The 56,528-nt window shown below is 39.0% G+C and carries 68 protein-coding genes (2 of these 68 cut by a window edge); 53 read left to right on the plus strand and 15 right to left on the minus strand.

What is annotated here, in order from left to right; genetic code table 11:
• The 6 genes from ACE198_RS11655 to ACE198_RS11680 form a co-directional block, all read left to right on the plus strand.
• Positions 1-1,052, plus strand: the 3' portion of a protein-coding gene (locus ACE198_RS11655; protein ID WP_098574898.1) for a M20 family metallopeptidase. The gene continues 115 nt to the left of window position 1, outside the view; 1,052 of the gene's 1,167 nt are visible here — the last part of the coding sequence; the start codon falls outside the window, past its left edge; its stop codon occupies positions 1,050-1,052.
• A 209-nt stretch (positions 1,053-1,261) separates the two neighbouring features.
• Positions 1,262-2,038, plus strand: coding sequence for an ABC transporter substrate-binding protein (locus tag ACE198_RS11660; protein ID WP_375375670.1), 777 nt, complete (start codon positions 1,262-1,264; stop codon positions 2,036-2,038).
• 62 nt (positions 2,039-2,100) lie between these two features.
• The gene (locus ACE198_RS11665) at positions 2,101-2,760 is read left to right on the plus strand and encodes an amino acid ABC transporter permease (protein ID WP_098574896.1); all 660 of its coding nucleotides are present in this window, start codon (positions 2,101-2,103) and stop codon (positions 2,758-2,760) included.
• Positions 2,753-3,475: an amino acid ABC transporter ATP-binding protein gene (locus tag ACE198_RS11670; protein WP_251457127.1), complete on the plus strand. Its 723-nt coding sequence runs from the start codon at positions 2,753-2,755 to the stop codon at positions 3,473-3,475. The genes ACE198_RS11665 and ACE198_RS11670 overlap by 8 nt, the downstream gene beginning before the upstream one ends.
• A 310-nt stretch (positions 3,476-3,785) precedes the next feature.
• The gene (locus ACE198_RS11675) at positions 3,786-4,781 is read left to right on the plus strand and encodes an aromatic acid exporter family protein (RefSeq protein WP_375375671.1); all 996 of its coding nucleotides are present in this window, start codon (positions 3,786-3,788) and stop codon (positions 4,779-4,781) included.
• A gap of 23 nt (positions 4,782-4,804) precedes the next feature.
• Positions 4,805-5,317 carry a L,D-transpeptidase gene (locus ACE198_RS11680; RefSeq protein WP_257148538.1) on the plus strand — a complete coding sequence of 171 codons (513 nt, stop codon included), beginning with the start codon at positions 4,805-4,807 and terminating at the stop codon, positions 5,315-5,317.
• 41 nt (positions 5,318-5,358) lie between these two features.
• Here ACE198_RS11680 and prli42 read toward each other — a convergent pair whose 3' ends face one another.
• Complete coding sequence (gene prli42, locus ACE198_RS11685) at positions 5,359-5,457, minus strand: stressosome-associated protein Prli42 (protein ID WP_155928433.1); 99 nt, start codon at positions 5,455-5,457, stop codon at positions 5,359-5,361.
• Between the two features lie 162 nt (positions 5,458-5,619).
• On the opposite strand from prli42, the gene mce reads away from it, so the two are divergent.
• The 4 genes from mce to ACE198_RS11705 all read left to right on the plus strand — a co-directional run bounded on the left by mce (position 5,620) and on the right by ACE198_RS11705 (position 10,206).
• Entirely contained in the window at positions 5,620-6,033 is a 414-nt protein-coding gene (gene mce, locus ACE198_RS11690; RefSeq protein ID WP_375375672.1) for a methylmalonyl-CoA epimerase, read from the plus strand.
• 1 nt (position 6,034) lies between these two features.
• Positions 6,035-7,585 (plus strand): acyl-CoA carboxylase subunit beta, encoded by a 1,551-nt coding sequence (locus ACE198_RS11695; RefSeq protein WP_375375673.1) that lies wholly within the window; start codon positions 6,035-6,037, stop codon positions 7,583-7,585.
• Between the two features lie 142 nt (positions 7,586-7,727).
• Complete coding sequence (locus tag ACE198_RS11700) at positions 7,728-8,849, plus strand: tripeptidase T (RefSeq protein ID WP_375375674.1); 1,122 nt, start codon at positions 7,728-7,730, stop codon at positions 8,847-8,849.
• Between the two features lie 79 nt (positions 8,850-8,928).
• Positions 8,929-10,206: a DNA polymerase IV gene (locus tag ACE198_RS11705; RefSeq protein WP_375375675.1), complete on the plus strand. Its 1,278-nt coding sequence runs from the start codon at positions 8,929-8,931 to the stop codon at positions 10,204-10,206.
• Positions 10,207-10,254: 48 nt separating this feature from the next.
• Here ACE198_RS11705 and zwf read toward each other — a convergent pair whose 3' ends face one another.
• The gene (gene zwf, locus ACE198_RS11710) at positions 10,255-11,724 is read right to left on the minus strand and encodes a glucose-6-phosphate dehydrogenase (protein ID WP_375375712.1); all 1,470 of its coding nucleotides are present in this window, start codon (positions 11,722-11,724) and stop codon (positions 10,255-10,257) included.
• A gap of 283 nt (positions 11,725-12,007) precedes the next feature.
• Between zwf and rnz the strand changes: the two genes are divergently transcribed.
• Positions 12,008-12,931 carry a ribonuclease Z gene (gene rnz, locus ACE198_RS11715; RefSeq protein ID WP_375375676.1) on the plus strand — a complete coding sequence of 308 codons (924 nt, stop codon included), beginning with the start codon at positions 12,008-12,010 and terminating at the stop codon, positions 12,929-12,931.
• A 52-nt stretch (positions 12,932-12,983) separates the two neighbouring features.
• Here the strand turns inward: rnz and namA are convergent, their stop codons facing one another.
• The 3 genes from namA to proC all read right to left on the minus strand — a co-directional run bounded on the left by namA (position 12,984) and on the right by proC (position 16,129).
• Positions 12,984-14,003, minus strand: coding sequence for an NADPH dehydrogenase NamA (namA, locus tag ACE198_RS11720; RefSeq protein ID WP_375375677.1), 1,020 nt, complete (start codon positions 14,001-14,003; stop codon positions 12,984-12,986).
• A gap of 82 nt (positions 14,004-14,085) precedes the next feature.
• Positions 14,086-15,225, minus strand: coding sequence for a glycosyltransferase family 2 protein (locus tag ACE198_RS11725; protein ID WP_375375678.1), 1,140 nt, complete (start codon positions 15,223-15,225; stop codon positions 14,086-14,088).
• Positions 15,226-15,283: 58 nt separating this feature from the next.
• A complete protein-coding gene (gene proC, locus ACE198_RS11730) occupies positions 15,284-16,129 on the minus strand; it encodes a pyrroline-5-carboxylate reductase (RefSeq protein ID WP_375375679.1) in 846 nt (281 codons plus the stop codon).
• A 483-nt stretch (positions 16,130-16,612) separates the two neighbouring features.
• Between proC and ACE198_RS11735 the strand changes: the two genes are divergently transcribed.
• Together ACE198_RS11735 and ACE198_RS11740 are read left to right on the plus strand one after the other, a co-directional pair.
• The gene (locus tag ACE198_RS11735) at positions 16,613-17,575 is read left to right on the plus strand and encodes an MBL fold metallo-hydrolase (RefSeq protein WP_375375680.1); all 963 of its coding nucleotides are present in this window, start codon (positions 16,613-16,615) and stop codon (positions 17,573-17,575) included.
• A 28-nt stretch (positions 17,576-17,603) separates the two neighbouring features.
• Positions 17,604-18,401 carry an SDR family NAD(P)-dependent oxidoreductase gene (locus ACE198_RS11740; protein ID WP_375375681.1) on the plus strand — a complete coding sequence of 266 codons (798 nt, stop codon included), beginning with the start codon at positions 17,604-17,606 and terminating at the stop codon, positions 18,399-18,401.
• 52 nt (positions 18,402-18,453) lie between these two features.
• On the opposite strand, the gene ACE198_RS11745 is transcribed toward ACE198_RS11740, so the two are convergent.
• Positions 18,454-18,645 (minus strand): YqzH family protein, encoded by a 192-nt coding sequence (locus tag ACE198_RS11745; RefSeq protein WP_098574883.1) that lies wholly within the window; start codon positions 18,643-18,645, stop codon positions 18,454-18,456.
• A 159-nt stretch (positions 18,646-18,804) separates the two neighbouring features.
• Between ACE198_RS11745 and ACE198_RS11750 the strand changes: the two genes are divergently transcribed.
• The 3 genes from ACE198_RS11750 (at position 18,805) to ACE198_RS11760 (ending at position 20,825) form a co-directional block, all read left to right on the plus strand.
• Positions 18,805-20,064 carry a Y-family DNA polymerase gene (locus ACE198_RS11750; protein WP_251457093.1) on the plus strand — a complete coding sequence of 420 codons (1,260 nt, stop codon included), beginning with the start codon at positions 18,805-18,807 and terminating at the stop codon, positions 20,062-20,064.
• A gap of 17 nt (positions 20,065-20,081) precedes the next feature.
• A complete protein-coding gene (locus tag ACE198_RS11755) occupies positions 20,082-20,417 on the plus strand; it encodes a YolD-like family protein (protein ID WP_098574881.1) in 336 nt (111 codons plus the stop codon).
• A 75-nt stretch (positions 20,418-20,492) separates the two neighbouring features.
• Positions 20,493-20,825 (plus strand): iron-sulfur cluster biosynthesis family protein, encoded by a 333-nt coding sequence (locus ACE198_RS11760; protein WP_375375682.1) that lies wholly within the window; start codon positions 20,493-20,495, stop codon positions 20,823-20,825.
• A 21-nt stretch (positions 20,826-20,846) separates the two neighbouring features.
• On the opposite strand, the gene ACE198_RS11765 is transcribed toward ACE198_RS11760, so the two are convergent.
• The 3 genes from ACE198_RS11765 to ACE198_RS11775 all read right to left on the minus strand — a co-directional run bounded on the left by ACE198_RS11765 (position 20,847) and on the right by ACE198_RS11775 (position 23,026).
• Positions 20,847-21,767 (minus strand): alpha/beta hydrolase, encoded by a 921-nt coding sequence (locus tag ACE198_RS11765; RefSeq protein WP_375375683.1) that lies wholly within the window; start codon positions 21,765-21,767, stop codon positions 20,847-20,849.
• Between the two features lie 137 nt (positions 21,768-21,904).
• A complete protein-coding gene (locus tag ACE198_RS11770) occupies positions 21,905-22,045 on the minus strand; it encodes a hypothetical protein (RefSeq protein ID WP_180230143.1) in 141 nt (46 codons plus the stop codon).
• Between the two features lie 78 nt (positions 22,046-22,123).
• Positions 22,124-23,026: a hydroxymethylglutaryl-CoA lyase gene (locus tag ACE198_RS11775; protein WP_375375684.1), complete on the minus strand. Its 903-nt coding sequence runs from the start codon at positions 23,024-23,026 to the stop codon at positions 22,124-22,126.
• Positions 23,027-23,179: 153 nt separating this feature from the next.
• On the opposite strand from ACE198_RS11775, the gene ACE198_RS11780 reads away from it, so the two are divergent.
• The 3 genes from ACE198_RS11780 to ACE198_RS11790 all read left to right on the plus strand — a co-directional run bounded on the left by ACE198_RS11780 (position 23,180) and on the right by ACE198_RS11790 (position 24,990).
• A complete protein-coding gene (locus tag ACE198_RS11780) occupies positions 23,180-23,869 on the plus strand; it encodes a CoA transferase subunit A (RefSeq protein WP_144547582.1) in 690 nt (229 codons plus the stop codon).
• Between the two features lie 23 nt (positions 23,870-23,892).
• Positions 23,893-24,561, plus strand: coding sequence for a 3-oxoacid CoA-transferase subunit B (locus tag ACE198_RS11785; RefSeq protein ID WP_098574876.1), 669 nt, complete (start codon positions 23,893-23,895; stop codon positions 24,559-24,561).
• 174 nt (positions 24,562-24,735) lie between these two features.
• Positions 24,736-24,990, plus strand: a complete 255-nt coding sequence (locus tag ACE198_RS11790) for a YqkE family protein (protein ID WP_375375685.1) — start codon at positions 24,736-24,738, stop codon at positions 24,988-24,990.
• A gap of 35 nt (positions 24,991-25,025) precedes the next feature.
• On the opposite strand, the gene ACE198_RS11795 is transcribed toward ACE198_RS11790, so the two are convergent.
• Complete coding sequence (locus ACE198_RS11795) at positions 25,026-25,937, minus strand: aldo/keto reductase (RefSeq protein WP_375375686.1); 912 nt, start codon at positions 25,935-25,937, stop codon at positions 25,026-25,028.
• A 63-nt stretch (positions 25,938-26,000) separates the two neighbouring features.
• Positions 26,001-26,132, minus strand: a complete 132-nt coding sequence (mciZ, locus tag ACE198_RS11800) for a Z-ring formation inhibitor MciZ (protein ID WP_081825343.1) — start codon at positions 26,130-26,132, stop codon at positions 26,001-26,003.
• A gap of 70 nt (positions 26,133-26,202) precedes the next feature.
• Between mciZ and ACE198_RS11805 the strand changes: the two genes are divergently transcribed.
• From ACE198_RS11805 to ACE198_RS11895, 19 genes are all read left to right on the plus strand, one after another.
• Positions 26,203-26,757: an NUDIX hydrolase gene (locus ACE198_RS11805; RefSeq protein WP_251457076.1), complete on the plus strand. Its 555-nt coding sequence runs from the start codon at positions 26,203-26,205 to the stop codon at positions 26,755-26,757.
• Positions 26,754-27,917: an endonuclease Q family protein gene (locus ACE198_RS11810; protein WP_375375687.1), complete on the plus strand. Its 1,164-nt coding sequence runs from the start codon at positions 26,754-26,756 to the stop codon at positions 27,915-27,917. The genes ACE198_RS11805 and ACE198_RS11810 overlap by 4 nt, the downstream gene beginning before the upstream one ends.
• 127 nt (positions 27,918-28,044) lie before the next feature.
• Positions 28,045-28,692 (plus strand): stage II sporulation protein M, encoded by a 648-nt coding sequence (gene spoIIM, locus ACE198_RS11815; RefSeq protein WP_375375688.1) that lies wholly within the window; start codon positions 28,045-28,047, stop codon positions 28,690-28,692.
• Positions 28,693-28,810: 118 nt separating this feature from the next.
• Complete coding sequence (fur, locus tag ACE198_RS11820) at positions 28,811-29,275, plus strand: ferric iron uptake transcriptional regulator (protein WP_098574870.1); 465 nt, start codon at positions 28,811-28,813, stop codon at positions 29,273-29,275.
• A 120-nt stretch (positions 29,276-29,395) separates the two neighbouring features.
• A complete protein-coding gene (locus tag ACE198_RS11825) occupies positions 29,396-29,623 on the plus strand; it encodes a YqzK family protein (RefSeq protein ID WP_098574869.1) in 228 nt (75 codons plus the stop codon).
• A gap of 5 nt (positions 29,624-29,628) precedes the next feature.
• Positions 29,629-30,516, plus strand: coding sequence for a site-specific tyrosine recombinase XerD (gene xerD, locus ACE198_RS11830; RefSeq protein ID WP_375375689.1), 888 nt, complete (start codon positions 29,629-29,631; stop codon positions 30,514-30,516).
• A gap of 220 nt (positions 30,517-30,736) precedes the next feature.
• Complete coding sequence (gene deoB, locus ACE198_RS11835) at positions 30,737-31,921, plus strand: phosphopentomutase (protein WP_251457065.1); 1,185 nt, start codon at positions 30,737-30,739, stop codon at positions 31,919-31,921.
• A 15-nt stretch (positions 31,922-31,936) separates the two neighbouring features.
• A complete protein-coding gene (locus tag ACE198_RS11840; RefSeq protein ID WP_098574866.1) occupies positions 31,937-32,758 on the plus strand; it encodes a purine-nucleoside phosphorylase in 822 nt (273 codons plus the stop codon).
• A gap of 27 nt (positions 32,759-32,785) precedes the next feature.
• A complete protein-coding gene (locus tag ACE198_RS11845; protein WP_375375690.1) occupies positions 32,786-34,090 on the plus strand; it encodes a pyrimidine-nucleoside phosphorylase in 1,305 nt (434 codons plus the stop codon).
• Positions 34,091-34,235: 145 nt separating this feature from the next.
• Positions 34,236-35,408, plus strand: coding sequence for a D-alanyl-D-alanine carboxypeptidase family protein (locus ACE198_RS11850; protein WP_375375691.1), 1,173 nt, complete (start codon positions 34,236-34,238; stop codon positions 35,406-35,408).
• Positions 35,409-35,553: 145 nt separating this feature from the next.
• Positions 35,554-35,904, plus strand: a complete 351-nt coding sequence (spoIIAA, locus tag ACE198_RS11855) for an anti-sigma F factor antagonist (protein ID WP_026563990.1) — start codon at positions 35,554-35,556, stop codon at positions 35,902-35,904.
• Positions 35,905-36,345, plus strand: coding sequence for an anti-sigma F factor (gene spoIIAB, locus ACE198_RS11860; RefSeq protein WP_098574863.1), 441 nt, complete (start codon positions 35,905-35,907; stop codon positions 36,343-36,345). It abuts the gene before it with no gap.
• A gap of 12 nt (positions 36,346-36,357) precedes the next feature.
• The gene (sigF, locus tag ACE198_RS11865) at positions 36,358-37,116 is read left to right on the plus strand and encodes an RNA polymerase sporulation sigma factor SigF (protein WP_098574862.1); all 759 of its coding nucleotides are present in this window, start codon (positions 36,358-36,360) and stop codon (positions 37,114-37,116) included.
• A 287-nt stretch (positions 37,117-37,403) separates the two neighbouring features.
• Complete coding sequence (locus tag ACE198_RS11870; RefSeq protein WP_375375692.1) at positions 37,404-38,024, plus strand: stage V sporulation protein AA; 621 nt, start codon at positions 37,404-37,406, stop codon at positions 38,022-38,024.
• Complete coding sequence (locus tag ACE198_RS11875; RefSeq protein ID WP_098574860.1) at positions 38,014-38,436, plus strand: stage V sporulation protein AB; 423 nt, start codon at positions 38,014-38,016, stop codon at positions 38,434-38,436. Before ACE198_RS11870 ends, ACE198_RS11875 begins: the two co-directional genes overlap by 11 nt.
• Before the next feature lie 54 nt (positions 38,437-38,490).
• Positions 38,491-39,060, plus strand: coding sequence for a stage V sporulation protein SpoVABEA (gene spoVAEA, locus ACE198_RS11880; protein ID WP_142333014.1), 570 nt, complete (start codon positions 38,491-38,493; stop codon positions 39,058-39,060).
• Entirely contained in the window at positions 39,047-40,537 is a 1,491-nt protein-coding gene (locus ACE198_RS11885) for a spore germination protein (RefSeq protein WP_098574858.1), read from the plus strand. The genes spoVAEA and ACE198_RS11885 overlap by 14 nt, the downstream gene beginning before the upstream one ends.
• A gap of 158 nt (positions 40,538-40,695) precedes the next feature.
• Entirely contained in the window at positions 40,696-42,000 is a 1,305-nt protein-coding gene (lysA, locus tag ACE198_RS11890; protein ID WP_375375693.1) for a diaminopimelate decarboxylase, read from the plus strand.
• Positions 41,981-42,265: a hypothetical protein gene (locus tag ACE198_RS11895; protein ID WP_375375694.1), complete on the plus strand. Its 285-nt coding sequence runs from the start codon at positions 41,981-41,983 to the stop codon at positions 42,263-42,265. The genes lysA and ACE198_RS11895 overlap by 20 nt, the downstream gene beginning before the upstream one ends.
• Here the strand turns inward: ACE198_RS11895 and ACE198_RS11900 are convergent.
• Positions 42,212-43,075 (minus strand): DUF1002 domain-containing protein, encoded by an 864-nt coding sequence (locus ACE198_RS11900; protein ID WP_375375695.1) that lies wholly within the window; start codon positions 43,073-43,075, stop codon positions 42,212-42,214. The two genes, ACE198_RS11895 and ACE198_RS11900, sit on opposite strands and share 54 nt — an antisense overlap.
• Before the next feature lie 500 nt (positions 43,076-43,575).
• On the opposite strand from ACE198_RS11900, the gene ACE198_RS11905 reads away from it, so the two are divergent.
• Positions 43,576-43,926 (plus strand): GNAT family N-acetyltransferase, encoded by a 351-nt coding sequence (locus ACE198_RS11905; protein ID WP_098574854.1) that lies wholly within the window; start codon positions 43,576-43,578, stop codon positions 43,924-43,926.
• 31 nt (positions 43,927-43,957) lie between these two features.
• Here the strand turns inward: ACE198_RS11905 and ACE198_RS11910 are convergent, their stop codons facing one another.
• Complete coding sequence (locus ACE198_RS11910; protein WP_285850949.1) at positions 43,958-44,479, minus strand: DUF309 domain-containing protein; 522 nt, start codon at positions 44,477-44,479, stop codon at positions 43,958-43,960.
• A 163-nt stretch (positions 44,480-44,642) separates the two neighbouring features.
• Positions 44,643-44,732, minus strand: coding sequence for a YjcZ family sporulation protein (locus ACE198_RS11915; protein WP_066363308.1), 90 nt, complete (start codon positions 44,730-44,732; stop codon positions 44,643-44,645).
• 210 nt (positions 44,733-44,942) lie between these two features.
• Here ACE198_RS11915 and ACE198_RS11920 point away from each other — a divergent pair, with 210 nt between their 5' ends.
• The 12 genes from ACE198_RS11920 (at position 44,943) to ccsB (ending at position 55,205) form a co-directional block, all read left to right on the plus strand.
• Entirely contained in the window at positions 44,943-45,713 is a 771-nt protein-coding gene (locus tag ACE198_RS11920) for a segregation/condensation protein A (RefSeq protein WP_375375696.1), read from the plus strand.
• Positions 45,700-46,287: an SMC-Scp complex subunit ScpB gene (scpB, locus tag ACE198_RS11925; protein ID WP_098574851.1), complete on the plus strand. Its 588-nt coding sequence runs from the start codon at positions 45,700-45,702 to the stop codon at positions 46,285-46,287. Before ACE198_RS11920 ends, scpB begins: the two co-directional genes overlap by 14 nt.
• Positions 46,288-46,407: 120 nt before the next feature.
• Entirely contained in the window at positions 46,408-46,827 is a 420-nt protein-coding gene (locus tag ACE198_RS11930) for a hypothetical protein (protein ID WP_375375697.1), read from the plus strand.
• 37 nt (positions 46,828-46,864) lie between these two features.
• Entirely contained in the window at positions 46,865-47,353 is a 489-nt protein-coding gene (locus ACE198_RS11935) for a YpuI family protein (protein ID WP_251457033.1), read from the plus strand.
• Positions 47,354-47,527: 174 nt separating this feature from the next.
• Entirely contained in the window at positions 47,528-48,418 is an 891-nt protein-coding gene (locus ACE198_RS11940; protein ID WP_251457030.1) for a superoxide dismutase, read from the plus strand.
• 169 nt (positions 48,419-48,587) lie between these two features.
• Positions 48,588-49,733, plus strand: coding sequence for a D-alanyl-D-alanine carboxypeptidase family protein (locus ACE198_RS11945; RefSeq protein ID WP_375375698.1), 1,146 nt, complete (start codon positions 48,588-48,590; stop codon positions 49,731-49,733).
• A complete protein-coding gene (locus ACE198_RS11950) occupies positions 49,726-50,313 on the plus strand; it encodes a nucleoside recognition domain-containing protein (protein WP_375375699.1) in 588 nt (195 codons plus the stop codon). Before ACE198_RS11945 ends, ACE198_RS11950 begins: the two co-directional genes overlap by 8 nt.
• 6 nt (positions 50,314-50,319) lie before the next feature.
• Positions 50,320-50,856, plus strand: coding sequence for a spore maturation protein (locus tag ACE198_RS11955; RefSeq protein WP_375375700.1), 537 nt, complete (start codon positions 50,320-50,322; stop codon positions 50,854-50,856).
• Between the two features lie 160 nt (positions 50,857-51,016).
• On the plus strand, positions 51,017-51,754 hold the full coding sequence (gene rluB, locus ACE198_RS11960; RefSeq protein WP_098574846.1) for a 23S rRNA pseudouridine(2605) synthase RluB: 738 nt from the start codon (positions 51,017-51,019) through the stop codon (positions 51,752-51,754).
• Between the two features lie 97 nt (positions 51,755-51,851).
• Positions 51,852-52,376: a thiol-disulfide oxidoreductase ResA gene (gene resA / locus ACE198_RS11965; RefSeq protein ID WP_251457021.1), complete on the plus strand. Its 525-nt coding sequence runs from the start codon at positions 51,852-51,854 to the stop codon at positions 52,374-52,376.
• A gap of 21 nt (positions 52,377-52,397) precedes the next feature.
• The gene (gene resB / locus ACE198_RS11970) at positions 52,398-54,020 is read left to right on the plus strand and encodes a cytochrome c biogenesis protein ResB (RefSeq protein ID WP_375375701.1); all 1,623 of its coding nucleotides are present in this window, start codon (positions 52,398-52,400) and stop codon (positions 54,018-54,020) included.
• Positions 54,021-55,205, plus strand: a complete 1,185-nt coding sequence (gene ccsB / locus ACE198_RS11975) for a c-type cytochrome biogenesis protein CcsB (RefSeq protein ID WP_375375702.1) — start codon at positions 54,021-54,023, stop codon at positions 55,203-55,205.
• A gap of 60 nt (positions 55,206-55,265) precedes the next feature.
• On the opposite strand, the gene ACE198_RS11980 is transcribed toward ccsB, so the two are convergent.
• Positions 55,266-55,415, minus strand: coding sequence for a hypothetical protein (locus ACE198_RS11980; protein ID WP_375375703.1), 150 nt, complete (start codon positions 55,413-55,415; stop codon positions 55,266-55,268).
• Positions 55,416-55,571: 156 nt separating this feature from the next.
• On the opposite strand from ACE198_RS11980, the gene ACE198_RS11985 reads away from it, so the two are divergent.
• Both ACE198_RS11985 and ACE198_RS11990 read left to right on the plus strand, forming a co-directional pair.
• On the plus strand, positions 55,572-56,288 hold the full coding sequence (locus ACE198_RS11985) for a response regulator transcription factor (RefSeq protein WP_098574842.1): 717 nt from the start codon (positions 55,572-55,574) through the stop codon (positions 56,286-56,288).
• A protein-coding gene (locus ACE198_RS11990; protein ID WP_375375704.1) for an ATP-binding protein crosses the window boundary here: on the plus strand, positions 56,285-56,528 show its start. The gene runs 1,544 nt beyond the window's last position; 244 of the gene's 1,788 nt are visible here — the first part of the coding sequence; its start codon is at positions 56,285-56,287; the stop codon falls past the right edge of the window. The genes ACE198_RS11985 and ACE198_RS11990 overlap by 4 nt, the downstream gene beginning before the upstream one ends.

Here is a 56,528-nt window from a genome sequence, read left to right on the forward strand (position 1 = left end):
GGTTAATAGAGTTCCTAGAAGAACATAATTTTGTCGTTGAAAAGGGAATTGTTGGCAGGCCGACATCGTTTAAAGCTGTTTATGATAGCAAAAAGGATGGACCAACAATTGCATATTTATCTGAATATGACGCGTTACCTGAGGTTGGGCATGGTTGCGGCCATAATTTGATAGGAACCATGAGTGCTGGGGCTGGAGTGACTTTAAGTAAAGTGGTAGATGAAATTGGAGGACGTGTGGTTGTCTTAGGAACACCCGCTGAAGAAACAAATGGTGCCAAAGTACCGATGGCTGAACAGGGCATTTTTAATGATATCGATGCTGCAATGATTTTACATCCTGCTGATGAATCCTATGAAAGTGGTGAATCTCTAGCAATGGATGCGATTCAGTTCGATTTCCGAGGCAGGACCAGTCATGCGGCGGCTTCCCCAGAGATGGGAATTAATGCACTTGATGCAGTCATTCAATTATTTAATGGGATCAACGCGCTCCGTCAACATGTGACTTCAGATGTTAGAATCCATGGAATTATTAAAGAAGGTGGAGTAGCAGCGAATATTGTCCCAGATAAAGCCGTAGCACAGTTTTATGTTCGTGCCAAGGATCGCAGCTATCTAAATGAAGTGGTTCAAAAGGTAATTGGTATTGCAAAAGGGGCATCTTCGATGACAGGGGCAGAGGTTCACATCGAAAATTATGAACTTAGCTATGATAATATGGTGACCAATCAAACACTTTCCCAGCTATTTACTGCCAATCTGTTAACTACCGGTGTGAAGCAAGTAAAGAAAGCGAAAGACTCATACGGTTCCATAGATATGGGAAATGTCAGTCATGTTGTGCCAGCCATTCATCCTTATATTGGTCTTGATTCACCTGGATTAATTGCTCACACAAGGGAGTTTGCTGACTTAACCATCACCGATAACACCCACGAGATTCTTTCAAGAGGAGCTTTGGCCCTTGCTTTAACTGGATATGATTTAATAACTAACAAAGAAGCATTGGAAAAAATGAAAAATGAATTTAGTCAAACAGTATTAAGTTAACTTTATTTTTAAAAGCATCTCGTCTCATTGAGGTGCTTTTTTATATGTATATTAATATTATTTTAATATCATTAGGTGCAGAATCTTTAGAATATTTTTATATTAGAAAAATATCTTTTCAAAATAAATTCTATGTGTTAATATTCGTTTTGTTGAATAAAAATTCAAATCAGAGAAAGCAGATATTACATATCATAGGAGGATAAATCATGAAAAAAACAGTATTATTTTTTACGATGATTTTAACATTAGTGGCTTTGGCTGCTTGCGGTCAGAGCAATAAAGATGGGGCAAATGGAGAAAAAACAGCTGATAAGAAAGTATTAACGATGGCTACTTCAGCAGATTTTGCTCCATTTGAATCAAGAGACCCATCAGGTAAGGTCGAGGGCTTTGATATTGATTTAGCTAATGCCATTGCTAAAGAATTAGGTTACACACTAGACATAAAAGACATGAAGTTTGATGGGTTAATCGGTGCATTACAGGCAAAACGTGTGGACATGGTACTTGCTGGTATGTCTGCAACTGAAAAGCGTAAGCAAAATGTTGATTTCTCAACAGCATATAACCATTCAGGTGAGATGTTTATCACGCTAAAAGATTCTAAAATTAAAACAATTGATGATCTTAAAGGAAAAACAGTTGGAGTACAGTTGGGAACCATTCAAGAAGAGGGTGCAAAAACTCTTCAAAAAAAGGTTGATTTTACACTAAAGCCATTAGATAATGCAACAACTTTAATTCAAGAACTATTATCAAATCGAATCCAGGTTGCTTATATGGATAAATCTGTTGCAACAGGATATATCAAGGAACAAGGTTTAGCCGGATTTGATGATCCGACAACAAGCTCTCCAGGAATGGCTGTTGCTTTCCCTAAAGGCAGTGACTTAACTGAAAAAGTAAATAGAGTTCTTAAAGACTTAGAAGAAAATGGAAAACTTCAAGAATTAAAGGACAAGTGGTTAAAAGACCAGCAATAAGCATAAACTTAATTTCAACAAGACTAGTGCTGCAAAGAAAATTATAAAGTGAGGTGTAAGGCATGAATTTGGATTTTAGCCAAATTGTGCCTTATATTCCTTTTATTTTAGAGGGAATATGGGTTACATTAAAATTTGTTATTATTTCTATTATATTAGGTTTTATTCTTGGAACAATTTTAGCTCTATGTAAAATATCACGAATTAAAGGATTAAATTGGTTTGGGGATCTATATACATCTATTTTTCGCGGGACACCATTAATTTTACAATTGATGTTAATCTACTTTGCCATTCCGCAATTAACGGGTTATGACATTTCGCCATTTTTATCATCCATCCTTGCGTTTGGCTTAAATTCATCAGCATATGTTTCAGAGATTATCAGAGCCGGAATTCAAGCAGTTGATAAAGGTCAGACCGAAGCAGCCCAAGCATTAGGAGTTCCTTATCGTCTTATGATGAAGGACTTGATATTACCACAAGCACTAAAAAATATTTTACCTGCACTTATGAATGAATTTATAACCTTAACCAAAGAATCAGCCATCGTCTCGACGATTGGTTATTTAGACTTGATGCGCCGTGCGCAGGTTGTTGGAGCGGATACGTATCGAAATTTTGAACCACTAATTTTTGTCGGTTTTATCTATTGGATTTTAGTAATGGTGCTGACTTTGGCAGGTAAACGGTTTGAACGGAGGCTGAAGTACAGTGATTAAAGTGGAAAACCTCTATAAGCAGTTCGGTAATCACGAAGTATTAAAAAATATTTCAACAAATATTGATAGTGGAGAAGTTGTCTCGATTATTGGGCCTTCGGGTTCTGGTAAATCTACCTTTCTTCGCTGCTTAAATTTATTAGAGACACCAACCAAAGGGAAAGTTTGGATTAATAATCAAGAGCTTACCGATAGCAAAACGAATATCATGAAAGCCCGTGAACAAATCGGCATGGTTTTTCAACACTTTTATTTATTTCCACATCTGTCGGTTTTGGATAACTTAACTTATGCGCCGATGAAAGTAAAAGGCGAATCGCGGGAACTTGCTGAGAAAAAAGCCCGGGAATTGCTTGCACGCGTTGGTCTTACTGATAAAGAGAAAGCCTTTCCGAATAATTTATCAGGTGGGCAGAAGCAGCGCGTAGCGATCGCTCGTGCACTTGCGATGGAACCGAAGTTAATGTTATTTGATGAGCCAACATCCGCACTTGACCCTGAAATGGTAAAAGAAGTACTTAATGTTATGAAGGATCTTGCACAATCAGGAATGACCATGGCCATTGTTACCCATGAGATGGGTTTTGCGCGCGAAGTTTCTGATAGAATAATCTTCCTAGATGATGGGGTACTACTAGAAGAAGGATCTCCTGAGGAATTCTTTAATAACCCTCGGACTAGCAGAGCGAAGGACTTTTTAGAAAAAGTATTGTAGAAAATCACAATCTTTAAATATGAGACATTCTTGCAAAAGAATGCTTTAATAAGGATATGCTAAAGATGGTCTTAACGATCATCTTTTTATTTTTTTGCTGTGTTAAACTTGTCTGTTGATTTCCGTTCCAGGCACTTCGCTTTCCGCGGGCGTGCCGGGGAGCCTCCTCGACGCTTTTAGCGCCTATGGGGTCCTCCCCTGCCCCGTACTCCCGCAGGAGTCTTCGTGCCTTCCGCTCCAATCAACAGAGTGTCAAAATCAACATTAATCTTTAACACAGCCTATTTTTTAATAATTTGGAGAGGTACCTATGAAATTTCGGATTGGATATCGGACAATTAAAACAGCTATTGGGACAGCCATTTCAATTTTACTTGCTCAGCAAATAGGACTGCAGAACTTTGCTTCTGCAGGAATACTGACCATATTATGTATCCAGGTGACAAAGCGGAGGTCGTTCAGAACAGCATGGGCTCGCTTTTTAGCCTGTGTATTAGCAATGCCTTTTTCTGCCGTTTTTTTTGAGCTAATCGCTTATCATCCAATTGTAATTGGGATTATGTTATTTTTCTTTATCCCGACGATTGTCATGTTGAAGGCTCCTGACGGAATTGTGACAAGCAGTGTTATTATTTTACATATTTATATGGCAAAAAAAATAACCTTGGCCATTTTTCTTAATGAGCTTGGGGTAATCACGATTGGTATTGGGGTCGCATTACTTATTAATCTTTATATGCCGAGCGTTGAGAAAAAGCTAAAGGATTATCAAAGTGAGATTGAGGAGAATTTTAGAATCATCTTCGTTGAAATGGTACGTTATTTACGGACTGGGGATAGTAATTGGGATGGTAAAGAGATTACGGTTGGTGCGCGTCTACTTGATGAAGCGATAGCCATAGCCCTTCAGGATGTTGAAAATCATTTTTTACGAGATGAGAATATATATTTTCATTATTTTAAAATGAGACAAAAGCAATTTGAAATTATCGAACGTGTCTTACCAATTGTCACTTCCCTTACCCGGACGGTAAAGCAAGGGCATATGGTAGCGGAGTTTCTGGAAGAACTTTCTGAAAATGTCCATCCTGGAAATACAGCTTATATATATCTTGAAAAATTAAGAGAAATGAAAAAGGAATTTGAGGAAATGGAGCTCCCAAAGACAAGAGAAGAATTTGTAACGAGGGCAGCTCTGCTGCAGTTGGTAAATGAAATGAACGAATATCTAATTATTAAAAGTTCATTTAAGGGAATAAAAACAGCGGTTAAAGTGAATGAACAGAAGGAGATTGAAGCAAACTAGGGAAAAAAAGGCAGGTGGCTGCTTTGATAAAAATTTTATCGCCAATCCTGATTGCTTTTTTCATGTCACCACTTTGGCCTTTGGGGCCAAACCCTATGCCAGGTGATCCATTTCTTATTGTGAATAAAAGTAAAAATGAAATGGCTTTTATTAATGAAAACAAAGTACAAACGGTTGTAAGTGTCGGAACGGGAAAAACACAAGAGCTGACACCTGAAGGTCTTTTCACCATTACAGTAAAGGCCAAAGAACCTTATTTTCGGAAAGGGAATATCCCTGGAGGAGATCCTAAGAACCCACTGGGAGCGAGGTGGATTGGCTTTGATGCAAAGGGAACAGATGGAAGAATCTATGGCATCCATGGAACGAATCAGCCTGCTTCAATCGGCAAATATGTCTCGCAAGGCTGTATCCGCACTCAAAATGAAGTGGTTACCTCACTATATCCGATCATTCCATTAGGAACAAAAGTATTAGTTATTTCTTCAAAAAAATCATATGAGACACTAGCAAAAGATCATGGAGCAATTAAATAGGAAAAGGGACTGTTCAAATGGAAACAGTCCCTTTTTTTATATTATGACAGAAATTGACCAATTCCAATGAGTAGTGTTGAGGCAAGCATAGCAAATAACATTAAATAAACAATGATTTTTCTCGTTTTCTTACTTTTCAAAATGGGTACCTCCCTTAACTGATTGAAACTTTACTTATATTCTACAAGGAAATGCAAAAATGAACAACGGAACAACTAAGTAATTAAGGAAGGATTTATGAACTTTTTAACGAATAAGATTATTGTCGAATAAATTTTAATTTTTAGAACAGAGGGGTAAAAATGATTAAAAAAGTCGACCATATTGGGATTGCAGTGAAGTCTCTCGAGAAAACGCTTTCTTTTTATACCGATGTGTTAAATCTGCCTTTGGTAGGGATCGAAGAGGTGGATACTCAAAAGGTAAGAGTTGCCTTTTTACAGGCAGGAAGTACTAAGCTTGAACTGCTTGAGCCCACTTCAGAGGAAAGTACCATTGCCAAATTTATCGAAAAACGCGGTGAGGGAATCCACCATGTTGCCCTTGGGGTGGATTCGATTGAAGAAAGAATTCGCGAAATGAAGGAAAAAGGGATACGTATGATTGATGAGCAGCCAAGACCTGGGGCTGGTGGGGCAAATATTGCTTTCATGCATCCAAAATCGACATCTGGGGTTTTATTCGAGCTTTGTGAGAAGAAAGGGATGAAGGGGTAAAATGATAGACATCTATGAAAAAATAAATGAGTTGTATGATAAACGTCGTGAGGTTGAGTTGGGCGGCGGCGATGAGAGAATTGAGAAACAGCATCAAAAAGGCAAATTGACTGCTAGGGAAAGAATCGATCTTTTAGTAGATAAAGGCACATTTTTTGAACTAAATCCTTTCATTGAGCACCGTACAAATGATTTTGGTCTAGATGAGCAAAAGGGGCCAGGGGACGGAGTGGTGACTGGTTACGGAAAAGTAAATGGTCGGCCTATTTATCTTTTTTCCCAAGATTTCACTGTTTTTGGCGGAGCATTAGGGGAAATGCATGCCAAGAAGATTGCTAATGTCATGGATTTAGCAGCGAAAAATGGAGCACCTTTTGTCGGTTTAAATGATTCCGGCGGGGCACGTATTCAGGAAGGCGTTGTCTCATTAGATGGGTATGGACATATTTTTTACCGAAATGCAATTTATTCCGGTGTCATTCCGCAAATCTCGGTAATTATGGGTCCATGTGCGGGCGGTGCTGTCTATTCACCAGCGATTACTGATTTTGTATTTATGGTGGAAAAGTCGAGTCAAATGTTTATTACTGGACCTAAAGTCATTGAAACAGTGACAGGTGAGAAGATTTCAGCAGAAGAATTGGGTGGGGCGAATGTCCATAGCTCCATTAGTGGAAATGCCCATTTTCAGGCTGATTCAGAAGAAGTGGTGTTAAAAAACGTCCGCAGGCTGTTAAGCTATCTTCCGCAGAATAATGAAGAGAAGGCTCCTAGGTTTGAGGTAAAGGATGACGAAGATTATCGTCCGGATTTAATGGATGTTATTCCATTTGATACGGTTCGTCCGTATGATGTCCGCAATGTCATCGAGCAAGTGGTTGACGAGAGCAGTTTCATGGAAGTTCAAAAGGATTTTGCTAGAAATATCGTGGTTGGATTTGCGCGAATTAAAGGTGAATCTGTAGGTCTTGTTTGTAATCAGCCAAAGGTGATGGCTGGCGGCCTGGATATCGATTCTTCTGATAAAGCGGCGCGATTTATCAGAACCTGTGATTCATTTAATATCCCAATCATTACTTTTGAGGATGTGACAGGCTTCTTCCCTGGAGTCAAGCAGGAACACGGTGGAATCATTCGCCACGGGGCAAAAATCTTATTTGCTTATTCCGAGGCGACCGTTCCGAAGTTAACAGTGATCTTAAGAAAAGCTTATGGCGGTGCCTATGTTGCGTTAAACAGTAAATCAATTGGTGCTGATTTGGTATTTGCCTGGCCTAATGCTGAAATTGCAGTTATGGGACCTCAAGGAGCCGCTAATATTATTTTTGCGAAGGAAATTAACAATAGTGAGAATCCAGAACTGACAAGACAGCAGAAAATTGATGAATACCGTGAAAAGTTTGCCAATCCCTATGTGGCAGCGAGCAGAGGAATGGTCGATGATGTGATTGACCCACGCGAAACTAGAATGAAAATTGTCCAAGGCTTAGAAATGCTTAGAACCAAAAAAGAGTCAAGGCCATATAAAAAACATGGGAACATCCCGCTGTAATTAAACTCTCTTTTAACCTTTTTGGATGTGCTCTCTATCATTTGATGATACTTTTATTAAAAGGTATACTAAAATAGGAAAAGCGAAAGCGGCATTGGCGCTTAGAGCTGGACAATGAGTACATAATTGGAGGTTCAATATAATGGTTAATCAGGAACGTCTATTAAATGAGTTTTTAGAACTTGTGCAAATTGACTCAGAAACAAAATTTGAGACCGAAATTGCCAAGGTGTTAAAACAAAAATTTACAGAACTTGGTCTTGAAGTGTTTGAAGATGATACGACTGCGGTGACAGGGCACGGTGCAGGCAATCTGGTTTGTACGCTAGCGGCAACTAAAGAGGGCGTTGACCCGATTTATTTTACTTGTCATATGGATACTGTTACACCAGCTAAAGGTGTAAAGCCTTCTATAAAAGACGGCTATGTGGTTACGGATGGCACAACAATCTTAGGTGCCGATGATAAAACTGGAATTTCTGTTATGCTTGAAACCATCCGGCAGTTAAAAGAACAAAACATCCCGCATGGTCTGATTCAATTCGTGATTACTGTTGGGGAAGAGTCCGGTCTTGTCGGTGCAAAAGCACTTGATTCCTCACTGATGAAAGCGAAATTCGGTTACGCATTGGATAGCGATGGCCTAGTTGGTAATGTAGTTGTAGCTGCTCCAACCCAAGCAAAGGTAAAAACCGTTATTTACGGAAAAACAGCTCATGCAGGTGTTGCACCTGAAAAAGGTGTTTCCGCGATTACGATTGCAGCAAAATCGATTGCGAGGATGCCGTTAGGAAGAATCGATCACGAAACAACGGCTAACATTGGACGCTTTGAGGGTGGTCAAGCAACCAATATCGTTTGTGACCGTGTGGATATTTTAGCTGAGGCCCGTTCTCTGATTCCTGAAAAAATGCAAGCGCAGGTAAGCAAAATGAAGGAAGCATTTGAAACAGTGGCAGCAGAAATGGGCGGCAGAGCCGAGGTTAATGTGGAAGTCATGTATCCAGGATTTAAATTTGGCGAAGGCGATCATGTTGTTGAAGTGGCTCGTAAGGCTGCTGCAAAAATCGGCCGTAGTTGTGAGCTTCAGCATAGCGGCGGCGGCAGTGATGCCAACGTATTTGCTGGCTTTAATATTCCAACTGTCAATCTAGCTGTTGGCTATGAAGAAATTCATACGACCAATGAACGCATGCCAGTGGAAGAATTATATAAGCTGGCAGAAATGACACTTGCTATAATCGATGAAGTGGCAAATCAATAATCTTTTGGAGGAGAACCTAACCGCGGTTCTCCTTTTTGATATACTAAGAGAAGAAAAAGTGAGTTAAGGAAGTGCGAGCATGAAGGAAATGTACCCGAAAAACGGAAGAGTCATTTTACATGTAGATATGAATAGCTTTTATGCATCCGTTGAAATGGCCTATGATCCTAATCTGAAGGGGAAACCACTTGCAATCGCTGGTAATGTCGAGGAACGCAGAGGAATCATTGTCACCTGCAATTACGAGGCAAGAAAATTCGGTGTCAAAACAACGATGGCGCTTTGGGAAGCGAGAAAGCTATGTCCACAGTTAATCGTCGTGAAACCGAATTTTGAGCGCTATCGTGCAGTTTCTATTGCTATGTTTGAAATTCTCAGACATTATACGGAAATTGTTGAACCTGTTTCGATTGATGAAGGATACTTAGATATTACAGAAAGCTTTGAAAAGGGGAGTCCAATCGAAATCGCTGAAAGTATTCAAAAAAGGATATTGGAACAATTAGATATTCCATGCAGTATAGGGATAGCACCTAATAAATTTTTAGCGAAAACCGCGTCCGATATGAAAAAGCCAATGGGGATTACCATTCTTCGAAAACGTGATATTCCCATAGTTCTTTGGCCGTTGAACACAAACGAAATGCATGGCGTCGGAAAAAAGACAGCGGAAAAATTACAAACGATTGGGATTCATACCATTGGTGAGTTAGCAAAGGGAAATGAGATTCAACTGAAAAAACTGCTTGGAATTAATGGAATTCGATTAAAAGAAAGAGCCAATGGGATTGATCACCGCCCAGTTGATCCGGAATCAATTGAGGAATTTAAGAGCATTGGAAATTCAACAACCCTTCCTCGGGATGTTAGTAATCAACAGGAACTACTTCGTGTATTAACATCATTAGCTGAAACGGTTTCCGTTAGACTGAAGCGAAAGAAGGTCCTTGCAGGAACGCTTGGAATCACCATCCGATATAAGGATCGAAGAACGATTACTAGAAGTAAAAAACTTCCGAACCCTATTAATCATAAAGATGAGATATCTTCATTTGCTCAGCAGATTTTCCTGAAAGCTTGGAATGGCGATGCTGTTCGACTGTTAGGAATCACAGGCACCGATTTAGTGGAGCATACCCGAGCCTTTAAACAGCTAGATTTATTTTCTTATGAAAAGGATGCCAAAAAAGAGCCTTTACTAAATACTCTATCTAGTCTTCGTGAAAAATACGGAAAAAAAATCATTGAAAATGCGGGGGAACATCAAGCCCCTTCCTCGGATAATATCGGTACTGGAACGAGCTTTAATAAAGACTTTCTCCAAACACTTCCACAAAAAAGTAATGACTCAGACTAAAAAGCACCACTTTTGCTTTCATAACAAAAGTAGTGCTTTTTGAACTTCTTATTTACAAATATCTACTTCTAAATCTGTTACCGGCCACCAGAAGAAGCCGTCTTTTTCTAAAAGCTCATCCGCCTTTTTTGGTCCCATGGTTCCAGATTGATAATTAGGAAAGTTGTCCGCCTTCGTGTTTTCCCAGACTGCAGATATTTTATCCACAAAACTCCAAGAATAGGCAACTTCATCCCAATGCGTAAAATTCGTGGCATCGCCCCGCATGCAATCGTAAAGAAGCTTTTCATAGCCTTCAGGCGTGTTCATCGCATGGATGCCGGTGTTGGCAAAGCTAAGTTTTACCTCCTGTGCATCTAAGTGTCCGCCAGCTTTCTTAGCGTTTAGATGCAACGTAATTCCTTCTTCAGGTTGAATATGAATCACTAGTAGATTTGGATTTAACATTTTTTCCGTTTGATAATATAAATTCATTGGAATATCTTTAAATTGAACAACAATTTTGGTTGATTTTGTTGACATTCTTTTTCCTGTCCGAATGTAGAACGGAACACCAGCCCAGCGGAAATTATCAATCATGATTTTACCGGCAACAAAGGTTTCAGTATTTGATTCTTTATCTACCATCGTTTCATCACGATAGGCAGGAACTGGAACATCCTCAACCGTACCCTCGCCGTATTGGCCTCGGACAAAATAATTATTAACCTCTTCTCCTTCAACCGATCGAAGTGCACGAAACACACGAACTTTTTCGGAACGAATTTCATCGGTAGAGAGGTTGATTGGAGGTTCCATCGCAAGCAAGGCTACCATTTGCATCATGTGGTTTTGAAGCATATCTCTAAGGGCGCCGCTTGTTTCATAATAACGGCCGCGTTCTTCAACCCCGAGGATCTCACTGGAGGTGATTTGAATATTTGAAATATAACGGTTATTCCAAAGCGGTTCAAAAATAGCATTAGCGAAACGTATAACTTCGATATTCCTTACCATTTCTTTCCCTAAATAATGATCGATACGATAGACTTCTTTTTCTTTAAATGCACTTCTAATTTGTCTATTTAACTCGATGGCAGATTCTAAGTCATGTCCAAATGGTTTCTCAATGACGAGGCGTTTATAGCCCTTTACCTCTGTAAGTTTGTCTGATTTTAAGTGTAAAGCAATCGTTCCGAAAAATTCAGGAGCCATTGCAAGGTAAAAGATACGATTGCCTTCTAATTGATAGTTTTCATCAATCTCATCCGCTAAATTTTTTAACAAAGCGTAAGAGTTGGAATCACTAACATCATGCGATTGATAGTAAAAATGCGAGATAAAATCATCAATCTTATCTTTATTTCCTAAGGCTGAGACGACCGAGTCTTTGACTGAATGCTGAAATTCATCATTGGATAGCGATCTTCTTGCAACCCCAATCACCGCAAATTTAGTTAATTTTCCTTTCTCATATAACCGGTAAAGGGAAGGAAACAACTTCCTTTTTGCTAAATCACCAGTCGCACCAAAAATCATAATTAATGAAGTCATGTTTCCAGTTTGCTCCAAAGTAAATACCTCTTTTCTGTTTATGTAAAAATGTATATTGCTCTTATGTTTATATTGTTTGATTTTATCTCATTCGACTAGACTTCGCAAAAATAATACAACGCAATTTGACAATTTTTTTTATTTTTCACAAAATAATCCCTGATATTCACTAATTACTAGCTGCCCATGGAGGAGAAAATAATATTTTTTTGTGCTATATTATCAATATTGGAATCCAAGGAACGGAATTTGAGAGGAGTTTATTATTGTGGATATTTTTTTCCTAGGAACAGGGGCTGGAATGCCGGCAAAACTCCGCAATGTCACGTCCATTGCACTGAAATTGCTTGAGGAGCGGGGGGCGGTTTGGTTATTCGATGCCGGTGAGGCTACCCAGCATCAAATTTTGCATACTCCCATAAAACCACGGCGAATCGAAAAAATCTTTATTACACATCTTCACGGTGATCATATCTACGGGCTGCCAGGATTATTATCAAGCCGCTCTTTTCAAGGCGGGGAATCAGAGGTAACCGTTTATGGCCCCAAAGGGATAAAAGACTATATTCATGTCAGTCTATCAATAAGCCAAACTTATTTGAAATATCCTCTAGTTGTCATTGAAATTGAAGAGGGAATTATTTTTGAGGATGAGCAGTTTTTAGTGGAATCCCGCCGGCTAGACCACGGTATACCTTCCTATGGGTATCGGATAGTAGAAAAGGACAGGCCTGGAACATTACTTGCTGATAAATTGAAAGAAGCAGGGGTCCAGCCGGGGCCAATCTTTAGAAAAATTAAAAATGGTGAGGCTGTAACTCTTGATGATGGCAGAACGATTGATCCAACTGAGTTTCTTGGTCCTGAACAGAAGGGGAGAGTTGTGACGATTTTAGGGGATACCCGCTACTGTGAAAATGCAATTTTATTGGCTATGAATGCCGATCTTTTGGTACATGAAGCGACTTTTTCTGCTCATGAAGAAAAGCTGGCCCATGACTATTTTCATTCAACCACACATCAGGCTGCAGATGTTGCAAAGAAGGCCCATAGTAAATTGTTGTGTCTTACACACATAAGCTCTCGTTATGACCGCAATGCTTGGCAAGAGTTAGTAGATGAGGCGAAAGAAGTATTTTCGAATACGGATATTGCTGAGGATTTTAAAGAAATAAAGCTGCCACTTAAATAATATAAAAACACACTTACCTAAGTTATAGGTAAGTGCGTTTGATTTAAATGGTTCAAATCCAGCCGCGTTCGTATTGTTTTGGTCCTTCAATATTTACACCAAGCTCCTTCGCTGCAGTCCTCGGCCAATACGGATCGCGAAGCAATTCACGAGCTAAAAAGACTAAATCGGCTCTTTCATTTTGTAAGATTTCCTCCGCTTGGATCCCCGTAGTGATTAATCCTACCGCACCGGTGGGAATGCTGGCACCATTCTTAATGGTTTCCGAGTATTTTACTTGGTATCCGGGATATACGTCAATATGGGCAGGGACAAGCGCACCAGAACTTACATCGATTAAATCGACACCTTGTTCTTTCATCCATTGACTATAATGTATGTAGTCATTTGGAGACAATCCTTCTTCGTGGTAATCATGTGCGGAAACTCTCACAAATAATGGACCATCCCAAACGGTTTTTACGGCATCAATCACATCGCGGAGGAATCTGTAGCGGTTCTGTGCTGATCCCCCGTATTCGTCAGTTCTTTTATTGGATAGCGGCGAAAGGAATTCGTTGATAAGATACCCATGAGCACCATGGATTTCGATTACATCGAAACCAGCTTTTGCAGCACGCTCTGCGCCTTTTTTAAATGCTTCGATTGTTTCTTCGATATCTGTTTTGGACATTTCCTTTGGCGTTTTCATTTTCTCATTAAAAGCTAGTGCAGATGGAGCAAGAATTTCACCTTCTAACACTGCTTTTCTGCCAGCATGGGCGAGTTGAATGCCTGTTTTGGCTCCATGCTCTTTCATTAGACTTACAAGCTCAGTGAAGCCCTCTACATGCTTATCACTCCATATACCTAAATCACGAGGTGTAATTCTGCCTTGAGGTGTTACCGATGTTGCTTCAACAATAATCAGCCCTACCTGGCCAACTGCCCTGCTTGTATAGTGAGTGCGATGCCAGTTTTGTATATGTCCATCTTCGTTATGACTCGAATACATGCACATGGGCGCCATGACAACTCGATTTTTAAATGTGACACCCTTTATGGTATAGGGGGAAAATAGTTTTACTGCCATTTTAGAAGCCTCCATAAAATTAAATAATAAACATTCCTTTTTAGTATAGCAAAAGGAATGTTTTATTGAAAAAAAACAGTTTCTACTCTTTCTCCCGGAGTTCGCTTAACCGATAGGTGGTTCCCCTCCAAACAATCCCGCCGCGCTTAAAGGTTAGAAGGCTTGCCCGGATAATTGAATAAATAAATAGTAAGGCTGTGATTGGCAAAACCAAAAACATGAGCGGAGAGAATAAGGTTAGTTTTTTTATGACCATTACATAAAGTATTCCACTTATTATTATATTTCCGATGGATAATAGGGCAACAGTCTTGTTCCCGGAAAAAATCATCAAAAAGGGCAGAACGTTGGTGATAAATACACCGAGGATTGCAAAAATCACCATACTGATTCGGTAGTGTAATCCGGCAAATGTATTCTTTTCTAGCCCGATGAAGGCCTCCTTTAAACTTCCATACCATTCTACTTCGATTAAATGTAATGCAGTTATGATTCTTTGTCGATAACCAGCCTTTTTCATCTTCATCCCAAGCTGTAAGTCATCATCCGGGCGCATTTTTATTCTTTCATGTGTTCCGAATGACTCATAAGATTCTTTTAAAACAAGATTAAAAGCGCCGATTCCTGTTCCAATCTTTGATTTGGGGTTGTTGGCTAACCACGGGCGTTTGAAATATGAAAAGCCAAACAGGAAAAAGGCAACAAATGATTTTAACCAAAACCGTTTAGCGCTTAAGTTTGGCGCTGCAGTTAGGTGATCCAATTTATTTCTTTCAAAATAATGGAGCGCTTTTGCGAATGCTTGTTTTTCAAAATGTATGTCGGCATCAGTAAACAATAGCCATCTACCTGAAGCATGACATGCACCAGTGTACAAGGCGTTATTCTTCCCAAGCCAGCCCTCAGGTAATTTCTCAATATGGATAACCCTTATGCGTGGGTCTCTTGTTGTTAATTCTCCCATAATAGTACCTGTGGCATCAGTGGACCGATCATTGACGAGAATCCATTCCACATTTTTGTAGGTTTGCTCTAACTGGCTGAGGATGCTTGCAGCAATCTGCTTTTCCTCATTACGGGCAGCAACTACTACAGTCAACAATGCTCCTTGCGCTAAGTCTTCCTCTTTTTCTAATGGATCTATTTTTCTCAGCCCAATCATTCCGTCTATAAGAAAGATAATCCAGACTAGAATTCCTAATGAAAATAAAATCGTTAGCATGCATGACACTTCCCTAGCCTTTTTTCCTAGTTTAAAGTAATAAAGGCAAAAATCCAATTTAGGAAGGTTGGTCGGCAGTTTGAAGCTTAGAACTTAATTCAGTTCCCATTTTTTTAGATTGGGCCGTTGCTGCTTTGATACATGAAATGAAAGCTTCTTGTACCCTGTGTTCCTCAAGCACTCGAATCCCAGCTTCTGTTGTTCCGCCAGGGCTTGTTACGTCTTTACGCAGCTGGGTAGAAGATTTACTTGAGTTTTTGACCATTTCTGCTGCACCAAGCAGTGTTTGTACAATCAATTCACTGGCCATATCTTTTTCAAGACCAACTTCAACGGCACTTTTCTCCATTGCTTCAATTAGATAATAAATATAGGCGGGGCCGCTGCCGGAAAGTCCAGTTACGGCATCTAATTGTTCTTCTTCCACAACGGAAGCCATGCCGACGGTTCCAAATAAGGTTTTAGTTGTTTCTAACTGAGAATCGGTAACACGATGATTCACGGCAACAGCAGTAGCTGATTTTCCAACCGCTGCCGAGGTATTTGGCATGGACCTTACAATCGCAAGTGGGATTCTTGCCAATGTTTCAATGGTATTCATGGATACACCTGCTAAGACAGAAACGACGAGCATCTCTTCAGTTAAGTGTTCACGAATCGATTGAATAGCAGTCGCGACGTCTTTTGGTTTCATGGCTAACATCACAATGTCTGTTTGATCAAACAGTTCATTCAAATTATAAGTTGTTCGAATTCCATAACGTGTTTCTAATGTTGCTAATCTTTCTTGATTAGAATTGTTCGTGATCCAAATATTTTTTTTATCAATAAAACCATTTTCAAGAATTCCTGAAATGAATGCTTCAGCCATCGATCCTGCGCCAATAATTGCGATTTTTTTCATGTTTATTCCTCCTTTATTTTACCGAAAACATAAAAAAACCCTTCATCCATAAAGGACGAAAGGTTTCGCTTCCGTGGTACCACCTTCATTTACCCTTGCTTAAATTTCAAGAAGGGTTCACTCGACTCCGATAACGCCGGATGTGCGTTAGGTTTTCCTAAGTGCTCCTAAGGTAGGTTCAATGATTAAGAGGGCGGTGAAGTCTTTCAGCCATCGAACTTCACTCTCTTTCGCCATTTCTCATTTACTGGCCTTATTCATCGCTTTAGCGAATCAAATTTTTACTAGATTATGCAAGATAAACAACCTATCTGTCAATAGATAAATTTAGCGAATTTTTTATTTTTTCTAAAAAATTATGCAGAAATAATGACAATTGGTTTAAAAGTCGCTACACTTTAGTATATATAATAAATGTCACATAATGTTCGTATTTATACCATTGGATTCTTTATTCAAAAATAATGATAAGGGGTTTTAGGAATGACAAAATGGAAAGACGGAATAGCAAAAATTACGGTGCCGACTCCTTTTGCGGTTGGGGATGTCAATGTTTATTTGATTAAAGGCGAGCGCTTAACACTTGTTGACGCGGGAGTGAAAACGGAAGAGTCCTGGATGTCGTTTAAGAAGCAATTAGAGGATTTAGGCTTAAGTCCTGCTGATATCGAGCAGGTGATTCTAACGCATCATCACCCTGATCATGTTGGTATGCTTGATTACTTTCCAGACACCTTAGAAGTATATGGTCATCAACTGAATGAACGATGGATTCATCCCACTGAAGCCTTTTTTCAAGAGCAAGAAGAATTTTTTCGTGTGTATTTTCTAGAATTCGGTCTGCCTGAAGAATACTTTCCTTTGCTTTCAAATTTAAGAAAAACATTGAAATATTCTTGCAACCGCTCATTGACTGGCCATCTTGTTGAGGGAATGAGACCTCCTGGGCTTAATGAATGGCAGGTCATTGAAACACCGGGGCATGCCCAAAGCCATATTGCCCTCTACCGGGAAAAGGATGGAATTTTAATTGGCGGAGATTTAATTTTAGCACATATCTCACCCAACCCATTGCTAGAGCCGCCAGCCCCTGGGGAAACAGAAAGACCGAAGCCACAGCTGCAGCATAATGACTCAATGAAGAAGCTGCTTTCGTATCCCATTCAATGTGTCTACACAGGGCATGGGGAGGAAGTTTATAAGTTAGCAGAGTTGGTTGATAAACGATTGGTGCGGCAGCACGAGCGGGCCATGACGGTTCATAGCTGGTTAAAAGAAGAAGAGATGACCGTATTTGAAATCTGTAAACGCTTGTTTCCGTCGGTTTACCAGCGCGAACTGATGCTGACCATTTCCGAAACCGTCGCACAACTTGACTATTTATCATCTATTGGGGAGATTAGTAGTAAGGGGACGAATCCTGTTCTTTTTCAGGCTAAAATTTAGTTGGAATCAACTCAGATGAGGTGTAGAAATGGTTAGGGAACAATTAAAAGGTAAAAATATCGTGATTACTGGTGCATCAGGAGGTATCGGAGCAGAAATCGCTAAACTTTGTGCTTCTAGCGGGGCCAATCTTGTGCTATTAGCACGAAGTATTAGTAAGCTCGAGCAATTGCGAATGGACCTCCAGCAAAAGCATCCCGTTAAAGTTGCTGTTTATCAGTTGGATGTGTCGGACACAGCTGAGGTAAAGAAGGTTTTTCAACGGATTTTCGATACAATCGGGGATATTGATATCCTTGTTAATAATGCCGGCTTTGGAGTCTTCCGTGAAGCCCATTTGGCGACATTGGATGAAATTAAAGGCATGTTTGATGTCAATGTGGTTGGGCTGATGGCCTGTACAAGCATGGTGCTGCCGAAAATGCGTGAAAGGCGTTTTGGCCATATTATTAATATTGCCTCTCAAGCTGGGAAAATTGCCACACCCAAATCAAGTGTCTACTCGGCCTCAAAGCATGCGGTTCTTGGTTACACCAACTCATTGCGGATGGAATTAGCAGATGTTAATGTACTTGTAACCTCTGTGAATCCTGGTCCAATCGCTACCAATTTTTTTAATATTGCCGACGAAAAAGGTACCTATGTTAAAAATGTGCAGAGATTTATGCTCAAGCCCGAGTATGTCGCCGAGAAGGTCGTTGACAGTATGCTGACGAAAACAAGGGAGATTAATTTGCCGCGTTGGATGAATATGGGGAGTGTTGTGTACGTACTCTTCCCCCGACTGTTTGAACGGATTGGCAGACGGGCTTTTAATCAGAAATAAACAATGAAGTAGAAAGCCTCTCATCAGGGGCTTTTTTGTTTTGATGGCATAATTAGCCTGTTAAAAATTCATACACTGTATCATTGATGACCTCGTATAAGTCTGCAGTTGGTTCGTCCTCTTTTAATTGGATAATTCGCTTTGTGAGCATCTCCAAATCCTTTTCACCAATAGGCATGGAGTCCGCTTCGTAATATTGTTTAAAACAATTTTTAATCATCTTCGCGACTAGTTTTTTATCCATAAACATGCACCTCACTCACATTATACTATTTTTTATCCAGTTTCCATAAATGAATAAATGCCGAAAAATTTCCATTGAATACGAACGCATATTCGCTTATGATAGTGAATATAATAAAAAGGAACGAATGTTCGATATTTAAGTTGTGAGGGATCAGTCATGGTGGATTACAGCGTACTGCCACAAAATAAAATTTTATGTGTGGACATGAAGAGTTTTTATGCCAGTTGTTCGGCTGTCATGCACGGCCTTGACCCAATGGAATGTTATTTAGCCGTTGTCGGTCAAAAAGAGCGGCAGGGAAGCATTGTCCTGGCTGCTTCACCGCGAATGAAAAAAGAATTTGGCATCAAAACGGGTTCGCGAATGTTTGAGATTCCCAATGACCCGAGGATTCAAATTGTGGAACCGAAAATGGCAACCTATTTGCGAATTGCGACAGAAATTTCGCGTGTATTTAATCGCTATGTTCCAAAAGAAGCAATTCATGTCTATAGCGTCGATGAAAGCTTTATTAAAGTGGATGGTGCGATGCAGTTGTGGGGGGATGCCCACACGATAGCCCGAAAAATAAAGAATGATATTGAACGGGAGTTTCAATTGCCATGTGCCGTTGGAATTGGCCCGAACATGCTACTGTCGAAGCTATGTCTCGACCTTGATGCCAAGAAAAAGGGAGTGGCCGAGTGGACATATGAAGATGTCCAAACCAAGCTTTGGAAGCTGTCTCCGCTTAGAGAAATGTGGGGGATCGGCAGGCGCGTGGAAAAAACATTAAATGGGATGGGCATTTTTACTGTCGGTCAGCTCGCTCGCTATGATTTAGAAACGTTGGAAAAGAAATTTGGCATCATGGGAAACCAGCTTTATTATCATGCCTGGGGTGTTGATCTCTCTGAATTGGGTGCACCGCTTATTCAAGGGCAGATTAGCTTTGGAAAAAGTCAAATTCTGTTAAGGGACTATAAAGAGGAAGCGGAAATTAAGACGGTCATTTTAGAAATGTGTGAGGAGGTAGCAAGGAGGGCACGGACGCATCGAAAGGCAGGGAGAACAATTAGTCTCGGAGTCGGCTATAGCCAGGATGAATTTGGCGGCGGTTTTCATCGCTCGAGAACGATCGGACAGCCAACAAATGTGACGATGGAGCTTTATCGTGTTTGCCTTGAATTATTTCATGAGCATTATACCGGAAAGACGGTACGGCAAATTTCGATTGCCATCAGCAATATTGTTGACGACCTCGAGCTTCAGCTTGACCTTTTCGACATGGGTGCTTATAAGCGGCGTGAGCTTGGCTATGTGGTAGATACGGTGCGCAGACGCTTTGGCTCAGGTGCTTTGTTGCGCGCTGTTTCTTATACGGCAGCCGGAACGGCTAAGCACCGGGCCACACTTGTCGGCGGACATAAAAGATAGGAAAGAAGGAGAGGCGTATGATTCGTGACCGCGGAAGAATCAAATGGACGTCGATGATGCTTCCAGAGCATGTGAAATTGCTCAGGGATTGGGTGAAGGAAGATCGGTATGAACAGAAACGAGAGATGGATGAACAGCAGCTGGAACTCATGAACGAGATTTTGTCCGAAGCGATTGAGTATAATCAGTACGTAACAATTACCCATTACCGAAATCGGAACTATGAAATCGTGATTGGCAAAATCCATTACTGGGATGAACTAACCCAAAGGCTTCATGTATTGGACCGCTTTGAAGAGGTGCACCGGATTCCGATGGATGCCATTGCTGACATTCGGATGACGGAGACTTAACTATGAGCAAAGTTGAGTCAACCTCACGTAACATGTGGTACAATCACCATATGCTAAACAGAGGGGGGAATCAACGTGGAAATCAATATAACGGCAGCGGCAGCTGAAAAAATAAATCAAAGAGTTCATGGTCGAGAAGGCTACTTAAAGCTAAAATATGATACCGACGGCTGTGGTTGTGCGGTTAATGGGGTAGTGGCATTGTGGTTTGTCCCGAATCTAGATTCAGATGATATTCCGATTGAAACAAATGATCGAACGGTGTATGTGGAAAAATCAAAAACAGTTTTTTTGGATGAGCAAATGAAAATTGATTTTTCTAATGCGGCCAATTGCTTTCAACTAAAGAGTCCACAGCAGATCCTTAATGGTCATATGAGCTTACTAATCAAAGAAAAAACAGACTGATCCATTTTGGACAGTCTGTTTTTAGCTTGGTAAGGGATGATCAACATACTTTTGTAAAAATTCATCAATTACCCGTTCATAATCAGCCCGGTTTTCGTTAAAGGACTGAGCGTGGCGGCCATTAGCTGCTAAATAGAGCATTTTAGGCCCTTTTTTATGTTCGAACAAATCCTTTGTCATGGTCGGAAGAATAAAATCATCCTTTTGGCTGTGAATAAACAAAATCGGATGTTTGATATTTTCGATGACCGAAATCGGTGATACATTTCGAATCGAATATTTATCCCGCAGACGTAAAAGTGCATCACCAAGCGGCAATAAAAGGCTAGGGATGAGCTTAAAATCCTTTTTAATGAGATAGGCAAGCTGCTCCTTAAAATCCGAAAATGGACAATCAGCAATATAAAAATCAGCACCGTCCTCAAGAAGCCCAGCATAGAGAAGCATGGTAGCGGCCCCCATCGATTCGCCATGAATTCCCAGTTCCAGCTGAGAGCCTTTTTCTTTTTTGAGCCAATCGACAACAGTTTTTAAATCAAATTTTTCATAATGACCAAAGCTAGTGGTTTTGCCCCCGGATTCCCCGTGGCGGCGATGGTCATAAATTAATGTATTAAACCCCCGCGCTAAAAACAGATTAGCGTATTTAATCGAATTAACTTTTGTTTCGGTTACACCATGAGAGATAATGATATAACGATTGGTCTGATGTGGTTCAACGAGCAGAGCTTTAATCATATAACCAAAAGGGGAAGGGATATCTATTTCCCGCTTCGGCAAGGATTCAAATTCCTCAGGATTATATCTGCCAGCCTCTTTTTCACGTCTTAAAATTAAATCCTCATCCTTCTTTTTCATATACATAAGGCGGTTTGTAAAATACAAACCGAGAGATAACCAGAATAACAACAAGGCAATCAAGGTTCGGAATGTCTTCTTCACCAATGGCACCTCCTGTGTTTTTTTATATAAGGTATGAAAAAAATAATCTCCAAGCGCCCATAAATTAACAGTTTTAATTTTAGCATAAAAAAAGCCGCTGGCACTAACGAGCGGCTTCCTGAGTTGACCAAAATAATTTATTGCTCAGCGTTTTGTCTTTTGGTAGGGTGGATTGCTTTTTCGACTTCTTCAGCAGCCATCACTCGCTGTCCTCCACCAGCAGTCTCCGCATAGTTTTTTCCTTTTTGACTGGAACCTTTATCGCGTTTTTGGCTCAAAATAATCAGTCTCCCTTCAAGCTAGTCTCAATTAATAAGATGCATTAGTAGTAGAATGATTATTCACTGAAAGTTAATTTAGACAGTTTGCGCATGCAGGCGATAGTATCCGCTTTCAATTTGTCGGGAGAGATGAGGGCGAATGACTTCAATTGCATCAATCAATTTATTCAAATCAACCCCGGTATCAATTCCCATCCGTTCAAGCATATAAACCACGTCCTCTGTTGCTACATTTCCAGAGGCACCAGGTGCAAATGGACAACCGCCAAGCCCGCCGGAAGAGGTATCGAATCGGTCAATTCCTGCCTGGAGAGAGGCATAAATGTTCGCAAGGGCAAGCTTTCGTGTGTCATGATAATGGGCAGTTAAAAGTGTATGAGGAAAAAGACTTTTCAATTGGGAAAACAAAGCAAAGCACTCATCAGGAGTTGCCATCCCGATGGTATCGGCGACGCTTAATTCATCGACACCTGCATCAACAAATTCTTGGCAAAGCTTTATCGTATCACTTTCATTGATTTTTCCCTCATAAGGACAATAAAAGGAGGTAGAAATGCAGGCCCGGACAAAATAATTCTTCTCCTTTAATTCAGAAATGATCGGTACAAGTTCTGTCATACTGTCCTTTGTTGTTTTATTAATATTTTTAAGATTAAAGCTATTGCTGACGCCCACAAATACAGCAACAGCTTGACAATTGGTAGAGTATACCCTGTCAATCCCTCTACGGTTCGGTGCTAGAACAATATCTCTGGAATCAGCATCAAGGCAGTCGGCTGCTATTTCAGCGGCATCGCTCATTTGAGGCACCCATTTCGGTGATACAAACGACGTGAGTTCCATTTCCTGAAGACCAGCAGTTCTTAATCCATTGATAAATTGTTTTTTTATATCAGTGGGTACAAATAACTTTTCATTTTGCAGCCCGTCACGAGGACCTACCTCGATGATCGTGACCTTTTTAGGTAAATTTAGCATTCATTTTCCACCTCCGATAATCATACTTTCATTGTAGTGGTGTTAATTTCAAAAAAGCAAGAATAATAGAAATTTTGACAAAATAAAAGGACTTTTTCGTATTTTACTAGAAATAATAAAGGAAAAAAGGATGGATGAAGGAGGGAAAACTGGATGAAGAAAATTTGTACATCCTTCCAGGAGGCAGTTGCCGATATTCATGATGGGGCTACCCTGATGGTTGGTGGATTTGGGTTGTGCGGAATACCGGAAAATCTGATTCTGGCCTTAGCAGAAAAAGGCGTGAAGGATTTAACGGTCATTTCAAATAACTGTGGGATTGATGAGTGGGGGTTAGGGTTGCTCCTAAATAATAAACAAATCAAAAAGATGATTGGATCCTATGTAGGTGAAAATAAAGAGTTTGAGAGACAGGTTTTAACTGGTGAACTAGAGGTAGAATTAACGCCTCAAGGCACACTCGCTGAAAAAATCAGGGCAGGCGGGGCTGGGATTCCAGCATTTTATACACCTGCTGGAGTAGGAACTCCGGTTGCAGAGGGGAAAGAAACGAAGATTTTTAACGGAAGAGAATACCTGCTAGAAGAGGCACTAACGGCCGATTTTAGTCTTGTGAGGGCTTGGAAGGGTGACAAAATGGGAAATCTTGTTTACCACAAAACGGCACGGAATTTTAACCCGATGATTGCGGCGGCTGGGAAAGTAACGATTGCAGAAGTGGAAGCGCTTTATGAAATTGGTGAATTAGATGCTAATTTTATTCATACTCCAAGCATCTATGTGCAAACAATCATTGAAGGAACACAGGAAAAACGAATCGAGAGATTGACAGTGAGCAAATAGTTTTGGGGAAGGGAGAGAGTACAATGGCGGATGAAAAAGTCTCTGTCAGAGAGAGAATTGCAATCAGGGCAGAGAAGGAAATTGAAAATGGTTTTTATGTAAACCTAGGCATTGGTATGCCAACCCTGGTTGCCAATTATATGTCAGCTAATAAACAAGTGGTCTTGCAGTCTGAAAATGGTCTTCTTGGCATCGGGCCATATCCAGGTGCGGACGAGGTGGATCCTGATTTAATCAATGCTGGTAAAGAGACAGTTACGGCGATAAGTGGTGCCGCCTATTTCGATAGTGCCGAATCGTTTGCGATGATACGTGGCGGCCATGTCAATTTGGCGATCCTTGGTGGAATGGAAGTATCCGAAACGGGTGATTTAGCGAATTGGATGATCCCAGGAAAAATGATTAAGGGCATGGGCGGGGCGATGGATCTTGTCCATGGAGCTCAAAAAATAATTGTAATCATGGAGCATGTTAATAAAAAAGGTGAATCAAAAATATTGAAAGAGTGCACGCTTCCTCTTACAGGTAAAGGGGTAGTCAATCGGATTATCACCGAGCGCGCAGTCATGGATGTGACGGACGCTGGTCTTAAGTTGGTGGAAGTAGCAAAAGGATTTACAATTGAGGAAGTCGTCAATTCTACAGAAGCTGCATTATCAGTGGACGAAAATGTGAAAATTGAAGCTTATTGAGATAGTCACTCTGTTGATTGGAGCGAAGCCGCCTGGAGTGGAAATCAACAGACTAATTAAAAGAGCCAATAATATAGAATAGCAGGCTGCGAGAAAATAAAGCCTGCTTTTTTCTGTGGGCATTTTTGATGACATGATATAATATAAATGAATTTTGACAACGGAGGCGTTTTGATGAAAAAGCAAAACAGACAAAAAAATCAATCGAAACCCAAAAAGGATGATTCAGCGGTCACGCTTGGCGATATGATCAATCCAAATTTATTTAAACAATTAAAAGATCAACAGGTACAGCTGAAAGCAGCAGAAGAAAAAAGAAAAGAAGAAGAAGAGCAAAGAAAACGGGAAGAAAGAAGATTAAAAGAAAAAAACAAATCATTTGAAGAACTATTAAATGAAAGCGGCATGAATTGGAAAGAGTTTAAATAAAGATGATAAAAAGGAGAGCAGATAAACGCTCTCCTTTAACGATGTTCTTTATAGATACTTACTTTCGTTAATTCTTTAATGAGAGAAACTTCTTCAGCAGAAAGTGCTTGACTTCTAACTGCTTTCGCATTACTTCTAATTTGCTCTGGACTGCTTGCCCCGGCAATAACAGAAGCAACAACAGGATTAGCGAGATTATACTGAAGGGCGATCTCTGTAAAGGAGCGTGAGTCCGCTAGCCTTTCCTTTAGGATTGGCAAAACTTCATTCAGCTCGGTTAAGCTATAGTCTTGATACCCCTTATCGGTTGCTTTCTCCAGCATTTTATCACTTAAAAGGCCTTTGGCAAGCGGGCCGCGGCTTACAACGCTTACACCGAACTCTTGCAGTAATGGAAGTGCTTCTTCTTCAGGACGGCGGTCTAGGATACTATATTGCATCATCACGGAAACGAGACTCGACTTTTTCACATATTCCCTAATGACATTGGGGCGGATCGATGAAATCCCGTAATAACGGATAAAGCCTTCTGCTTTTAATTCTTCGAATGCTTCAATCGTTTCCTCAATAGGATCATCAATTGTACCGCCATGCAGCTGATAGAGATCGATATAGTCCGTGCCTAGTCGTTTAAGACTTTGTTTGACTTCTTCCTTTATATATGACTTCGATGGATCCCATGACCATCCTTTCTTATCCTGACTCCAGCGGTTTCCAACCTTGGTGGCAATAATCACATTTTCACGTACATCCTTTAATGCAGCTCCGACAATTCTTTCGTTTTCACCAAAATCATATAAATCAGCCGTATCATAATAATTAATACCTTCCTCAAGTGCGGTCTCAATAATATTTCGTGCCGTTTTCTCTTCGGTACCAATTGACATACAGCCAAGCCCTAATTCTGTTACATACAAATCTGAATTTCCAAGTTTTCTCTTTTTCAAAAAATCACCTGTCCTTTTTCTACAATTTTAATAAAGAAAAGGACAGACTACAATCGAAAGGCATTATTTTTGATTGACCTTTTCAACCCATTCGGAAACGGTGAGATGGTCTTTGTTATATTCTTTTAGTTTCTGAACTATTTCCCACCCTTTTCCAACAAGAATGATTCCCTTTTCGTGAACGTACACCTTCATCTCATACCCTCCAATTAAAGTATGGTAAAATGTATGAGCAGATAATAGGAATAGAACAGGAGTGACCCATATGAACAATCTTGAAGAAAAAACGCTCCAGAGCGAAGAGATTTACTCTGGAAAAATAATCAGTGTTCACTTACAGGATGTCGAACTTCCGAACGGGAAACAATCCAAGCGGGAGATTGTTAAACATCCCGGTGCTGTCGCTATTTTAGCGCTGACTGATGACAAAAAAGTCCTTATGGTGGAACAATACAGAAAAGCACTGGAACGGACCATTGTCGAAATTCCTGCTGGAAAGCTGGAAAAGGGCGAAGAACCAGCCCTTTGTGCGCGCCGTGAACTGGAAGAAGAGACAGGTTATGAGTGTAAGAGTTTAGAGTGGCTCACCTCTTTTTACACCTCCCCAGGATTCGCCGATGAAATCGTACATGTCTATGTAGCAACAGGTCTGACTAAGAAAGAAAATGCAGCCGCACTCGACGAAGACGAGTTTGTGAATCTTGAGGAATTAACCCTTGAAGAGGCCGTTCAATATGTGAATGAGAAAAAGATCTATGATGCCAAAACGATTTTCGCTGTACAGTATTTACAGTTACAAGAGGCTTTGAAGAGTAAATGAATCGCTACTATGTAGATTTACATATTCATATTGGCCGGACCTGGACCGGTAAGCCGGTAAAAATTACTGGGGCCAAGTCATTAACGTTTACGAATATCATTGAACACGCACGACATGAGAAAGGGCTTAATATGGTGGGAATCATCGATAGTCATTCACCTGAAGTCATTCTCGAAATGGAGAGTCTTATTGAAAGTGGAGATGTAGTCGAGCATCCAGACGGGGGCTTAGTATTTGGTGATCTAACGGTAATCCCTGGTTCGGAATTAGAAATTTACGATGAGCAATGCAATGGTCCAATCCATCTATTGAGCTACTTTCCGAATCTTTCTGTCATGAGGGAATTCTCCACATGGCTTTCAGGTCACTTGAAAAATATTCAACTAAGCTCTCAAAGGATTTATGCCTCGGGCCTCACTTTGCAAAAGAAGGTGAAAGAGTTAGGTGGAATCTTTATTCCTGCTCATGTATTTACGCCTTTTAAGAGCTTATATGGGAAAGGTGTCAATCAGTCATTAACTGAGGTATTGGACCCAGATTTGATTGATGCGATTGAACTTGGATTAAGTTCCGACACGAGTATGGCCGATCAAATTAAAGAGTTGCATGATTATACTTTTGTAACCAATTCTGATGCCCATTCCCTTGCAAAAATAGCTCGAGAATACCAAGTTATCGCGATGAAGGAACCAACATTTTTAGAATTGCAGAAAGCATTAAAGAAGGAAGATGGACGGAAAATTATCGCAAACTATGGTCTTGATCCATTACTTGGTAAATATCATAAGACAGTTTGTGCAGAGTGCCTCAATCCTGCAGCAGATGACGATCAAATATGCAGCCAATGTGGAAATACCAAGATTATTAAAGGTGTAGCTGACAGAATCCTTGAACTGAAAACAGCTGAACAAGGGCCAGAAGATCGTCCGCCCTATATTCATCAGGTCCCGCTTGAGTTCATCCCTGGCTTAGGACCTCGCTTATTGGAGAAGCTGGTCGATCATTTTGGAAGTGAAATGGCGATTTTACATGATGTTCCATATGATGGGTTGAAAGAGGTCGTCCCTGAAAGAATTGCTGAACTGATCCTGAAGGCTAGAGAGGGGAAAGTAAATCTAGCAGCTGGCGGCGGCGGGAAATACGGAAAAATTTCAGATTAAGTAAGGCAACCCCGGTAGCAAAAAGCCATCGGGGTTAATTTCTGAAATCTATTAATTTTTGAGCATAGAAATACTAGACTGGCATACAATGTATTAACTGAATCGAGAATAGTGGGAGGAAACGCAAATGAAAAAACGATTGTACCAGTCCGATGCCGCTAGTTATTTCCGTGAGCATTCCTCAATATTTTTGTTTATTGTCGTCTTATTTTTGATGGGAGTCATCTTTGGGGCCATTGTCGTAAATAGTATGAGCATTACCCAGAAGGAAGATTTATTCTACTATTTATCCCAATTTTTTGGCCAAGTCTCAAGTGGAAAAGATGCCGAAGACAGTGATTTATTCATACAAAGTTTATTCCATAATAGTAAGTTTATTGGGCTCATGTGGATTCTAGGTATTTCAATCATTGGTCTGCCGGTTATTCTCATTCTATTATTTATTAAAGGTATGGTAGTGGGATTTACTGTTGGTTTCCTAGTTAGTCAAATGGGCTGGCAGGGATTTATGCTAGCTTTTGTTTCCATATTACCGCAGAACTTGATTATTATTCCCGTCTTTATCCTGATGGCAGCATTATCAGTAATTTTCTCACTCCGAATGATAAAAAAACAATTTATGAAAAAATATGCCCAGCCAATCCTTCCGTTTTTTAAGAGATATATTTTTGCCTTGATTATAGCCGTGATATTTATATCTGCTGCATCCGGAATTGAGGCTTATCTTTCGCCATGGTTAATGAAAACCATTGTAACCTCTACCAGTTTAAAGTAATTACTTTATAATAATTATTACTAATAATTGTTTATTGTTATTTATAATAATTTTATTTTGATTCTCAATTGCCATCTGTTATAATGAGAATTAACAGTGGCGAGGGAGGGACTTCAGGATGGAAACTAGAATTGAGAGAATAAAAAAACAGTTGCATTCCGCAAGTTATAAACTAACACCTCAGCGTGAGGCAACCGTTCGTGTTTTATTAGAAAATGAAGAGGATCATTTAAGTGCGGAAGATGTATACCTCCTCGTAAAAGAAAAGTCGCCTGAAATTGGTTTAGCAACTGTTTATCGAACGTTGGAATTATTAACGGAATTAAAAATTGTTGATAAAATAAATTTTGGGGATGGGGTTTCTCGTTATGACCTCAGGCAGGAAGGTGCAGCCCATTTTCATCACCATCTAGTTTGTATTGAATGCGGTGCCGTTGATGAAATTCAAGAGGATTTACTTGAAGATGTCGAAGCAGTCGTGGAACGTAAATGGAATTTTAAAATAAAAGACCATCGTCTTACTTTTCATGGAATTTGTTACCGATGCCAGGATAAAGTGAAAGATGAAGAAAAAACGGATTAACCAATGAAGCTCTTTGAAAAGGGCTTTTTTCTTTTCTCCTTTAATACTAATGACTAGGTATAAAAATTGTCCGTTTTGGCATACATTTTACTAGACAACCTTAAAATGGGGGGAAGTAGAATGGGCCAATTTATTAAAGCTGTACTGAAAACCTTAAAAGTTTTTATTATATTCACAGGATGCACGATTCTTTTCTATTATGGTATCATGTTGGTAAATGAAGAATATCAAAATTATCATCGCTATGATGAACCGGAAGGAGCCTCTCTCAAGGTTTCGAACGCAGTAAATGAGGATAATTCTTCTTTGTTCGATCGGCTGATGTTGTTTTATTTAAATGGGGAGTAAATGCGATGGACGAGCAATTAAAGGATTTTATGCATTACTTAATCGTTGAAAAAGGTTTATCCAATAATACAATTGTGGCATATGAGCGGGATTTAAAAAGCTATCTTCATTATTTGAAAAATGTGGAATCGGTCATGACTTTAAATGATATACAACGGGTCCACATCATTCACTTTTTAAGATTTTTAAAGGAACAAGGAAAATCACTGAAAACCTTGGCAAGACACATCGCTTCCGTAAGGGCATTTCATCAGTTCTTATTAAGGGCAAAGGAAACAGACCAAGATCCTTCGGTTCAAATTGAAACACCGAGGCTTGAAAGGTCCCTTCCAACTGTATTAAGTCTGAAGGAAGTAGAAGTCCTGCTGGAGACACCACAACCACTTGATCATTTTGGAATAAGGGATAAGGCGATGCTTGAACTGTTATATGCAACAGGTATCCGAGTTAGTGAACTAATAGGTCTTGAGATTGATAATGTTCAGCTATCAATGGGATTTGTGCGTTGTAATGGGAATAAAGAGAGAATCGTCCCAATCGGACGAACTGCCTCTGAGGCAATAAAGCATTATCTCGAAGAAGGAAGACCACGTTTTGTATCGACAAAGCATCAGGAACATGCTTTGTTTTTAAACCATCAAGGGAGAAGGTTAACGCGTCAAGGGTTTTGGAAGATTTTAAAAAAGCTTACAAAAGAAGCAGGTATTCATAAGGAACTTACCCCACATACCCTTCGTCATTCGTTTGCCACACATTTGATAGAAAATGGGGCGGATTTACGAGCTGTCCAAGAAATGTTAGGTCATGCAGATATCTCGACCACTCAAATATATACACAGGTTTCGAAAACAAAGATAAAAGACGTATATAGTAAATTTCATCCACGAGCTTAATAGAGTAGGAGATTCTAAAAAAACATAAATTGTCAAAAAGCTGCCTAAATTTTGGCGGCTTTTTTTCTTGTAATTTCTGAAACATTTAGTACAATAGAGATGTCAGACTTCTGACAAATAGATTTATATTAGTTTTTCATAAACCTATATAATGAGGGCAACCTATTTGTAGGATTTTAATATTTGCAAACGTTTTCGACGGATGAAGGAGGAAGAATTAATGGCTGCAAATACATATAAACGTATTTTTATTATCGTGATGGACTCGGTGGGGATTGGAGAAGCACCGGATGCAGAAAAGTTTGGTGACAAAGGCGCTGATACTTTTGGTCATATTGCCGAAAGAATGAACGGTCTTAATATGCCAAATATGGGCAAGTTAGGATTAAGTAATATTCGAGAAATAAAAGGTATTGAAAAAGCAGATAAACCCTTGGCGTTTTATACAAAAATGATGGAAGCATCCAATGGTAAAGATACCATGACAGGGCACTGGGAAATTATGGGTTTAAATATTCAAACACCTTTCCAAGTGTTCCCAGAGGGTTTTCCAGATGAGCTTCTCTCGGAATTAGAAAAGCGTACCGGAAGGAAAATTATTGGGAATAAGCCGGCAAGCGGAACAGAAATACTCGATGAGTTGGGCGAAGAACATATGAAGACAGGGGCATTAATTGTCTATACATCCGCTGATTCAGTTCTTCAGATTGCTGCACATGAAGAAATTATTCCAATTGAAGAGCAATACAAAATTTGTAAAATTGCTCGTGAATTAACGCTTGATGAAAGGTATATGGTTGGACGCGTTATCGCACGCCCTTTCTTAGGTGAACCAGGAAACTTTAAACGTACCTCGAACCGGCACGATTACGCGCTAAAACCATTTGATCGGACGGTGATGAGTGAATTAAAAGATAGCGGCTTCGATGTTATTGCCATTGGAAAAATATCCGATATCTATGATGGCGAAGGCGTGACTCAATCCCTAAGAACGGTTTCTAATATGGATGGTATGGATAAGCTTGTTGAAACCTTGGAAATGGATTTTACTGGAATCAGTTTTTTAAATCTAGTTGATTTTGATGCTTTATATGGCCATCGCCGGGACCCTGAGGGCTATGGAAAAGCTTTGGAAGAATATGATGCACGTCTCCCAGAAGTGTTTGCCAAGTTGAAAGAAGACGATTTATTAATGATTACAGCCGATCACGGTAATGACCCAGTAGCACCAGGTACAGACCATACACGTGAATATGTGCCTTTATTAGTTTACTCCAAGGGTATGACTGAAGGTAAGGAACTCCCATTAAGAGAAACGTTTGCTGACCTAGGCGCAACTGTTGCAGACAACTTTAAAGTCAAATTACCTAATTACGGAAAAAGCTTTTTAAATGAATTGAAATAAAAAGGGGAATTAAGTATGAACACTGAAAAAATTCAAAATGCTTCAAGCTTTTTAAAACAGAAATATGCAAATACACCTAAGGTAGGATTAATTCTAGGCTCAGGATTAGGTGTTTTAGCGGACGAAATTGAGAACCCAGTAAAAATTCCTTACAATGAAATCCCTGACTTCCCTATTTCAACTGTGGAGGGCCATGCTGGTCAACTAGTGTTTGGACTATTAAGCGGTGTAGAAGTTGTCGCCATGCAAGGACGTTTCCATTTCTATGAAGGATATAGTATGGAAAAAGTAACCTTCCCTGTTCGCGTTATGAAAGAGTTAGGCGTGGACATGTTAATCGTGACCAATGCTGCAGGCGGAGTTAATGAAAGCTTTTCTGCAGGTGATTTAATGATTATTTCAGATCATATTAATAATATGGGCACAAATCCGTTAATTGGACCAAATGATTCGAAACTTGGGGTACGATTCCCTGATATGTCAGAGGCATATACGAAAGAATTACGAGTTGCTGCAAGAGAGATTGCTAGCCGTCTAAACATTAATGTTAAAGAAGGAGTTTACTTTGGTAATCCTGGACCTGTGTATGAAACTCCTGCTGAAATTAGAATGGTACGGACCATGGGCGGAGATGCAGTCGGAATGTCTACTGTCCCAGAGGTAATTGTAGCGCGTCACAGTGGCATGAAGGTACTTGGTATTTCATGTATTTCAAACATGGCAGCAGGTATTCTTGACCAGCCGCTTACCCATGATGAAGTGATTGAAACAACAGAAAGAGTAAAAGCTGACTTCCTTCAGTATATAAAAGAGATTGTGAAAACAATTGCTAGGTAAATATTTTTCGAAAAAGTGGTGATTTAGATGAGAATGGTTGACTTAATAGAGAAAAAAAGAGATGGACAAGAATTATCATCAGATGAAATTAAATTTATAATTAATGGATATACCGACGGATCAATACCAGATTACCAAGTCAGCGCCTTAACTATGGCTATCTTTTTTAAAGGGATGACTGAACAGGAAAGAGCCGATTTGACTATGTCGATGGTTGAATCAGGTGACCAAATTGATTTATCACAAATCGCTGGAATTAAAGTTGACAAACACTCTACCGGCGGTGTGGGTGATACAACAACTCTAGTTCTTGGTCCGCTTGTTGCTGCACTTGATGTACCTGTTGCAAAGATGTCAGGGCGCGGCTTAGGACATACTGGGGGAACAATCGATAAATTAGAAGCGGTAGAAGGCTTCCATGTTGAAATTAAAAATGAAGAATTTATCGAGCTTGTTAATAAAAACAAGATTGCTGTAATTGGACAAAGTGGAAATTTAACGCCTGCAGACAAGAAACTTTATGCATTGAGAGATGTGACAGCCACTGTCGATAGTATTCCACTAATCGCAAGTTCAATCATGAGTAAAAAGATTGCTGCTGGTGCTGATGCTATCGTTCTTGATGTTAAAACCGGTGCAGGTGCATTTATGAAAACACTTGATGATTCTCGCGAACTTGCAAAAGCAATGGTGCGAATTGGAAATAATGTCGGCAGAAGAACAATGGCTGTTATTTCTGACATGAGCCAACCGCTGGGTTTTGCGATTGGGAATGCCCTTGAAGTAAAGGAAGCGATTGATACATTAAAAGGTGAAGGCCCTGAGGATTTAACAGAATTATGTTTAACTCTTGGCAGCCATATGGTTTACTTAGCAGAAAAGGCGGACTCATTAGCAGATGCCCGGACCAAGCTTGAAGGTGTAATCAAAGACGGTTCAGCGCTTGAAAAATTAAAAGTATTTTTAAGTTCACAAGGCGGGGATGGGTCCGTTGTGGATGATCCATCAAAAATGCCGCAAGCAAAGTATATGATTGAATTGGAAGCCAAAGAGGATGGCTATGTATCTGAAATCGTGGCAGATGAAGTCGGAACAGCTGCGATGATTCTTGGCGCAGGAAGAGCAACTAAGGAATCTGTCATTGATTTAGCTGTGGGTCTCGTCCTAAGAAAGAAAATCGGTGACCAAGTGAAGAAAGGTGAATCCTTGGTAACCATCTACAGCAATTTCGAAAATGTCGAAGAAGTAAAAACCAAACTTTACAACAACATAAAAATTTCCGCGACAAAAATAGACTCACCAATCCTCATACATGGGGAAATAACCGAATAAATCAACTCTAAAGGGTGTCAGGCACCATGTGAAAAATTCACATGGTGCCTGACACCCTATTTTTATTTTGTTTACAAGGAAATAACTGTATAAAGTTATTAATTTTGGAAAAAATGGATGCTATAAAGAATGGAGGGTTATGCGAATGAAACGATTTGTCTCTTTGATAGTGACAATTTTTTTACTTACAAGTTTATGGAGTACATCAGCATTTGCTGCTGAGGAAAAAAAGAATGCTGATATCGTCAACAATGTAAAATCCGCTATTTTAATTGAACGTGATACAGGAAAAGTGCTTTATGAGAAAAACGGGAATGAAGAGTTACCGCCGGCGAGTATGACCAAAATTATGACTATGCTGTTAATCATGGAGGCCGTTGATAAAGGGAAACTATCTTGGAATGAAAAAATCCGTGCTAGTGAGTATGCAGCATCGATGGGTGGTTCACAAATCTTTCTTGAACCTGGCGAAGAAATGACCACCAAGGAAATGCTAAGAGGAATTGCAATTGGTTCTGGAAATGATGCATCTGTGGCTATGGCTGAAAGAATTGCTGGGTCAGAAGAAGCATTTGTTGACATGATGAATAACAAAGTGAAAGAACTTGGTTTAAAGCATACTTTCTTTAAAAATACAACGGGACTTCCAGTTAGTGGTCATTTCAGCACGGCGAATGATATGGCTATAATGGCGAAAGAACTATTAAAATATGAAGACATTACGAAATTTACTGGTATGTATGAAGCATATCTTCGTGAAAATACAGACAAAAAATTCTGGCTTGTTAATACGAATAAATTGGTACGATTTTACCCAGGTGTAGACGGACTTAAAACAGGCTTTACTGCGGAAGCAAAATACTGCTTAACAGCCACAGCTCAAAAGAATGGGATGCGTGTCATTGCGGTTGTGTTCGGAGCACCTACATCAAAGGAAAGAAATGCCGAAGTAACAAAAATGCTTAATTATGCTTTTAACCAATATCAAACACATCCAATGTACAAACGTAACCAGATAATAGCCAAAGCTAGATTGAGTAAAGGACAGGAGAAGTCGATCGAGGCTGTAACAAGCGAGCCGATTTCACTGCTTACAAAAAAAGGTGAAAAAACCGAGGATGTCAAACAAAAAATAACAATAAATAAAAATCTCCAAGCTCCCATCAATAAAGGCGATAAGATTGGAACCATTCAATTAATAAAAGACGGAAAAGTCTTTGTAGAAAGTCCTTTATTAGCAAAGGGAACCGTAAAAGAAGCTGGTTGGTGGACGCTATATAAACGATCATTTGGAATGTTCACAAAGGCTGGTAAATAAGAAAAGCGGAAAAACCTCGACTGTGTCGAATCTTCCAAATAAATCACTTCTTTTAGCGAAATGCGACTAGTTTTGTATTTACAGAAGGATATTAACAGCCCGAAAGAGAATTGTCTCACTATACCAGATTAAGGAGGACGGGATAGTGAGTCTTAATATTGATATGGAAACAAAACATGACGTTCTATGCATTCGTTTAAGCGGTGAATTGGACCATCACACCGCGGATGAACTTCGCGAAAAAGCGATAACTGTGATTGAAAAAAATGAAATTCGTCATATTGTCTTAAATCTGGAACATCTCGCTTTTATGGACAGCTCTGGATTAGGCGTAATCTTAGGCAGATACAAACAAATTAAACAGGTCCACGGTGAAATGGTGGTATGTGCGATTTCCCCAGCGATACAAAGGTTATTCGATATGTCAGGTTTATTTAAAATCATCAAAATGGAACCGACAGAAGAATTTGCATTGCAAAGATTGGGGGTGGCCTGAATGAAGAACGAAATGAATCTTCAATTCAGTGCACTAAGTCAAAATGAGTCATTTGCTCGAGTAACCGTGGCCGCATTTATCGCCCAGTTAGACCCTAATATGGATGAATTGACTGAAATTAAAACAGTTGTATCAGAAGCAGTGACCAATGCGATTATTCACGGATATGAGAATGATCCTAATGGAATTGTCTATATTCAAGTAATCATCGAAGATAGTTTAATTGATCTAACAATTAAAGATGCAGGATTGGGAATTGTAGATGTGGAAGAAGCTCGTCAGCCATTATTTACAACAAAGCCGGATTTAGAGCGATCCGGAATGGGTTTTACTATCATGGAAAATTTCATGGATGAGGTAGAGGTTCATTCACAGCCAGGTCGAGGAACCGAAGTTAGATTACGAAAGCATTTACAAAACCGCAAAATGCTTTGCAATTAAGGAGACTTGCCAATGGATGTGGAGGTTAAGAATGATAAAGGTCAAACATATTTAAAGGATCATGAAGTAAAAGAACTCATTAAAAAGAGCCAAGATGGAGATCAAGAATCAAGGGATCTAATTGTTGAAAAAAATATGCGTCTTGTTTGGTCTGTTGTCCAAAGGTTCCTAAACCGGGGGTATGACCCCGATGACCTGTTTCAGATTGGGTGTATTGGATTATTAAAATCAGTGGATAAATTTGACCTTTCCTATGATGTAAAGTTTTCGACTTATGCAGTCCCGATGATTATTGGTGAGATCCAGCGATTTATCCGTGATGATGGAACGGTTAAGGTTAGCCGATCTTTGAAGGAAATGGGAAACAAAATCCGAAAAGCAAAAGACGAATTATCAAAAGTGCTTGGCAGAATACCAACGGTTAACGAGATCTCAGCCCATCTTGACCTCTCACCAGAGGATGTCATTCTCGCTCAAGAAGCCAGCAGAACACCTTCTTCCATTCATGAAACAGTGTATGAAAATGATGGAGATCCAATTACTCTACTGGACCAGATTGATGATGGAAATGATGGAAAATGGTTTGATAAAATTGCATTAAAGGAAGCTATCCGAGAATTAGATGAGCGCGAAAGACTCATTGTCTATTTAAGGTATTACAAGGACCAAACACAATCTGAGGTCGCTCTTAGGCTTGGAATATCCCAAGTGCAAGTATCACGACTTGAAAAAAAGATATTGCAGCAAATGAAAGGCCGTATGGATCTCTGATTCATACGGTTTTTTTGTGCTGATAAAAATAAAGTTTTTTGAACTTAGTTTACTGTCTAGCAAAGGCGCCCTAGCGGCTAGTGTCCTTCGCTCTCCGCCCTACGATAAGTCAAGCACGAATGCGCCTTCTGCTCTTCGTGTTTCCTTTATCTCAGTTGGAGCGCTCCAGGCCATACGCCGCTGACCAGGGCGCTTTCACTTTTCTTGGTATTTTTTGGATTTAATGAAAAAAGTGCTTATTACTCATACTATTTATACAGGAAATCATTGTTTGGGAAGTGATAGTTTTGGAAGAAACAATATATATCCGTATGCGGAATCGAGTTCAGGCTCCGCCCCAAGAAAAAGTATTGTTAAATGATATTGCGCAAGTCATTGCACCTGACGAAGTTCTTTCACAACTACAAACTTTGACCATTCATCAATTAACAGTTACAGATCAGAATATCGTCATTATTGATGTCATGAAAGTTATCCACTTAATTAAAAATGAATTTGAAAGAATGGAAGTCCAAACAATTGGACCCGCCCAAACCATCATTGAAGTTATGAATAAAAAAAAGGGAGTCCACCTGCCTTTTTTCCTTTTAATTTGGTTTCTCTTATTTTTCGGCTCAGCCTTGGCAATAATGAATTTTCATGATGATGTAAGTATGAAAAGTGTCCACGAAAAAATATATATGATCATTACAGGAAAAAAAGATGCAAAACCATTACTGTTTCAAATTCCCTATTCAATTGGATTAGGCATGGGAATGATTCTTTTTTTTAATCATGTCTTTAAGAAACGTATAAATGAAGAGCCCAGTCCCCTCGAGGTAGAAATGTTTAATTATCAAATGGATTTAGATAATTACGTAATTATCCACGAAAATAAAGAAAGTATAAAAAAAATCAGTGACGATTAAGATAATAGCCATCCTCTTTTTAGGTGTAGCGAGTGGACTGGCAGTAGGTTCTGGTTTTGTCGCATTTCTAACGGTATTAGGAATTATCCCGAGACTTACACAACTAAGTAAAACAATGAAAATGATTCAGCACTATGAATGGGCAGTTGTGTTAGGAGCACTAGCTGGGGTAGGTGCAAGTCTGAGGGATCCTATTTTGCATATTCCTTCTTTTTCATTAATTTTTCTCGGAATTACAGGTGGAATTTTTTATGGGATGTTAGCTGCAGCCCTCACTGAGGTATTAAACGTTCTGCCAATTCTTGCTAAAAGAATCCGATTAGATGGTGAGATTGTTATATTAATCATGGCAATCGTATTAGGAAAAATTGCGGGGTCAATTTTTCAATGGGTTTATTTTGTACATCATTAACCCTTTTGGGAAGAATTTTCAACTTGGGCCAAGAAAGGACAGCACACTATGAGCATTCGGAGGCGTGTTATTTTAATTACTGACGGTGATGAATATGCTAAGAAAGCAGTCGAGCATGTTGCCAAAGAAATAGGTGGCCGATGTATTTCGAGTTCCCAAGGGAATCCTTCAACTTTAACCGGCGAGAAAATAGTTCAGTTGATAAAAAAGACACCTCACGATCCTGTATTAGTGATGTTTGATGATAGTGGCATAGTTGGAGAAGGTGCTGGTGAGAATGCTTTGAAATATGTAGCAGGACATGAAGACATTGAAGTTCTAGGAATTATTGCAGTTGCAGCTAAATCAAGACATGAAGAATGGTCAAGGGTGGACGTAAGTATCGATCGTGATGGAAATTTAACTCCATATGGAGTAGATAAATTTGGTATACCTGAGCTTGAAATCGGGAGAATAAATGGTGATACAGTTTACTGCCTTGATGAATTGGAGGTTCCTGTCATCGTAGGAATTGGTGATATTGGCAAGATGGCTAGACATGACTCCTACAAAAAAGGTTCCCCGATAACAAAAAAAGCAGTGGAGCTTATACTTGAAAGGAGTGGCTTCCATGTCAAGAAGTAACGAACAGAAATGGCCAATCCCTAAATCAGTAAATGAAGTTGAAAACTATATGAAACAACGGGTTGGTCTTGGGAAAAGCTTTGATTTTGGTGTAAGGAAATTAAAAATCCTCAAAAAAGATGTACATATCTACTATGTAAATGGCTTATGTGATTCCCGCTTCGTAATTGAATTAATTGAAGAATTAGTTGAAATCAATGACCATGAAAAATTATCATCAGATTTCTTTAAGGTAATTGAAAATAGGCTAATTAATCAATCGGTTGAACAAGCTACCACACTTGATTACATAGTTGATAAGGTTTTGTCCGGATTAGTTGCTGTAGTATTGGAAGGGGAAAATACAGCTTTTGTCGTTGATGTCAGAAGCTATCCAGGAAGGCAGCCTCAAGAACCTGATACAGAAAAGGTGGTTAGAGGGTCCCGTGATGGGTTTGTTGAAAATATTATTTTGAATACGGCCTTAACGAGACGGCGAATTCGAGATGAACGTCTTCGCTTTGAAATGCTAAAGGTTGGTGAACGGTCAAAGGCGGATGTGGCTTTAGGGTATTTAGAGGATGTTGCAGATCCAGATATGGTCAATGTGATTAGGAAAGAAATTCAGGCAATTAATACAGATGGAATTCCAATGGCTGATAAAACGATAGAAGAATTCATTCTAAAGCAGGGTTGGAATCCCTTTCCGCTCGTAAGATATACGGAGCGTGCAGATATCGCTGCAACACATCTTCTGGAAGGTCATGTTGTAATTTATGTTGACACCTCCCCAAGTGTCATAATCACTCCTACGACATATTTCCATCATGTACAGCATGCAGAAGAATTTCGTGAATCTCCTGCAATGGGAACATTTTTGCGTTGGACGCGTTTTTTAGGCGTACTTACGTCTATTTTACTACTCCCATTATGGATGTTATTTGTATTAGAACCATCCTTGTTACCTGAAAGATTCTCTTTTATTGGACCAAATGAAACAACAAATATCCCGATTATCGTTCAGATTTTCTTGGCTGATTTCGGGATTGAGTTTTTACGATTGGCCGCCATACATACACCCACTCCACTCTCGACTGCAATGGGATTAATTGCAGCGGTATTAATTGGACAGATTGCGATTAGCGTGGGGCTGTTTGTGCCAGAGGTAATCTTGTATGTAGCGGTTGCAGGGATTGGTTCCTTTACAACTCCAAGTTATGAATTAAGCGTAGCAAACAAAATTGGACGATTAACTCTGTTAATTCTTGTGTCGTTATTTCATCTGCCGGGATTTGTTATTGGGGCGACAGTATTCTTCCTTTTCCTTGTTAAAATACGTGCACTTAATACACCATATCTGTGGCCATTCCTTCCTTTTGAGCCGAAAGGATTTTTGCAAATCATTGTGCGCAGAGCAATACCAGGTTCTATCTTGAGACCAAGCATTGTTCACCCTAGAAACCGTTACCGGCAGCCGCCTAAAGCAAACGAGAAATAATTGCACTTTTCTAACAGGTATGCTAAAGTATTTTTAATTAAATAAAGGGATAAAGAATGAAAAATAGGCAGTATCTTTTGTAGATTCTGTCTATTTATTATTATCTTATGTGATTGTCCGCATAAACTATAGTGATTGATTGGGAGAGAGGGAAGGGTATGTATTTTTACGGGACAACAGGCGTAAACAAAAACGGAAATTTAGAAATTGGCGGGGTCGATTCTATTGAGTTGGCGAAAGAATATGGAACTCCTCTTTATGTATATGATGTAGCATTAATGCGTGAAAGGGCCCAATCTTTTAAACGGGCATTTGAAGAACAAGAGATCAAGGCGCAGGTTGCCTATGCTAGTAAAGCCTTTTCAACCATTGCAATGATTCAGCTCGCTGAGGAAGAGGGATTGTCACTAGATGTAGTATCTGGCGGCGAATTGTATACTGCTATTGCTGCAGGGTTCCCTGTCGAGAGAATTCATTTTCACGGGAACAACAAGAGCAGAGAAGAATTAGAAATGGCAATGGATCATGAAATTGGCTGCATCGTTGTGGATAATTTTTCAGAATTGGAGCTTTTGAAAACCATTGCTAAAGAGAAAAATGCTCATGTTAGCATCCTGCTCCGAGTAACCCCTGGTATCGAAGCCCATACGCATGATTACATTTTAACTGGGCAGGAAGATTCTAAATTTGGGTTTGATCTTCAAAATGGACAAGCGGAAGATGCATTAAAAATGGCACTAAAAAATGATAACTTTGAAGTCCTTGGTCTCCATTGCCATATTGGATCACAAATTTTTGAAACGACTGGTTTTTTATTAGCAGCTAAAAAGATTGTCGGAAAAATGGAAGCATGGAAAAGAGAGCTTTCTTTCGAAGCAAAAGTATTGAATTTGGGCGGGGGCTTTGGAATCCGCTATACAAAAGAAGATGAACCCATTCAACCTTCTCAATACGTGAGTGAAATTATTCGGGAAGTTAAATTATTAACTGATAGCTATTCTTTAAAAATGCCGGAAATTTGGATTGAGCCAGGGCGTTCGCTTGTTGGGGATGCTGGAATTACTCTTTATAAAGTGGGTTCATCCAAAGAAGTTCCTGGTGTTCGAAAGTATTTAGCAGTGGATGGTGGAATGAGTGACAATATTCGACCAGCCCTTTATCAGGCGAAATATGAGGCTGTTCTTGCAAATAAACCATTAATGAAAGCGAAAGAAACGGTATCAATAGCTGGGAAATGCTGTGAATCAGGAGACATGTTGATTTGGGATTTACCGTTACCAGATGTAGGGGAAGAAGATATTCTTGCTGTTTTTTGTACAGGTGCTTACGGCTATTCAATGTCAAATAACTATAATCGCATCCCGCGTCCAGCAGTGGTATTCGTAGAAAACGGAATCGCAACCCTTGTGGTTAAGAGAGAGACATATGAGGATTTAATAAAACATGATTTGCCGCTTAAATAAAAAACTGCCGCAGAAATTTTTTTTGCGGCAGTTTTTTTATATTTTAATGCTCATTAATAGTATTGGCACGATGTTGATTGGAGCGGAAGGTGCGAGACTCCTGTGGGAGTACGGGGCAGAGGAGACCCCACAGGCACTTAAGCGCCGAGGAGGCTCCCCGCAACGCCCGCGGAAAGCGAAGTACCTGGAGCGGAAATCAACATCCCCAATATTAAGAGAATATCGACTTAATCGTATCAATCAGCCAATTGAAAAATTGTTTTAACTTATCTAAAAAACCTTGCCCTTCTTCTGACTTAAGAAAATTAGAAATTTGATCCTTCGCTTTATTTAATTGATCGCTAACTTGATTCCAGTCAATGTTTAAATCCTTTAGCTTGTTAAAAAAGTCTATTAACCGCTGCATTTCTTCATCTGTAAGCTTTACATTTAAGTCCTTTGCAGCCTGTTCGATAATATTTTGTAATTCTTGATCATTTTTTGGTTTATTCTTTGCAATTTCTTCTTTTATTTTTGCAATTAACGCGGCAGCATTCTCATCACCTATGGAGTCACCTAGTTTCGCAGTTTCAACCATTTCTTGATTTGCTGCCTGTTTCACTTCTTCAGGAATGGTCTTATCAGCAGATATCTCGTAGGCTTTTATAATCCCTGTTAATGCTGCAGTTCCAGAAACAGTAATCGGGGCCGTTATATAAACTTTTGCATCCTTTACACCGGCAGTTATTAGGGCATTGATGTACATTTCGTCCGTAACCCAATTAATATTCTTCGTTTCAACCGTGACACCCGCACCTTTCGGTTGGATGGTTATCGCCGATGATGAAATGGCTTTTGTTCCGATAAGTGATTTTGACACATATTTCCCTAAATACTGGTGTTCTTCCTCGTTTGTGACAGTGACAATCTGAACATCATCAGGAGCACCCATTTCTAATAAAAGTGCCTTCTTCTGAGCTTCAGTTAAATTTTGACCTAATGTAACAATCATGTCACCTTCTGCTACATCAGCAAAGGTGCGAATTGGATTGAAAATTAAAAAAGCCAACATGAAGTAAATAATAGTTTTTTTCATAGTTTCCTCCTCGGAATTTACAGGTAATCATGAAAATGTAGTGACTCTGTTTATTATAATATAACCGAATTCAATAATAATAACGTAAATAACAAGCTTTAAGTTTCATAGAAAGTAGAACTTGCTCGAAAAAATGTAAAATATGTAAGTAGAATAGCTTATTTTTGCAAAATAGTGTAGAATGTAGGACAGTACCAAATCTTCAATATTCTTTTGGAGGAAACATTTTAATGAAGAGAAGCAACTGGATTATATTTTGTATTCTTATTGGTGTGTCGATCTTATGGGGAGTTATCTATTGGATTTTTATCGGACCGAAATACTAATATTAATTTTTTCCATTGATGATTGACCGTTTATTATGTATCATGGTGATTGATGAAACATAATAACTTCTAATACATATAATGAATAGTGTTTAATATTCAGCTACTTGGTAAAAATATACTATTGTTAAACCATCAAGTTTATCGGTTTATTTAATATAATGAGGGATCTAAATGTTAATTCGTTATAAGAAAGCTTTCGAGAAAATAGCCATGGGGTTATTGTCTTTTATGCCCGCCGAAAAGGACTTAAAAAAGCTTCAGCAAACTATGAAGGAATATGAAACCGAAGATCAATTACAGCTATTTCTTTGGAAAGAGGAAGATATCATCGGTCTGTTAGGTGTCTTATTTCATAATGATACCAATTCTTTAGAAATCTTACACATCTCCGTTAATCCCTCACATCGGTATCAGGGAATCGGTAAAAAGATGGTTAAAGCTCTAAAAGAAATGTATGCTGAAAAAGAAATTACTGCTAATGAAAATACAGCCGCTTTTATCGAAAAATGTGAGTTTTGCTAATCTTATCTTCAAAAAGGCAGTGAATAATAATTTATTCGCTGCCTTTTCGCGTCTTTAATGACTTCAATCTTTCTTGGACTATGCTGGTTCTGTCGCGTAATTTATGACGATCAATAATGAATTTATTTGTCATATCACTTTGATTACCCCAAATAAACCCTTTTTGTTCACATGTTTTTTTCGCTAATTCAGTTAAGGAAGTGTCACAAATCGGGATTGAGATGCTTCGATACGATTCACCTTTCTGAAGAGACGATAATTGTTCATGTAATAAATGGATAAGCCCGACGGGGGTTACTCCAAGTTTAGTGATAGAATCTGGTTGTAATTCGAAAATTTTAATTGCTTTAGCTAACGTCCGCTTTGCACCGCTAAAATTTTTTCGGCGATGATGATATAGAGAAACGGATAATAATATGAAACCAACCCAGATGGAATCTTTGTTTCTCGAATCTGTTTTTTTCCAATAGTCTTCAAGAAGTTCATGGCATTCGAAATAATCACGGTCTCCATGAAAATGGGCTAAAAAATGGATATACTCGCTAGGGTACAAGCAATTCACCCCCTTACACAATAATTATGTATAGTGTATCACAGTTATATGCTGGCTCGAATAAATAAAAAAACCCGTCATGAAAGACGGGTCCAGTTTGTCTAACGGTAATGGCTGCTTTATTGAACTGGTTTTTTAGTAGTTCTTCAGCCTTCCTGTCGAATTAATATACCCAGGAAGCACCAACGATAATTAACAAGATAAATAGAACTACAATTAAAGCAAATCCGGATCCAAATCCATGTTCAGACATATTCACTACCTCCTAAAAATGATGTTTTGTTCTTTTCCTTGTCATCATATGTAGGATACTAGTCCAATGTTATGGGCAAACATCATGATTTGATAATATTCCCTCGGGGAGTTGATTTTTCTATTGGATAACCTCATTTAATCCTCTATACTATTATTAGTCGAAGTGGATAATCAACAACTTATTTTTAAAGAATTTTGGTGAAGTACAATGCCATACCAGGTGAAAATTGATGCATTTGAAGGACCGTTAGATTTGTTGCTCCATTTAATTAATGGGCTTGAAATTGACATATATGATATTCCAGTTGCCCAAATAACTGAGCAGTACTTAATGTATATTAAGACAATGAATGAACTTAAGTTAGATGTTGCAAGCGAGTTTTTGGTAATGGCTGCAACATTACTTGTCATTAAGAGTAAGATGCTCTTACCCAAACATGAGGAGGTTCCTGGTTATGAGGATCCTGACATCTTATATGAAGATGACCCACGAGATGAACTGGTTGAGCGTCTAATCGAATACCGCAAGTTTAAAGAAGCAGCTCATGACCTAAAGTCGATGGAAGTAGAGCGAGGGCTTATGTATACAAAGCCGCCAAGTGATCTCTCAGAGTACGCAAAAGAGAGCCAGCCTGAAAAAGCAGAGTTAAATGTGTCACTATATGATATGCTGGCGGCTTTTCAAAAATTAATGCGACGGAAGAAGCTTCAGCGCCCAATGGCTACGAAGATTGCTCGCCAAGAAATATCAATTGATACCAGAATGACAGAAATAATGGCTGAATTAAAGCAGGTAAAGGGCCGGAAAAACTTTAATGATTTATTTCCTTATCGAACGAAAGACCACATAGTAGTCACTTTTTTGGCGATTTTAGAGCTAATAAAAAGAAAAGAAATCGATGCACAGCAACGAGAGAACTTTGGAGATATTTATGTTGAAGCGGTAAAGGAAGGGGCAGAAATGATTGGACATCATTAATTGGAATAGCATTTTAGAGAGCCTTTTGTTTGCTGCTGGAGATGAAGGTCTTTCATTAAAACAACTAGTAGAGGTCCTTGAAGTAAGTGAATTAAAAGCAAATGAAATCATCGAAGATTTAAAAAAACAATATGAGCGTGATACTAATAGGGGAATTATGATTGTACAGCTAGCGGGAACATACCAGCTTGCCACGAAAAAAGAAAATGCAGCTTATTTAAAAAAGCTGGTTGATTCCCCGCATACGACGACACTGTCACAGGCAGCATTAGAAACATTAGCGATTATTGCCTATAAACAGCCTATAACTCGAGCGGAAATAGAGGAAATCCGTGGTGTCAAAACAGAGAGACCGCTGCATACCCTGATGGCCAAAGCATTGATCAAAGAAGTTGGTCGTGCGGAAGGGACTGGAAGAGCCTATTTATATGGGACGACAAAAGAGTTTCTTGATTACTTTGGTCTAAAGAGTATTGAAGAACTTCCTAAGCTTCCCGAAAAGGGAGAAGAGGAATTCATTCAAGAAGAGGCAGATCTTTTTTTTGAGAGATTTCAGGACACGATTAATTCTTAATTTTCAAATACTTAATTGAATTTATGATAAAATGAAGCTAAGTAAATTATGTAATTCATTCTCAGGTGAGTTGATCAGATTTATTTGCCATATTTTCATTGGCCAAGGAGTGGAATTTATTTGTTAATTAAAGAGTGTAAAGGGTTTGAATTAGAAAAAGAAAAATCAAATACTTCTGAGGATTTTTTTAACAGGAGCATCGTTACCTTTTATGAAGATGGAGAGGAAAAAACACTTCATGTTCTATACGTAAGGTATTTTGATGAAATTCGGCATGAATTTACACCATACCAGCAAGACCCAATTTTTGTTCAGCAAGATGTTGAAATTGCCTTTAAAGACATTGTAGCGTTGGTCTGTCTCTTGAAAAACCCAGGCCTGCGCAGCCGGAAACGACTTTATATTAATTCTAAGCAGGAATTTGCATCGTATTTTAAAGATATCAATTATAATAAATTACCTGAAATTTTTCTTTCTTTAAATCAAAAGAAAGAATATGAGCTTCGTTCTCCGCTTGAATTCATCATGCAGCCAAAATAAGTATAATAAACGAAGTAAAAAACCTAGGGGGTACACAATGGGGAATACATTGGTAAAAACACAATTAAATGATGTAAAGAGTTTTCTAGGAAGATCTATCTCAACATTAGAGAATTTTTTAAATGAGGCAACTATTTCACAATTAAACTTAGAAAATGAAGAAGATACAAACTATAATAAATTGATCTTCGCAAATTTACGAAAAATAGTTGTTTATAGCGAGGAAGGGTTAGATGCATGTTCCGTTATTTTGCAGGGCAGCCCTTTTCAAAAAGCTGCAGCGGAAAAGACGCTTTACAAAATTTACCATCAATGTATTGAAGAGTTTTTCTCTCCGAAAAATGATGCATGGTATGAGGACAGCAGGTCAGCTTACACTGGAAGGAATTCTATTAAGTTTTACCGCACTGTATCAGACAATATCGCTCAGTTGGTTAAAAGTTTAGAAGGTGACTTTCAACGAATCAGGGAAGAACTTGAGTATTATGAAACAGACTACAGAACTAAAATGATCCAATCAAAATAAAAAGCGGCAGCGCCATAGCGCTGAAGCTGGACTGTTACCATAGTCGAAAAACTTAATATTTTTATTTTTTTACGGCTGCCCTACTAGGGCAGCTTTGTTTTTGTTCTTATTAAACCGTATCTCTCATACCATTTAGGTAGATTACATCTTAACAGGTCAGGAATGAGGGATGGTATGGATAAATTTAGTCAATATGTAAACGAAATGTTTAAGTGGAATGAGCAAATGAAGCAGTTTCTTCAATCGGAAAAAGAGGGCAGCAGCTCAGAGTTATGGGAACAACTGGATAGTTTTACTGAGTTAATCGAAAGCACAAGAACGCAGTTATCGAATGAAGAACTACTAACATTACAAGCTAAGGCTGAATATATCCATGAGCAAATGGAACATTACTTTAATAGAAAACAAGCGAGAGGTGACATTAGGGTGGGAGAGAAAAGAGTTCCTCTAGGCGGGCATACACTGCCTAACCTCCCCTATCCCTATAATGCTTTGGAACCATATATATCAGAAGAAATCATGAGACTTCATCATGATAAGCATCACCAGGCATATGTTGATGGATTAAATAAAGCAGAACTTAAACTTAAAGAAGCAAGGGAAATAAATGATTTCGCATTAATTAAACACTGGTCAAGAGAGCTTGCTTTTCACGGGTCAGGGCATTATCTTCATTCGATTTTTTGGAAAAACATGAGCCCGCATGGAGGCGGGAGTCCACATGGACCGTTGAAGAGTGAAATAGAAAAATACTTTGGCAGCTTTACGGCATTTAAGAAGCAATTTACTGAAGCGGCCAAACAAGTTGAAGGAGTAGGCTGGGCAATATTAGTTTGGTCACCTCAGGCAAGACATTTGGAGATTTTACAATCTGAACGACATATGCTTTTGACCCAATGGGATACCATTCCACTCTTGGTATTAGATGTCTGGGAGCATGCTTATTATCTTCAGTACAAGAATAAAAGACCAGAATATGTAGACAATTGGTGGAACATAGTCAATTGGCATGATGTAGAAATGCGTTTTGAAAAATCAGCAGACATGAAATGGACAGCAATGTAATAAGGGAAATGAAATTGAGCAGACGGCATGTAGTCGTCTGCTTTCGTTTTTCTTCAGCAAGTTGTCATAACAAGCCTTGTCCTGCATAAACTTGTACAAGAAAAATGAAAAGCAAAAACTGCTTTGACTAAAAGAGAAGATAACTTTACAAGGGGACGGGGTAAATCTAATGAGAATGATTTGGAAGCTAGTTATGTATTCCCTCATAGTCTCACTATTCATTGCTAACATTCCTCAAAAGGTGGAAGCTTCTGTTTCCGTAAGTGCAGCAAGTGCTGTTTTAATAGAGCAGAAATCAGGGCGTATCCTTTTTGAGAAAGATGCCCACACAAAAAGAAGAATCGCGAGTATTACGAAAATAATGACTGCGAAGCTAGCGATTGAATCGGGGAAAATGAATGAATATGTAAAAGTAAGTGAACAAGCAACTCGTGCGGAAGGATCATCTGTTTATTTAAAGCCAGGAGAAAAAATTAAACTTAAAGATTTAGTCTATGGATTGATGCTCAGGTCTGGAAATGACACTGCTGTAGCAATAGCCGAATATGTGGGTGGAAGTGTTGAGGGTTTTGCCTATCTAATGAATCAAAAGGCAAAGCAAATCGGGATGTTAAATACCCATTTTTCTAATCCTCATGGCCTTGATGATCATGAAAATCATTACTCCACAGCCTATGACATGGCTGTGTTAATGCGTTATGCCATGCAGGATAAAACCTTTAAAAAAATCTCTGGAACAAAGGTTTATCGAGCACCAAATCCTACGGAAGATTGGGACCGTGTTTGGAAAAATAAAAACCGCTTGCTAACAAAATATAAATATACCACCGGTGGAAAAACAGGGTACACAAAACGGGCGAAACGAACCTTGGTAACAACGGCAACAAAGGGAGATATGAGCTTAATTGCAGTCACCTTAAACGATCCAGATGATTGGAATGACCATATTTCTATGTATGAAAGTGGTTTTAAAGGGTTTGATATGGCTGAAGTGTTAGCTGAGGGTAAGATTGATGGTATTAAGAATAAGGCTTATAAGAATCACCTATATATAAAGAAAACAATTGTTTATCCGGTTACAAGCGAGGAAATGGATTTATTCTCCATAAAATACAAACTGAATAAACCGACACAAAAATTTGATGATGATAAGAAGAATGATGTAGTCGTAGGTAAGGCTGCAGTTTACTTAGATGGGCGTGTTGTCCAAGAAACGCCTATTTACTATCAAAGCGTGCCTGTAAAGAAAGAAGGAATGTTTGAATTCTTAAAGAAAATTTTTCTTATCTTTTGTGGTGTGAAGGACAATGGTTAATTATATCTGGGTGTTTATGTTTATTGTTGGTTTTATTTTCGCATTAATCAATGGAACCATGGCTGAAGTGAACAAAGCAATCTTTGATGGGGCGAAAGAAGCGGTGACACTGTGTATCGGGCTTATTAGTGTTCTGGTCTTTTGGCTTGGAATGATGCGGATTGCGGAGGAATCGGGCCTTCTAGAGTGTCTTTCTAGATTTTTTCGACCGCTGGTTAAACGACTTTTCCCGGAGGTACCAGTTAACCATCCAGCGATGGGATATATATTATCCAATATGATTTCAAATATGTTTGGATTAGGGAACGCTGCCACTCCCTTAGGGATTAAGGCAATGGAAGAATTAAAAAAGTTAAATGGGGGAAAGGATTCTGCCAGCAGATCCATGGTCACCTTTTTAGCAATTAATACAGCAAGTGTTACAATTATTCCTACTACTGTCATTGCGATTAGAATGAACTATCATTCAGCATCTCCTACGGAGATTGTCATTCCAACAATCATTGCAACTATTATTTCAGCACTAGGAGCAATCCTAATTGACCGTTATTTCTATTATCGCAGAAACAGAAAAGGATGAGGATGCATGGAACTCATTTCGGTAATTTCATTAACTTTTATTCCATTACTCATTGGGTTTATTCTATTATATGGGACAATCAAACGCGTCTCTACCTATGAAAGTTTTGTTGAGGGAGGAAAGGAAGGCATTAAAATTGCTGTATCCATTATTCCCTTTCTAGTTGGTATGCTTGTGGCTATTTCCGTCTTCCGGGCATCTGGCGCACTTGATGCTTTAATGAATTGGATTCGCCCACTCATGAAAACAATGGGCGTACCTGCTGAAATTGTGCCATTACTAATCATAAGGCCAATTTCTGGGAATGCAGCACTTGGGATGACAAGTGATTTAATTGCTGTATATGGTCCTGATTCATTTATTGGCCGTTTAGCATCTGTTTTGCAAGGGAGTACTGACACGACGTTTTATGTGTTAACCGTTTATTTTGGAGCTGTTGGTATTAAAAAAATGGGGGATGCCCTTAAAGTAGGACTCCTCGCGGATGTCGTTGGTATTATTGCGGCGATTGCCGTTGTTGGTTTAATCTTTGGTACAAAATAATTAACACGATTGTAGCATGTTCTTTGGACATGCTATTTTTATTTTTCTGTAATAATATCCGTTACTTTGAAAAGTGAAGGAATTGTGTCATAATTCATAAGGATAGGATGCAGTTTGCTGCTGTCAAATCGTTTTATATAGATAAATTCGAGGTGGAACAATGGAAAGATTACAAAAAGTAATTGCTCGGGCGGGCATTGCTTCTAGAAGAAAAGCAGAGGACCTAATAAAAGAAAGGCGCGTAAAGGTTAATGGAAAGGTTGTTACGGAACTTGGACTGAAAGTTTCTGCATCTGATAGGGTAGAAGTAGATGAAATTCAGATTGAGAAAGAAGAACCTGTTTATTTCCTTTTATATAAACCACGAGGAGTTATCTCAAGTGTTAATGATGATAAGGGCAGAAAAGTAGTCACAGATTTCTTTCCGCATTTAAAAGAAAGAATTTATCCCGTTGGACGTCTTGATTATGATACATCAGGTTTACTAGTGCTAACCAATGACGGGGAATTTGCTAATATACTGATGCATCCTAAAAATGAAATTGATAAGGTTTATGTAGCAAAAGTTAAAGGAATTCCCTTAAAGGAAAATTTAAGGAAACTAGAAAGGGGTATCCGTCTAGAAGATGGTAAAACGGCCCCTGCAAGAGTGAAATTACTCTCGGCAGATAATAAAAAACAAACTGCAATCGTTGAAATAACCATCCATGAAGGTAGAAATCGTCAGGTTAGAAGGATGTTCGAAGCGATTGGCCATGAAGTGGTGAAATTAAAGCGTGAACGCTACGGTTTCTTAACATTAAGTGGTTTAAGAACAGGTGACGCAAGAGAACTGACACCACATGAAGTAAAGCAACTTAGAGCACTCGGGATGGGGTCTGCCAAAAAAAATTCATAAAACCGTCACAAATTACATTCTGCGTTAACACTGTGAATATATTGAGAAATGCTATAATTAGACAAACTGTGTCAAGTGGTTATGGGAGGGTTTTCTTATGAAAAAACGGCGATTAGTTATAAGATCCATCATCTTACTATTACTAGGTGCTGCCGTTGTTTATACGTTGTATCAAAATTTTACAAACGATACGAAACAAAAAGTTGCGGTAGGTGCACAGGCTCCTGATTTTGCATTGGTCGATATGCAAGGAAAAAAACATCAGCTTTCAGATTACCGTGGACAAGGGGTATTCCTGAATTTCTGGGGAACATGGTGCCCGCCATGTAAAAAGGAAATGCCTTATATTAATAATCAGTATCATCAGTATAAAGACAAAGGTGTTCAAGTCTTGACAGTAGATATTCAAGAATCTGAACTCGCAGTTAATCAATTTGCAGAGCGTTTAAAACTGGATTTTCCAATTATGATTGATACGGATAAAGAAGTCATGAATACTTATGGTATTGATCCCCTTCCAGCTACATTTTTAATTGATAAGAATGGCAAAGTTGTAAATTATTATACTGGTGAACTCACGGAAGAAAAAGTAAGGGAGTTTATGGAGAAAATTAAACCTTAAGGTTGTAGGGAGTTTTTTCGAATGAAGGATGTTAAATGTGAATGTGGGCATGTGAATCCCCATGGAACCGTTTTATGTGAAGCATGTGGAAAAGAGCTGATCGTTCAATCTACTACAGAACAGCTTATTGATATGCGTTATGAAGGGAGTGCACGCCGTTCACAAACATATAATAAAACGATTATTGATAAAATATGGAACTTTTTTTCATCAGTAAAAGTTGGCGTTTGGCTGATTATAATCACCTTAATTGCCTCATCACTTGGTACCATATTGCCTCAAGAAATGTATATCGATTTACCTCCAGATGTATACTACGAACAAGAATATGGCTGGTTTGGTAAATTATATTACCAATTGGGATTTAATAACCTATATAGTTCTTGGTGGTACTTAGTTTTGATTGCAATGATTGGAATATCGCTAGTCATTTGTAGTCTTGATCGTGTTGTGCCATTATATAAGGCTCTTAAAGCCCAAAGAGTAACTCGACATGAAGGTTTTTTAAAACGTCAGCGTGTTTTCGGGGTGAACGAATCAGCAAGTGAAAGTGATTTTTCAATCGTTAAGAAACATTTACAAGAACGGCGCTACAATATTCGAGAAGAAAATGGAGATATTCTAGCGGAAAAGGGTCGATTTTCTCGCTGGGGTCCATACGTAAACCATGTCGGTTTAATTATTTTCTTATTCGGCGGTATGCTGCGCTTTATTCCAGGAATGTATGTTAACGAGGACCTTTGGGTGCGTGAAGGTGAAACAGCTGTTGTTCCAGAGACGGATGGAAAGTTCTATCTTCAAAATAACAAGTTCATTCTGGAGCATTACGATAAAAATAAAGATAAAACCTTTGAAAAGGCGATTGATAAGGCCGGGGAAGTTGTAAAAAATTATCAATCTAACGTTGTTCTATATAAACGAGTTGGAGAAAATCTCCCTGGAGAGAAACCAACCCTTAAAAAGGTTGAAGATTATAAGGTACGTGTAAATTTACCACTCACATATGAAGGCTATTCGGTTTTCCAGGCTTCATTCAGGAATGAATTAAATAAAATGTCATTTGGTTTGACAAATAAAAAGACAAACCAATCCATGGGCGAACTTACAGTTGACCTAAGAGATCCGAAGATGAAATATGACCTCGGAAAGGGCTACTCAGTTGAAATACTAAACTATTTTCCTGACTTTGAATTTGCAGACAATGGCGAGCCAACCACTAAATCACGGGTACCCAACAACCCTGCTTTTGTCTTTCGGATGGTGACTCCTGATAAGCCAAAAGGAGAAACAAGTTTTGTAGCCATCAAGCAAACAATTGAACCATTTGGTGATAACCAATATAAGATGTCCTTCAAAGGAATCGAAACAACAAATGTTTCAGGCTTTATTGTTCGTAAAGATTCAACCCTTTGGGTGATTATTATAGGTGGAATCATCTTTATGATTGGTGTCATTCAAGGTGCCTATTGGAATCATCGCCGCATTTGGCTTCAAAATAAAAACGGCGAAGTCTGGATTGCTGCGCACACAAATAAAAATTGGTATGGATTAAAACGAGAAATTGAAGGTGTATTGGCAGATACGAATCTTAAAATGCCAATTGATCAAACTCAATTAGAAGAATCGGATAAGGGGGGAGTCTAGTTGGTATCAATAAGTAGTAATTTATTATTTATTTCTTTTATTCTATATTTAGTTGCAACCCTATTTTTTGGTGGGTCGATTAAATCCAAAAAGCAAGGGGAAGAAAAGCAAGGAACCAATAAGTGGGGGAAAATAGCAGTCTTTTTAACGATTATTGGTTTTATCTCCCAGTTAGGTTATTTTATTACGAGATGGATTGCGGCAGGACACGCTCCAGTAAGTAATATGTTTGAGTTTACAACATTCTTTGGAATGGCTCTAGTCGGTGCATTTATTGTTATATATTTTATTTACCGAACTACATTACTTGGATTATTTACCATGCCTGTGGCTATTTTGGTTATCGCTTATGCAAGTATGTTTCCGAAGGATATTTCGCCACTAATTCCTGCGCTGCAAAGTTATTGGTTACATATTCATGTTACGACTGCGGCAATTGGGGAAGCTATTTTAGCGATTAGTTTTGCTGCTGGACTAATTTATCTTGTTAAGGCAATTGATCAAACCAAATCAAGCAAACAAACCTTTTGGCTTGAAATGGTGATGTTTGCACTTGTTGCAGTCATTGGATTTGTTGCTGTTTCCTCCATTTTTTCTGGTTTGGGTTATCATGAAAAATTTAATTGGATTGATAAACACGATAACGCGTCTGTGCTTGAATATACAATGCCTGCGCTTTCTGGTCCACATGAAGGAGAAGTAGTAACTAAAGATGGATTTAAACCTTTGTTCGAGGTTCCAGCTTTTATTAATGCAAAAAAATTAAATACAGTCATTTGGTCATTGATGGCGGGGATTGTTATTTATGGCGTCATTAGATTAATTTTAAGAAAGCGAATTGCAGCGGCACTTAAGCCGATTGTAAAAAATATTAAACTAGACTTTGTGGATGAAATCAGCTATCGATCTGTGTTAATCGGTTTTCCAGTTTTTACGCTAGGTGCCCTGATTTTTGCAATGATTTGGGCCCAAATGGCTTGGTCGCGGTTTTGGGGCTGGGATCCAAAAGAAGTATGGGCATTAATTACTTGGTTGTTTTACGCAGCGTTTTTACATCTCCGTCTTTCAAAAGGCTGGCATGGAGAAAAATCCGCTTGGCTGGCTGTTATTGGCTTTGTCATCATTATGTTTAACTTAGTTGCGGTAAATCTCGTTATAGCTGGTCTTCATTCCTATGCGGGTTAAAATGCTTTAAAACTAAATTATATAGCCTTCACTTTTAAAAAAGTGAGGGCCTTTTTAAAACTAGGCTGTGTTAACCTTGTCTGTTGATTTCCGTTCCAGGCACTTCGCTTTCCGCGGGCGTGCCGGCGAGCCTCCTCGTCGCTGCGCTCCTGCGGGGTCTCCCCTGCCCCGTACTCCCGCAGGAGTCTTCGTGCCTTCCACTCCAATCAACAGAGTGTCAAAATCAACATAATCTTTAACACAGCCTAAAACTAAAATGTTTTATGGTTTGTCAAAATATTGACACAACTTTTAAGGTGAATTAGCAGGAAATTATAGCATAAAACAATAGTGTTTTGTAAAATAAACTCCATGGGGGGATTATTAATGGATAAAGACGTGAAAATTTTAGTGGTAGATGATGAGGAAAGAATTCGTCGCTTATTAAAAATGTACTTAGAGCGAGAAGATTATATAATTGATGAAGCGGAAGACGGGAATGAGGCATTAGAGAAAGCATTTGCTAATGATTATGATGCCATTCTCCTCGACCTAATGATGCCTGGTAAGGATGGAATTGAAGTTTGTCGTGAATTAAGAGAAAAAAAGGCAACGCCAGTAATCATGCTGACAGCAAAAGGGGAAGAAATCAATCGAGTTCAAGGATTCGAAGTAGGAACAGACGATTATATTGTTAAACCATTCAGTCCCCGGGAAGTTGTCTTAAGGGTTAAAGCGTTGTTAAGAAGATCATCACAAACTAGTTACCTGCAAACGGAAACAACAACTAAAGACGTCATTGTATTTCCACACTTAACAATTGATAATGATGCACACAGAGTATCAGCTAATGGTAAAGATGTTAGTTTAACTCCAAAAGAATATGAATTACTTTATTTCTTATCGAAAGCGCCTGATAAGGTTTTTGACCGGGAACAATTACTTAAAGAAGTCTGGCATTACGAGTTTTTCGGAGATCTGCGAACAGTAGATACACATGTAAAGCGTCTCCGTGAAAAATTAAATAAAGTTTCCGAGCCGGCTGCTAGAATGATCGTTACAGTTTGGGGTGTAGGCTATAAATTTGAGGTTATTAATGAATGACCTTTTTAAGAAGTGTTGTAGGAAAGCTATGGTTAACGATTCTTTTATTAGTTTCAGTTGTGCTTTTCATCTTAACAATCATGCTTCTCGAATTTTTCCAAAACTACAATACTCTTGGGATGAAAGAGGATTTAACCAATACAGCCGAGAAGATTGCTAACGTTTTAGAGGGCCATACTAATGGGGAATTATCACTTGGATTAGAGATATCCTGGGAAATTATCGATAAAGTAAATAATG

The sequence above is a fragment of the Neobacillus sp. KR4-4 genome (genome assembly GCF_042136325.1).
Classification (GTDB): domain Bacteria; phylum Bacillota; class Bacilli; order Bacillales; family Cytobacillaceae; genus Neobacillus.

Excerpts from the sequence above, each read along its gene's own strand:
- ACE198_RS11660 (WP_375375670.1), top strand. The coding sequence starts at position 1,262 with ATGAAAAAAACAGTATTATTTTTTACGATGATTTTAACATTAGTGGCT.
- ACE198_RS11665 (WP_098574896.1), top strand. The coding sequence starts at position 2,101 with ATGAATTTGGATTTTAGCCAAATTGTGCCTTATATTCCTTTTATTTTA.
- ACE198_RS11675 (WP_375375671.1), top strand. The coding sequence starts at position 3,786 with ATGAAATTTCGGATTGGATATCGGACAATTAAAACAGCTATTGGGACA.
- mce (WP_375375672.1), top strand. The coding sequence starts at position 5,620 with ATGATTAAAAAAGTCGACCATATTGGGATTGCAGTGAAGTCTCTCGAG.
- ACE198_RS11695 (WP_375375673.1), top strand. The coding sequence starts at position 6,035 with ATGATAGACATCTATGAAAAAATAAATGAGTTGTATGATAAACGTCGT.
- ACE198_RS11700 (WP_375375674.1), top strand. The coding sequence starts at position 7,728 with ATGGTTAATCAGGAACGTCTATTAAATGAGTTTTTAGAACTTGTGCAA.
- ACE198_RS11705 (WP_375375675.1), top strand. The coding sequence starts at position 8,929 with ATGAAGGAAATGTACCCGAAAAACGGAAGAGTCATTTTACATGTAGAT.
- zwf (WP_375375712.1), bottom strand. The coding sequence starts at position 11,724 with ATGATTTTTGGTGCGACTGGTGATTTAGCAAAAAGGAAGTTGTTTCCT.
- namA (WP_375375677.1), bottom strand. The coding sequence starts at position 14,003 with ATGGCAGTAAAACTATTTTCCCCCTATACCATAAAGGGTGTCACATTT.
- ACE198_RS11725 (WP_375375678.1), bottom strand. The coding sequence starts at position 15,225 with ATGCTAACGATTTTATTTTCATTAGGAATTCTAGTCTGGATTATCTTT.
- proC (WP_375375679.1), bottom strand. The coding sequence starts at position 16,129 with ATGAAAAAAATCGCAATTATTGGCGCAGGATCGATGGCTGAAGCATTC.
- ACE198_RS11735 (WP_375375680.1), top strand. The coding sequence starts at position 16,613 with ATGACAAAATGGAAAGACGGAATAGCAAAAATTACGGTGCCGACTCCT.
- ACE198_RS11740 (WP_375375681.1), top strand. The coding sequence starts at position 17,604 with ATGGTTAGGGAACAATTAAAAGGTAAAAATATCGTGATTACTGGTGCA.
- ACE198_RS11745 (WP_098574883.1), bottom strand. The coding sequence starts at position 18,645 with ATGGATAAAAAACTAGTCGCGAAGATGATTAAAAATTGTTTTAAACAA.
- ACE198_RS11750 (WP_251457093.1), top strand. The coding sequence starts at position 18,805 with ATGGTGGATTACAGCGTACTGCCACAAAATAAAATTTTATGTGTGGAC.
- ACE198_RS11755 (WP_098574881.1), top strand. The coding sequence starts at position 20,082 with ATGATTCGTGACCGCGGAAGAATCAAATGGACGTCGATGATGCTTCCA.
- ACE198_RS11775 (WP_375375684.1), bottom strand. The coding sequence starts at position 23,026 with ATGCTAAATTTACCTAAAAAGGTCACGATCATCGAGGTAGGTCCTCGT.
- ACE198_RS11780 (WP_144547582.1), top strand. The coding sequence starts at position 23,180 with ATGAAGAAAATTTGTACATCCTTCCAGGAGGCAGTTGCCGATATTCAT.
- ACE198_RS11785 (WP_098574876.1), top strand. The coding sequence starts at position 23,893 with ATGGCGGATGAAAAAGTCTCTGTCAGAGAGAGAATTGCAATCAGGGCA.
- ACE198_RS11790 (WP_375375685.1), top strand. The coding sequence starts at position 24,736 with ATGAAAAAGCAAAACAGACAAAAAAATCAATCGAAACCCAAAAAGGAT.
- mciZ (WP_081825343.1), bottom strand. The coding sequence starts at position 26,132 with ATGAAGGTGTACGTTCACGAAAAGGGAATCATTCTTGTTGGAAAAGGG.
- ACE198_RS11805 (WP_251457076.1), top strand. The coding sequence starts at position 26,203 with ATGAACAATCTTGAAGAAAAAACGCTCCAGAGCGAAGAGATTTACTCT.
- ACE198_RS11810 (WP_375375687.1), top strand. The coding sequence starts at position 26,754 with ATGAATCGCTACTATGTAGATTTACATATTCATATTGGCCGGACCTGG.
- spoIIM (WP_375375688.1), top strand. The coding sequence starts at position 28,045 with ATGAAAAAACGATTGTACCAGTCCGATGCCGCTAGTTATTTCCGTGAG.
- fur (WP_098574870.1), top strand. The coding sequence starts at position 28,811 with ATGGAAACTAGAATTGAGAGAATAAAAAAACAGTTGCATTCCGCAAGT.
- ACE198_RS11825 (WP_098574869.1), top strand. The coding sequence starts at position 29,396 with ATGGGCCAATTTATTAAAGCTGTACTGAAAACCTTAAAAGTTTTTATT.
- xerD (WP_375375689.1), top strand. The coding sequence starts at position 29,629 with ATGGACGAGCAATTAAAGGATTTTATGCATTACTTAATCGTTGAAAAA.
- deoB (WP_251457065.1), top strand. The coding sequence starts at position 30,737 with ATGGCTGCAAATACATATAAACGTATTTTTATTATCGTGATGGACTCG.
- ACE198_RS11840 (WP_098574866.1), top strand. The coding sequence starts at position 31,937 with ATGAACACTGAAAAAATTCAAAATGCTTCAAGCTTTTTAAAACAGAAA.
- ACE198_RS11845 (WP_375375690.1), top strand. The coding sequence starts at position 32,786 with ATGAGAATGGTTGACTTAATAGAGAAAAAAAGAGATGGACAAGAATTA.
- ACE198_RS11850 (WP_375375691.1), top strand. The coding sequence starts at position 34,236 with ATGAAACGATTTGTCTCTTTGATAGTGACAATTTTTTTACTTACAAGT.
- spoIIAB (WP_098574863.1), top strand. The coding sequence starts at position 35,905 with ATGAAGAACGAAATGAATCTTCAATTCAGTGCACTAAGTCAAAATGAG.
- sigF (WP_098574862.1), top strand. The coding sequence starts at position 36,358 with ATGGATGTGGAGGTTAAGAATGATAAAGGTCAAACATATTTAAAGGAT.
- ACE198_RS11885 (WP_098574858.1), top strand. The coding sequence starts at position 39,047 with ATGTCAAGAAGTAACGAACAGAAATGGCCAATCCCTAAATCAGTAAAT.
- lysA (WP_375375693.1), top strand. The coding sequence starts at position 40,696 with ATGTATTTTTACGGGACAACAGGCGTAAACAAAAACGGAAATTTAGAA.
- ACE198_RS11895 (WP_375375694.1), top strand. The coding sequence starts at position 41,981 with ATGATTTGCCGCTTAAATAAAAAACTGCCGCAGAAATTTTTTTTGCGG.
- ACE198_RS11900 (WP_375375695.1), bottom strand. The coding sequence starts at position 43,075 with ATGAAAAAAACTATTATTTACTTCATGTTGGCTTTTTTAATTTTCAAT.
- ACE198_RS11905 (WP_098574854.1), top strand. The coding sequence starts at position 43,576 with ATGTTAATTCGTTATAAGAAAGCTTTCGAGAAAATAGCCATGGGGTTA.
- ACE198_RS11915 (WP_066363308.1), bottom strand. The coding sequence starts at position 44,732 with ATGTCTGAACATGGATTTGGATCCGGATTTGCTTTAATTGTAGTTCTA.
- ACE198_RS11920 (WP_375375696.1), top strand. The coding sequence starts at position 44,943 with ATGCCATACCAGGTGAAAATTGATGCATTTGAAGGACCGTTAGATTTG.
- ACE198_RS11935 (WP_251457033.1), top strand. The coding sequence starts at position 46,865 with ATGGGGAATACATTGGTAAAAACACAATTAAATGATGTAAAGAGTTTT.
- ACE198_RS11940 (WP_251457030.1), top strand. The coding sequence starts at position 47,528 with ATGGATAAATTTAGTCAATATGTAAACGAAATGTTTAAGTGGAATGAG.
- ACE198_RS11945 (WP_375375698.1), top strand. The coding sequence starts at position 48,588 with ATGAGAATGATTTGGAAGCTAGTTATGTATTCCCTCATAGTCTCACTA.
- ACE198_RS11950 (WP_375375699.1), top strand. The coding sequence starts at position 49,726 with ATGGTTAATTATATCTGGGTGTTTATGTTTATTGTTGGTTTTATTTTC.
- ACE198_RS11955 (WP_375375700.1), top strand. The coding sequence starts at position 50,320 with ATGGAACTCATTTCGGTAATTTCATTAACTTTTATTCCATTACTCATT.
- rluB (WP_098574846.1), top strand. The coding sequence starts at position 51,017 with ATGGAAAGATTACAAAAAGTAATTGCTCGGGCGGGCATTGCTTCTAGA.
- resA (WP_251457021.1), top strand. The coding sequence starts at position 51,852 with ATGAAAAAACGGCGATTAGTTATAAGATCCATCATCTTACTATTACTA.
- resB (WP_375375701.1), top strand. The coding sequence starts at position 52,398 with ATGAAGGATGTTAAATGTGAATGTGGGCATGTGAATCCCCATGGAACC.
- ACE198_RS11985 (WP_098574842.1), top strand. The coding sequence starts at position 55,572 with ATGGATAAAGACGTGAAAATTTTAGTGGTAGATGATGAGGAAAGAATT.